This is a genomic window from Magnetospirillum fulvum (assembly GCF_900108475.1).
In the GTDB taxonomy this organism is placed as follows: Bacteria; Pseudomonadota; Alphaproteobacteria; order Rhodospirillales; family Magnetospirillaceae; genus Phaeospirillum; species Phaeospirillum fulvum_A.
In genome coordinates, this window is record NZ_FNWO01000010.1 from 54,757 (window position 1) to 111,018 (window position 56,262).

53 protein-coding genes (2 of these 53 cut by a window edge) are annotated in these 56,262 nt (G+C 65.9%); 27 read left to right on the plus strand and 26 right to left on the minus strand.

Annotation, left to right across the window (positions count from 1 at the left end; genetic code table 11):
- On the minus strand, positions 1-1,434 hold the 5' portion of the coding sequence (gene fliF, locus BLW40_RS12105; protein ID WP_074768917.1) for a flagellar basal-body MS-ring/collar protein FliF. It extends 231 nt beyond the left edge of the window; 1,434 of the gene's 1,665 nt are visible here — the first part of the coding sequence; the start codon lies at positions 1,432-1,434; its stop codon lies off the left edge, out of view.
- Between the two features lie 159 nt (positions 1,435-1,593).
- Here fliF and BLW40_RS12110 point away from each other — a divergent pair, with 159 nt between their 5' ends.
- On the plus strand, positions 1,594-3,093 hold the full coding sequence (locus BLW40_RS12110; RefSeq protein WP_074768919.1) for a DnaJ domain-containing protein: 1,500 nt from the start codon (positions 1,594-1,596) through the stop codon (positions 3,091-3,093).
- 190 nt (positions 3,094-3,283) lie between these two features.
- Here the strand turns inward: BLW40_RS12110 and BLW40_RS12115 are convergent, their stop codons facing one another.
- Positions 3,284-6,715, minus strand: coding sequence for an FAD-dependent oxidoreductase (locus BLW40_RS12115; RefSeq protein WP_074768921.1), 3,432 nt, complete (start codon positions 6,713-6,715; stop codon positions 3,284-3,286).
- A gap of 110 nt (positions 6,716-6,825) precedes the next feature.
- Here BLW40_RS12115 and BLW40_RS12120 point away from each other — a divergent pair, with 110 nt between their 5' ends.
- The 6 genes from BLW40_RS12120 to BLW40_RS12145 all read left to right on the plus strand — a co-directional run bounded on the left by BLW40_RS12120 (position 6,826) and on the right by BLW40_RS12145 (position 11,946).
- Positions 6,826-7,575 (plus strand): hypothetical protein, encoded by a 750-nt coding sequence (locus BLW40_RS12120; RefSeq protein ID WP_074768923.1) that lies wholly within the window; start codon positions 6,826-6,828, stop codon positions 7,573-7,575.
- Positions 7,576-7,578: 3 nt separating this feature from the next.
- Positions 7,579-8,397, plus strand: a complete 819-nt coding sequence (locus BLW40_RS12125; protein WP_074768925.1) for a M23 family metallopeptidase — start codon at positions 7,579-7,581, stop codon at positions 8,395-8,397.
- Between the two features lie 176 nt (positions 8,398-8,573).
- A complete protein-coding gene (gene sdhC, locus BLW40_RS12130; protein WP_074768927.1) occupies positions 8,574-8,951 on the plus strand; it encodes a succinate dehydrogenase, cytochrome b556 subunit in 378 nt (125 codons plus the stop codon).
- Between the two features lie 4 nt (positions 8,952-8,955).
- Positions 8,956-9,348: a succinate dehydrogenase, hydrophobic membrane anchor protein gene (gene sdhD / locus BLW40_RS12135; RefSeq protein WP_074768929.1), complete on the plus strand. Its 393-nt coding sequence runs from the start codon at positions 8,956-8,958 to the stop codon at positions 9,346-9,348.
- 5 nt (positions 9,349-9,353) lie between these two features.
- Positions 9,354-11,138 carry a succinate dehydrogenase flavoprotein subunit gene (gene sdhA, locus BLW40_RS12140; protein WP_074768931.1) on the plus strand — a complete coding sequence of 595 codons (1,785 nt, stop codon included), beginning with the start codon at positions 9,354-9,356 and terminating at the stop codon, positions 11,136-11,138.
- A gap of 25 nt (positions 11,139-11,163) precedes the next feature.
- On the plus strand, positions 11,164-11,946 hold the full coding sequence (locus BLW40_RS12145) for a succinate dehydrogenase iron-sulfur subunit (RefSeq protein ID WP_074768933.1): 783 nt from the start codon (positions 11,164-11,166) through the stop codon (positions 11,944-11,946).
- A gap of 83 nt (positions 11,947-12,029) precedes the next feature.
- Here BLW40_RS12145 and BLW40_RS12150 read toward each other — a convergent pair whose 3' ends face one another.
- Positions 12,030-12,470: a hypothetical protein gene (locus tag BLW40_RS12150; RefSeq protein WP_074768935.1), complete on the minus strand. Its 441-nt coding sequence runs from the start codon at positions 12,468-12,470 to the stop codon at positions 12,030-12,032.
- 161 nt (positions 12,471-12,631) lie between these two features.
- Between BLW40_RS12150 and BLW40_RS12155 the strand changes: the two genes are divergently transcribed.
- Entirely contained in the window at positions 12,632-13,564 is a 933-nt protein-coding gene (locus BLW40_RS12155) for a DHH family phosphoesterase (protein WP_074768937.1), read from the plus strand.
- 316 nt (positions 13,565-13,880) lie between these two features.
- Complete coding sequence (locus BLW40_RS12160) at positions 13,881-14,627, plus strand: PhoH family protein (RefSeq protein WP_074768939.1); 747 nt, start codon at positions 13,881-13,883, stop codon at positions 14,625-14,627.
- 152 nt (positions 14,628-14,779) lie between these two features.
- On the opposite strand, the gene BLW40_RS12165 is transcribed toward BLW40_RS12160, so the two are convergent.
- From BLW40_RS12165 to BLW40_RS12180, 4 genes are all read right to left on the minus strand, one after another.
- A complete protein-coding gene (locus tag BLW40_RS12165; RefSeq protein ID WP_074768941.1) occupies positions 14,780-15,133 on the minus strand; it encodes a hypothetical protein in 354 nt (117 codons plus the stop codon).
- Positions 15,134-15,242: 109 nt separating this feature from the next.
- Positions 15,243-15,911 carry an SDR family oxidoreductase gene (locus tag BLW40_RS12170; RefSeq protein ID WP_074768943.1) on the minus strand — a complete coding sequence of 223 codons (669 nt, stop codon included), beginning with the start codon at positions 15,909-15,911 and terminating at the stop codon, positions 15,243-15,245.
- Between the two features lie 40 nt (positions 15,912-15,951).
- The gene (locus tag BLW40_RS12175) at positions 15,952-16,326 is read right to left on the minus strand and encodes a RidA family protein (protein WP_074768945.1); all 375 of its coding nucleotides are present in this window, start codon (positions 16,324-16,326) and stop codon (positions 15,952-15,954) included.
- Positions 16,327-16,418: 92 nt separating this feature from the next.
- A complete protein-coding gene (locus BLW40_RS12180) occupies positions 16,419-16,799 on the minus strand; it encodes a DUF1491 family protein (RefSeq protein ID WP_425283718.1) in 381 nt (126 codons plus the stop codon).
- Between the two features lie 122 nt (positions 16,800-16,921).
- Between BLW40_RS12180 and BLW40_RS12185 the strand changes: the two genes are divergently transcribed.
- Positions 16,922-17,908, plus strand: a complete 987-nt coding sequence (locus BLW40_RS12185; RefSeq protein ID WP_074768949.1) for a 2-hydroxyacid dehydrogenase — start codon at positions 16,922-16,924, stop codon at positions 17,906-17,908.
- A 103-nt stretch (positions 17,909-18,011) separates the two neighbouring features.
- Here the strand turns inward: BLW40_RS12185 and BLW40_RS12190 are convergent, their stop codons facing one another.
- Positions 18,012-18,557, minus strand: a complete 546-nt coding sequence (locus BLW40_RS12190) for a Spy/CpxP family protein refolding chaperone (protein WP_074768951.1) — start codon at positions 18,555-18,557, stop codon at positions 18,012-18,014.
- Positions 18,558-18,732: 175 nt separating this feature from the next.
- Between BLW40_RS12190 and BLW40_RS12195 the strand changes: the two genes are divergently transcribed.
- Complete coding sequence (locus BLW40_RS12195) at positions 18,733-20,073, plus strand: tetratricopeptide repeat protein (protein WP_074768953.1); 1,341 nt, start codon at positions 18,733-18,735, stop codon at positions 20,071-20,073.
- Positions 20,074-20,126: 53 nt separating this feature from the next.
- Positions 20,127-21,122 carry a complex I NDUFA9 subunit family protein gene (locus BLW40_RS12200; protein WP_074768955.1) on the plus strand — a complete coding sequence of 332 codons (996 nt, stop codon included), beginning with the start codon at positions 20,127-20,129 and terminating at the stop codon, positions 21,120-21,122.
- A gap of 6 nt (positions 21,123-21,128) precedes the next feature.
- Here the strand turns inward: BLW40_RS12200 and BLW40_RS12205 are convergent, their stop codons facing one another.
- The 4 genes from BLW40_RS12205 to BLW40_RS12220 are packed head-to-tail and all read right to left on the minus strand — an operon-like array spanning position 21,129 to position 24,028.
- The gene (locus BLW40_RS12205) at positions 21,129-22,481 is read right to left on the minus strand and encodes a TldD/PmbA family protein (RefSeq protein ID WP_074768957.1); all 1,353 of its coding nucleotides are present in this window, start codon (positions 22,479-22,481) and stop codon (positions 21,129-21,131) included.
- A 25-nt stretch (positions 22,482-22,506) separates the two neighbouring features.
- Positions 22,507-23,397, minus strand: coding sequence for a bifunctional methylenetetrahydrofolate dehydrogenase/methenyltetrahydrofolate cyclohydrolase FolD (folD, locus tag BLW40_RS12210; protein WP_074768959.1), 891 nt, complete (start codon positions 23,395-23,397; stop codon positions 22,507-22,509).
- Complete coding sequence (locus BLW40_RS12215; RefSeq protein WP_074768961.1) at positions 23,394-23,723, minus strand: DUF167 domain-containing protein; 330 nt, start codon at positions 23,721-23,723, stop codon at positions 23,394-23,396. Before BLW40_RS12215 ends, folD begins: the two co-directional genes overlap by 4 nt.
- Positions 23,724-23,725: 2 nt before the next feature.
- Positions 23,726-24,028 carry a YggT family protein gene (locus BLW40_RS12220; protein WP_074769095.1) on the minus strand — a complete coding sequence of 101 codons (303 nt, stop codon included), beginning with the start codon at positions 24,026-24,028 and terminating at the stop codon, positions 23,726-23,728.
- A gap of 144 nt (positions 24,029-24,172) precedes the next feature.
- Here BLW40_RS12220 and BLW40_RS12225 point away from each other — a divergent pair, with 144 nt between their 5' ends.
- Both BLW40_RS12225 and BLW40_RS12230 read left to right on the plus strand, forming a co-directional pair.
- Positions 24,173-25,621: a TrkH family potassium uptake protein gene (locus BLW40_RS12225; protein WP_074769097.1), complete on the plus strand. Its 1,449-nt coding sequence runs from the start codon at positions 24,173-24,175 to the stop codon at positions 25,619-25,621.
- 13 nt (positions 25,622-25,634) lie between these two features.
- Positions 25,635-27,083, plus strand: coding sequence for a TrkH family potassium uptake protein (locus BLW40_RS12230; protein WP_074768963.1), 1,449 nt, complete (start codon positions 25,635-25,637; stop codon positions 27,081-27,083).
- 69 nt (positions 27,084-27,152) lie between these two features.
- On the opposite strand, the gene BLW40_RS12235 is transcribed toward BLW40_RS12230, so the two are convergent.
- From BLW40_RS12235 to BLW40_RS12270, 8 genes are all read right to left on the minus strand, one after another.
- Positions 27,153-27,959, minus strand: a complete 807-nt coding sequence (locus tag BLW40_RS12235) for an undecaprenyl-diphosphate phosphatase (protein ID WP_074768965.1) — start codon at positions 27,957-27,959, stop codon at positions 27,153-27,155.
- A 212-nt stretch (positions 27,960-28,171) separates the two neighbouring features.
- The gene (groL, locus tag BLW40_RS12240; RefSeq protein ID WP_074768967.1) at positions 28,172-29,812 is read right to left on the minus strand and encodes a chaperonin GroEL; all 1,641 of its coding nucleotides are present in this window, start codon (positions 29,810-29,812) and stop codon (positions 28,172-28,174) included.
- A 24-nt stretch (positions 29,813-29,836) separates the two neighbouring features.
- Positions 29,837-30,124: a co-chaperone GroES gene (gene groES / locus BLW40_RS12245; protein ID WP_002729422.1), complete on the minus strand. Its 288-nt coding sequence runs from the start codon at positions 30,122-30,124 to the stop codon at positions 29,837-29,839.
- A 179-nt stretch (positions 30,125-30,303) separates the two neighbouring features.
- Positions 30,304-31,575 carry a phosphoribosylamine--glycine ligase gene (gene purD, locus BLW40_RS12250; RefSeq protein ID WP_074768969.1) on the minus strand — a complete coding sequence of 424 codons (1,272 nt, stop codon included), beginning with the start codon at positions 31,573-31,575 and terminating at the stop codon, positions 30,304-30,306.
- A gap of 55 nt (positions 31,576-31,630) precedes the next feature.
- Entirely contained in the window at positions 31,631-32,800 is a 1,170-nt protein-coding gene (locus tag BLW40_RS12255; protein ID WP_074768971.1) for a glycosyltransferase family 9 protein, read from the minus strand.
- 4 nt (positions 32,801-32,804) lie between these two features.
- Positions 32,805-33,923, minus strand: coding sequence for a glycosyltransferase family 9 protein (locus tag BLW40_RS12260; RefSeq protein ID WP_074768973.1), 1,119 nt, complete (start codon positions 33,921-33,923; stop codon positions 32,805-32,807).
- Positions 33,920-35,053, minus strand: coding sequence for a glycosyltransferase family 9 protein (locus tag BLW40_RS12265; protein ID WP_074769100.1), 1,134 nt, complete (start codon positions 35,051-35,053; stop codon positions 33,920-33,922). The genes BLW40_RS12260 and BLW40_RS12265 overlap by 4 nt, the downstream gene beginning before the upstream one ends.
- An 81-nt stretch (positions 35,054-35,134) precedes the next feature.
- Positions 35,135-36,367, minus strand: coding sequence for an O-antigen ligase family protein (locus BLW40_RS12270; RefSeq protein ID WP_074768975.1), 1,233 nt, complete (start codon positions 36,365-36,367; stop codon positions 35,135-35,137).
- A gap of 231 nt (positions 36,368-36,598) precedes the next feature.
- On the opposite strand from BLW40_RS12270, the gene rimP reads away from it, so the two are divergent.
- From rimP to BLW40_RS17435, 9 genes are all read left to right on the plus strand, one after another.
- Positions 36,599-37,111, plus strand: coding sequence for a ribosome maturation factor RimP (gene rimP / locus BLW40_RS12275; RefSeq protein WP_074768977.1), 513 nt, complete (start codon positions 36,599-36,601; stop codon positions 37,109-37,111).
- A 1-nt stretch (position 37,112) separates the two neighbouring features.
- Positions 37,113-38,630: a transcription termination factor NusA gene (gene nusA / locus BLW40_RS12280; RefSeq protein WP_074768979.1), complete on the plus strand. Its 1,518-nt coding sequence runs from the start codon at positions 37,113-37,115 to the stop codon at positions 38,628-38,630.
- 17 nt (positions 38,631-38,647) lie between these two features.
- Complete coding sequence (locus tag BLW40_RS12285; RefSeq protein WP_244511174.1) at positions 38,648-39,286, plus strand: RNA-binding protein; 639 nt, start codon at positions 38,648-38,650, stop codon at positions 39,284-39,286.
- Between the two features lie 138 nt (positions 39,287-39,424).
- A complete protein-coding gene (infB, locus tag BLW40_RS12290; RefSeq protein ID WP_074768981.1) occupies positions 39,425-42,055 on the plus strand; it encodes a translation initiation factor IF-2 in 2,631 nt (876 codons plus the stop codon).
- A 44-nt stretch (positions 42,056-42,099) separates the two neighbouring features.
- Positions 42,100-42,495: a 30S ribosome-binding factor RbfA gene (gene rbfA / locus BLW40_RS12295; protein WP_074768983.1), complete on the plus strand. Its 396-nt coding sequence runs from the start codon at positions 42,100-42,102 to the stop codon at positions 42,493-42,495.
- Positions 42,496-42,643: 148 nt separating this feature from the next.
- Entirely contained in the window at positions 42,644-43,606 is a 963-nt protein-coding gene (gene truB / locus BLW40_RS12300) for a tRNA pseudouridine(55) synthase TruB (RefSeq protein WP_074768985.1), read from the plus strand.
- Entirely contained in the window at positions 43,590-43,859 is a 270-nt protein-coding gene (rpsO, locus tag BLW40_RS12305) for a 30S ribosomal protein S15 (protein WP_021130627.1), read from the plus strand. Before truB ends, rpsO begins: the two co-directional genes overlap by 17 nt.
- A gap of 144 nt (positions 43,860-44,003) precedes the next feature.
- Entirely contained in the window at positions 44,004-46,163 is a 2,160-nt protein-coding gene (pnp, locus tag BLW40_RS12310) for a polyribonucleotide nucleotidyltransferase (RefSeq protein WP_074768987.1), read from the plus strand.
- Positions 46,164-46,412: 249 nt separating this feature from the next.
- A complete protein-coding gene (locus BLW40_RS17435; RefSeq protein ID WP_139305583.1) occupies positions 46,413-47,426 on the plus strand; it encodes a hypothetical protein in 1,014 nt (337 codons plus the stop codon).
- Between the two features lie 234 nt (positions 47,427-47,660).
- Here the strand turns inward: BLW40_RS17435 and BLW40_RS12315 are convergent, their stop codons facing one another.
- On the minus strand, positions 47,661-48,878 hold the full coding sequence (locus BLW40_RS12315) for an NADP-dependent isocitrate dehydrogenase (protein ID WP_074768989.1): 1,218 nt from the start codon (positions 48,876-48,878) through the stop codon (positions 47,661-47,663).
- A 247-nt stretch (positions 48,879-49,125) separates the two neighbouring features.
- On the opposite strand from BLW40_RS12315, the gene BLW40_RS17665 reads away from it, so the two are divergent.
- From BLW40_RS17665 to BLW40_RS12335, 4 genes are read left to right on the plus strand one after another with little or no spacing between them, the layout of a single operon-like run.
- On the plus strand, positions 49,126-49,590 hold the full coding sequence (locus tag BLW40_RS17665) for a cytochrome c (RefSeq protein ID WP_074768991.1): 465 nt from the start codon (positions 49,126-49,128) through the stop codon (positions 49,588-49,590).
- A gap of 54 nt (positions 49,591-49,644) precedes the next feature.
- The gene (mutM, locus tag BLW40_RS12325; RefSeq protein ID WP_074768993.1) at positions 49,645-50,484 is read left to right on the plus strand and encodes a bifunctional DNA-formamidopyrimidine glycosylase/DNA-(apurinic or apyrimidinic site) lyase; all 840 of its coding nucleotides are present in this window, start codon (positions 49,645-49,647) and stop codon (positions 50,482-50,484) included.
- A gap of 10 nt (positions 50,485-50,494) precedes the next feature.
- Complete coding sequence (locus BLW40_RS12330) at positions 50,495-50,860, plus strand: hypothetical protein (RefSeq protein WP_244511175.1); 366 nt, start codon at positions 50,495-50,497, stop codon at positions 50,858-50,860.
- Between the two features lie 29 nt (positions 50,861-50,889).
- Positions 50,890-51,666: an enoyl-CoA hydratase gene (locus tag BLW40_RS12335; protein ID WP_074768995.1), complete on the plus strand. Its 777-nt coding sequence runs from the start codon at positions 50,890-50,892 to the stop codon at positions 51,664-51,666.
- Between the two features lie 18 nt (positions 51,667-51,684).
- Here the strand turns inward: BLW40_RS12335 and BLW40_RS12340 are convergent, their stop codons facing one another.
- From BLW40_RS12340 to BLW40_RS12360, 5 genes are all read right to left on the minus strand, one after another.
- Positions 51,685-52,731 (minus strand): glycosyltransferase, encoded by a 1,047-nt coding sequence (locus BLW40_RS12340; RefSeq protein WP_074768997.1) that lies wholly within the window; start codon positions 52,729-52,731, stop codon positions 51,685-51,687.
- Positions 52,732-52,734: 3 nt separating this feature from the next.
- A complete protein-coding gene (locus BLW40_RS12345) occupies positions 52,735-53,499 on the minus strand; it encodes a glycosyltransferase family 2 protein (protein ID WP_074768999.1) in 765 nt (254 codons plus the stop codon).
- Positions 53,496-54,638, minus strand: a complete 1,143-nt coding sequence (locus BLW40_RS12350) for a glycosyltransferase family 4 protein (RefSeq protein WP_074769001.1) — start codon at positions 54,636-54,638, stop codon at positions 53,496-53,498. Before BLW40_RS12350 ends, BLW40_RS12345 begins: the two co-directional genes overlap by 4 nt.
- A gap of 18 nt (positions 54,639-54,656) precedes the next feature.
- Positions 54,657-55,388, minus strand: coding sequence for a polysaccharide deacetylase family protein (locus BLW40_RS12355; protein ID WP_244511176.1), 732 nt, complete (start codon positions 55,386-55,388; stop codon positions 54,657-54,659).
- 81 nt (positions 55,389-55,469) lie between these two features.
- On the minus strand, positions 55,470-56,262 hold the 3' portion of the coding sequence (locus BLW40_RS12360) for a glutamate-5-semialdehyde dehydrogenase (protein ID WP_074769005.1). The gene runs 473 nt beyond the window's last position; the window shows 793 of its 1,266 coding nt (coding positions 474-1,266); the start codon falls outside the window, past its right edge — the gene reads right to left on this strand; its stop codon occupies positions 55,470-55,472.

A 56,262-nucleotide genomic window follows, 5' to 3' on the forward strand; every position in this document is an offset into this window, starting at 1 on the left:
CAGGCGGCGACCGTCGGGACCGACCTGACCCTGCATCGATTCGATGGCGCGGCTGATCAGCGGACGCAGCACCAGCAGCAGGAACAAGATGGCGACGATCGACAGACCGAGGTTCGAGGCGATCTTTTCGACGAAATCGCGGCGCATGCCAAAGATGAACTCGCCCGGATCCTCGATCTGGTCGAGTTCCTCGCCTTTGTAGAACGCCATCGACGCGACCTTGACCTGATCCTCGCGATCCTTCGAGAAACCGATCGCCGATTTGACCAGCGCCTCGATCTGGGCCATCTCTTCCGGGGTGCGGTCGCGATAGGTGGTCTGTTTGCCGTCGGCCGATTTCTCGCGGACACCATCGACCAGCACGGCGGCCGAGACCTTGCGGACCTCGCCGATCTCGCGGACGGTGTTCTTGGTCTTTTTCGAGATCTCGTAATTGACGGTTTCCTGGTTCTTGCTCGACTTGCTCGACGAGCGCAGGTTGCCGTTGGCGCTGGCGTTGGGATCGGGCAGGTTCTGCTGAACCGTGACCGGGGTCGGCTCGGTGTCCTGGCTCTGCTCGCCTTCGTTGATGGTGACCTGCGAGCGGACCACCTTGGTTTCGGGGTCGAACGATTCCTCGGTGGTGACGGCCCGGCTCATGTCCATCTCGACCGTGACCTCGGCGCGGACCCGGCCGGGGCCAAGCGAGCGTTCGAGCAGATCCTCGATGGTTTTGACCATCCGCGCCTCATAATTCAGCCGCATTTCCTCGGCAGTCTGGGCGAGATAGTCCTGATTGTTCTCGAACCCCTTGGCGAGCAGGGTGCCCTTGTCATCGACGATCGAGATTCGCGACGGTTTCATCTTGGGGACGGCGGCGGCGATCAGATGCTGGATCGCCAGAACCTGTCCCTTTTCCAGTCGCTGGTTGCCCTGCATCTTCAAGATGACCGAGGCCGACGGCTCCTGGGTGTCGCGGGAAAACGCCTCGCGCTTGGGCAGGACAAGGTGGACGCGGGCGGCCTTGACCTTGTCGATCGAGCGGATCGTCTTGGCCAGTTCGCCTTCCATCGCCCGAACCATCGTCATGTTCTGCTGGAAGCTGGTGGTGCCGAACGCGTCTTGCTTGTCGAACAGTTCGTATCCGGCCATCCGGCCGCCGCTGGGCAGCGCCTGTTCGGCCATCCGCACCCGCAGGTCGAGCTTGCGGTCTTTCGGCACCCAGACTTCGGTGCCGTCCTTCCGCAATTCATAGGGAACCTTCTCGGTGGTCAGCCGTTCGATGATCTGCTTCGAATCCGCCAGATCGAGATCGCCATAGAGCAATTCCATCTGCGGCGCGGCGACGCGGCTCATCAGATAGATGAAAAACCCCAGCACGCTGATGCCGACGCCAGCGATGGCGGCCAGACGCATCGGCCCCAGGCCGCGCAGCATTTGCAGAAATGCGTTCACATCGACTCCATCACACCAAGGAGACCCGCCTGGGGCAGGCTAGGCCCTGGCCGCTGAAAAGAAAGTTAACATCACCCGGCAAATCTTGCCCACTCCCCCCGTTTTTTTCCGGCACGCCCGTTGCTAGACATTTCAACCGGTTCCGGAGCAAAATCGACAATGACCACGATGGCACGCGATCCGAAAGGCTATTACGCGGTTCTGGGGCTCGACCCCGAGGCCGATGCGGAGGCGATTCGCGCCGCCTATCGGCAGCGGGTCAAGGTGGTTCACCCCGATCGCGACCCCTCGACCCGGGCGCGCGAGGAATTCCGCCGTCTGATGGAAGCCTATGCCGTGCTGAAGGACGTGATCCGCCGGGCCGAATATGATGGCGTCGCTCCCGCCGAGGCCGGGGGCGAGAGCGATTTCACTCCGATGCCGGTCGCCTGCGGGACCTGTGGCAGCCTGACCGCCCAACCCCGCTATGTCGTGTTCCGCACCGTCCGCTCCTATCTGATCTGGGCAAAACTGGGTCGTCTGGACGGAATTTTCTGCCGGGATTGTGCCGATCATGCCGCCGCCAGGGCCTCGATCGTGTCGTGGCTGTGGGGGTGGTGGTCGTTGCCCGGCCTGATTCTGACCCCGTTCGCCCTGCTGGCCAATCTGTTCGGCGGTTCGAAGCCCCGGCGCGAGAACACCCGCATCCTGCTGCGTCAGGCCCGCGCCTTCCTCGGGCGGGGCGACCTTGTCCTGGCCCGCTCGCTGGCCGAGCAGGCCGCGACCTTCGCCCGTGGCCCCGATGACCGCGCCCGTGTCGCCGCCCTGCTGCGGGCCACCGATGGCGCCGTCAGCGGCCATCACCGCCGCCTGAAAAGCCGCTGGCGGCCCGGCGGGCGGGTGTTTCTGGCCCAGGCTCTGCCGCTGCTGGCCCTGCCGGTGACGATTGCGATCTTCGTGCTGATCGCGATCCGGCCGTGGGATCAGCCGGTTTCGACCGTCGCGCCGATTGCGGTCCATCCGGCGACGGTGGGAGAAATCCGCCACGTCGCTGTCGATGGCTTAAAGCTGCGGATGGCACCGCTGCCGGGTGCGCCGGTGCTGACCCTGCTCGACCGCTTCACCACCGTCGAGGTCAACGCCGCCACCGCCAGTCCCGACTGGGTCGGCGTCCGCACTCCCGCCGGGATCGAGGGCTATGTCGAGACCCGCGCCCTCTATGCCGGGTCGGGATCGCGGTTCAAAACCGAATGGTGCTCGGACAATCGCGGCGCTCCGCCCACCGCCGGTGAAATTCTGTCGCGCCGGGTCAGCGGCGACCATCGCCTGCTGGTCCATAATGACGGCCGCCGCGACGGCGTGGTCAAGCTGAAGACCCTGGCGGGCAGCACCGTCTTGTCGGTCTATGTCCCCGCCACCTTCCATATCGGCGTCGGCGGCATTCCCGACGGCACCTATCGGATCGAATACGCCACCGGAACCCGCTATTCGCGCGGCTGCGCCCTGTTCATCGACGAGATGCAGGCCTCGGTGCTGCCGATGACCGTCACCTTCCATTACCAATCGCCGACGGCGACCCGCTCGTTGACCAACATCGCCGAGGTGTGGTTGTCGCCGCAATCCGGGACCGTTCCCCGGCCGCTGCCGTTGCCGCCCGACCGCTTCGCCGCCGACGATTAGATTGGGGGCGATATAGCTCCGCTTCGCGGCAGGGTGACCACCCTGACCCGTTCGGAGGCCAACGCCTCCAAACCTCCAATTTCTTTATTATTTTCAATTATTTAAAAATCAGGAGGGGTCGGGAGGCTGGCCTCCCGATTAGGGGATCGGGGGCGAAAGCCCCCGAAGCGAGACGGGCGGGAAGGGGGGGCTATCGCAACCCCGCTTGTTTCAAGCACAGATCGGTCCAGGCCCGGCCCAGCCGTTCTGACGCCGAATTCTGCGCCAGCCGGTCGTTGAGGCTTTCGAAATCGACCCGGTCGAGCGGCTGGTCCTGATCGGCGCAGGTGAAGACGAAGCGGACCTCGCCGGTGTCGGGATCGCTGTGGCGTTGCAGGCACTGGGCGCAGATTTCCTTCAGCATGCATTGCATCGGCGCGTTGATCGAGCCGATCCCGGTATGGCCGCGCTTCAGCCAGGGGGCCAGCCGGTCGTGGCGGGCCTGGGCCACTGCCGCCATCATCTTGTCCGATCCGATCACGATGACGCGATCGACCGAGGACAGGGCGATTGATGTTTCGCCCAGATCGCCCCGTCCATAGGCTTCGATTGCATCGACGATGGTGCCGACGAAACTTAAATCTTCCGCTCGTCCCACCGGCAAGGGATCGCCGGAATCGACGCACCACACCACTTTGTCGGCGGCGGCTTCGATCTCGGCCTGCTTGAAGCGGTCGGTGGCCTTTTTATATCCGGCGAAATACAGCACTTTCGATCCGGCGGCGCGGAAGGCGGTGCCGATCGAGAACAGCACGGCATTGCCGAGGCCGCCGCCCGCCAGCAGCACCGTTTCGGTGCCGCAGACATGGGTCGGCGCGCCGGTCGGCCCCATCAGCACCACCGGCTCGCCGGGGCGCAAGGAAGCGACCAGATCGGACGAGCCGCCCATCTCCAGCACCACCATGCCGACCAGTCCGGCCTTGGCATCGACCCAGGCTCCAGTCAGCGCCAGCCCTTCCATCGCCAGCCGACCGGCGACGGGATGGCCGTCGGGCCGTTCGTAATTTTGCAGGCGGAAGAACTGACCGGGGCGGAAGGCACGGGCGGCGGCGGGGGCGTGGACCACCAGTTCGACGATGGTGGGGGTCAGCCGGGTGACGGCATGGACGGTCGGACGCAGATCGGCATCGAGCCGGGCGAACAGATCGGCGGGGGTGACGCTGGGGGCGGGCAGGCGGCGCATCGCCTCGGTCACCAGCGGATAGCCCTGCTTGGCCGACGCCATCGCCGAGACGACGTTCCCGGCATAAGAGGGGTGGAGGTCGCCAAAGAAGCTGACCCGGCCCTCGCGGCCTTCGACCCGCATCAGCACCGCCGGAACCGCCGGTTTGGGGCTGTGATCGGGGGTAACGTCGTTGCCGTCGGGATCGATTGCCTGGAAATAACGGCCGTCGAGGGCAAAGCCATCGAATTCGCGGGCCAGGGCGGTGTTGGGGACGGTGCCCGCCGCCATCAGCACGGTGCGGGCGGGAACGAAGTGGCTGTTGCCCGCGCCGTCGCGGACGGAGAGCCCCCGTGCCGCGCCGGTCTCGTCGGTCTCGACCGCCAGCGGAGTCAGGTGTTCGGCAAAGCGGATGCCTTCGTCGAGGGCATGAACCACTTCGTCGCGATTGCGCCAAGCCGGGCTGTCGGCCAGTCCGCGCCGGTACAGCACCGTCGCGCCGCCCCAGCTTTGCAGCAACTCCAGCAGCCGGGGAGCGCGTCCTTCCGCCGCCGCCGCCGCCCGTTCGGCGCGGAGGGTGCGGGCGTGGGCGATGAATTCGTCGGCGATGGCGCGGTCCAGTCCGGGCCACGCGTCGAGGACCGAGTCTCCCGTGCCCGCCGCGTTCAGCGCTTCGACCCGGGTCAGGAACTTCTCGACCTGGACCGGGTAATAGGCCAACGCCTCGGTGGCGGAATCGATCGCGGTCAAGCCGCCGCCGATCACCGCGACCGGCAGGCGCACTTGCAGATTGGCCAGACTGGCGGCGCGGGCGGCCCCGGTCAGTTGCAGCGTCATCAGGAAGTCCGAGGCCAGCCGTACCCCGCGCGCCAGTCCGCCCGGCAGGTCGGGCAGGGTGGGGCGCCCCGCTCCCATCGCCAGGGCGACATGGTCGAAGCCCATCGCCAGGGCGCTGTCGAGGGTGATCGCGCCGCCAAAGCGGACCCCGCCATAAAGGGCGAAGCCGCTGCGCCGCTCCAGCAACAGCCGGATCAGATCGAGGAAATTCTTGTCCCAGCGGACGGTGATGCCGTATTCGGCGACGCCGCCGAACCCGCCCGGACTCCGCTCGCCCAGGCGGTGCCACAAGGCGCGGATGTCGTGGACCGGCTGGAACGGCACCCGGCGCCCGTCGGGGGCGATCCCGGACAAAGCGGGGTCGAGCGGCTCGATCTTCAGCCCGTCGATCGCGACGACGGTGTGACCGTCCTGGAGCAGGTGGTGGGCCAGGGTATAGCCCGCCGGACCCAGTCCGACCACCAGCACGGCCCGCCCGCTGGCCGGGCGGGGCAGCGACCGGGCCAGATTGAGCGGGTTCCACCGCGTCAGCAGCGCATAAATCTCGAAGCCCCACGGCAGGTCGAGCACGTCGCGCAGGGCTCGGGTCTCGGCCGCGGGGGTATCGACCGGGTCGCGACCCTGTTTGCCGTAGATGCAGGCCTCCATGCAGGCGTTGCAGATGCGATGTCCCGTCCCGGCCACCATCGGATTATCGACGACGATCACCGCCAGCGCCGCCAGCGCCAGACCGGCGCGCTTGACCTCGTGCAACTCCGAAATCTTCTGATCGAGCGGGCAGCCCGAGCGAGCGGTTCCGCCGATCTCGATCCCCGACCGGCAGGAATCCCGGCCCTGGTGATGGCAGCCGATGCAGTAATGGGTTTGGTCCAGCGCCTGGGCCAGGCTCGCGCCGGGATCGCTGAGGTCGAAGCCGTCGCGCTGGCGCCAGGATTGGGGGGGCGCTTCCCAGGTCGGGCAGCCGCTTTGGTCGATCAGACGCGCCGACGCCGGGGCCTTGGGGTCGCGCTTGCCGGGCAGGCGGAACAGAATGCTGTCGGAATGGGGCGTCCGGGCGGTTTCGGCCAGCTTCGCCGCCGCCAGCCGCACCGCCAAGGCCAGATCGTCGCCATGGGCGGCCTCGTCGTCCATCCAGGCCAGCACCGAGCGGGCAAAGCCAAGCTCGCTGAACGGTTCCCCGGCGCGGGACTCGTATTCTGCGGTCAGGGTGCCTAAATCCAGCGTAGCGGCCTCTTCGGCGGGGAGGGCGCGGGCGGCGCGGCGCTGGACGAACTGGCGCTTGGCCGTAAACAGCGGGGCCAGGGCATGGTGGGCTTCGGCGAGGCTTGTGGCTGCGGCGCGGATGCCAAACAGACCGGTCAGGAAATCGTCAAGATGGGGGGATAGCGCCAGGATCAGGGCGGATTCGGCGGCGCGGTCGGGCGGTGCGGCGCGGGCGGCGGTCAAACGGTCGGCCAGTCCGGGATCGGCCCGCGTCAGCAGGTCGAGAAAGGAGCGGTCGATCCGGTTCAGTCCGTCGGGGGTGGAGAGGTCGGCGAATGCGAGACCGCATCCCAACGGAGGCAACGATACGTCCGAAGTCATATTAACTCCTGCCAAGGCCGTTGGCCGGTTCAAAGTAACACCTCGTTAACCAACGACTGTCACTTTCGAGGGTGGGGAAGGGCTGTGACCGTCATAGATGGATACTCTCCGTGCCGATTCCAGCCTCGGCCGAGGAGCAGGAAGCCCTGCTCCAGGCGATTGTTAAGAAATTACCCTCGATTGAGGATCCCGACCGCCTGCGCGAAGCGACCGAAGCCGCGCTGTCTCTGCTGTTGCGTCGTCCCACCGATCGCGGTTTGCGGGCTCACCTGACCTTGCGCGTCGCGGCGATTGTCGATGGGATCGACCGGGCCAAGCCCGCCGAGCGCGAGGCGATGATGCGCGATGCCGCCCGCGACTGTTTGGGCGTCCTGCACTCCGCCCGCGACCGCCGAGTGTCCCGTCCGCCCGAACGGGAGAAATCTCCCGCGTCCTTGCGCTCTCCGGCGGCCCGGCGTGCCCGCCACCGCGCCCAGGCCGGCTATGCCGTCGCGATTGCCGGGGGGGTGACAGTGATGGTCGGGGGGCTGCTGTGGGTCATGGCGTTGCGTCCGTCTCCCCCTCCGGTGATGGCCGAACCCGCCCGTCTGGTTGAACAGATAACCGCTGTCGCTCAGGGCGAGGTGATGGCCACCCATGTCTTCGGCGGCGCGATCCGCCTGACGATGCGGGGCGATCTGCCGGTGGTGGTTGCCGAGGCGGTGCCGCCCCGCGCCTGCGCCGCCGCCGGGTGGGCGCTGGTCCGCAAGGGATTGCTGACGATCAACGGCATTACTCCCAGTCGCGCCTCGGCTGCCCGCATCACCGATTTGTGCAATCATGGCGAGGGCGATGCCACCATCCAATGGATGCCGAAATAAGTCATGATCCGTCTCGTTATCCTGATTGTTGTTCTGGCGCTCTCCGGTCCGGGTCCGGCCTGGGCCGGGGCGAGTCTTGAGGGCCGCGCCGAACAGGGCGGTCTGCTGCTGGGACGAACCGAACCGGGGGCAGAGGTCCGGCTCGATGGCAAGGCGGTGCCGGTCGATCCAACCGGCCGCTTTCTGATCGGTTTTGGCCGCGATCAAGGCCCCGAGGCGGTTCTGGAGAGTCGCTCTCCCGATGGCGCAACCGAAACCCGGACCCTGGCCGTCGCGCCCCGGGCCTGGATCGAACAGCGGATCGAGGGGCTGCCCCAGGCCAAGGCCAAGCCCGATCCGGTGGCTCAGGCCCGCATCCGCGCCGAGTCGGCGATGGTGGCCGCCCTGCGCGCACGGGTCAGCCTCGATGACGGCTTCGCGGCCGGTCTGCTCCGTCCCGCCGATGGTCCGGTCTCGGGCGTGTTCGGCAGTCGTCGAGTCTATAACGGAAATCCCGGCGCGCCCCATTCCGGCCTCGACATCGCCGCGCCGCTGGGGGCTCCGGTCCGCGCCGCCGCCGCCGGAACCGTCATCCTCGCCGCGCCCGATCTGTTCCTGACCGGGCGGACCGTGATGGTCGATCACGGGATTGGCCTGATCACCAGCTATGCACATTTGTCGCGGATCGACGTCGCCGAAGGGGAGCATGTTGCCGCCGGTCAATCGCTCGGCGCGATCGGCGCGTCGGGTCTCGCCACCGGTCCCCACCTCCATTTCGGGGTGTCGTGGCAGGACCGTCGCCTCGATCCGGAAACCGTGCTGGCGGTTCTGCCGGGGCGGTAGGGCAGCCAACCAACCTCTTCGGGTAGGTCACCCCTCCTCGCTGGGGTGGGAAGTCCTGCCGGAAAGTGTGGTTAGCGTCGTTGACTTGTCCGACGCAAGTGGATAAACAATTTCCCCATTGTCGCTCGGGGCCGGCTCCGGCTCCAGGGATTCTCCGCCATTCTGGGGCTCATGCCATGACGAAGCGCGATCGGCCGCTTTCCCCTCATCTTCAGATCTACAAGATGCCGTTCACCGCGGTCCTGTCGATCAGCCACCGCATCACCGGCGTGGTGATGGCGGTCGGTACGCTGGTACTGGCTTATTGGCTGATTTCGGCCGCTTATGGCCCCGACGCCTATGCCACCGCCCAGGCGGTGCTGGGGTCGGTTCCCGGACGGCTTTTGCTGTTCGGCTGGTCGGTGGCGCTGTTCTACCACCTCTGTAACGGCATCCGGCACATGTTCTGGGACGCCGGGATGGGGTTCGAGATCCGCGACGCCGTCAAGTCGGGTTACATCACTGTCGGTGCCGCCCTGGCCCTGACGATTCTGGCGTGGGCTATCGGAGTTTAAGAACATGGGATCGGACGTCAAACTCAGATCGGCCCTGGGCCGCGCCCGTGGCCTCGGCTCCGCCCGCGAAGGCGTCGGCCATTTCTATGCCCAGCGCGCCACCGCGATCGGGATGATCCCGCTGTCGCTGTGGTTCGTGATCTCGGTGATCGGGCTGACCCACGCCGATTACGCCACCCTGCTCGACTGGGTGGGCCAGCCGCTTAACGCCACCTTGTTGTCGCTGACCGTGCTGACGGCGATGTATCACGCCCAGCTTGGGGTCGAAGTGGTGATCGCCGACTATGTCCATGGCGAGACGCTGAAATTCACCTTGTTGACCGCCTCGACGATGGCCGCCTTCCTGCTGGGCGCCGCGATGGTGGTTTCGATCCTGAAAGTCGCTGTCGGAGTCTGAAGCCCATGCCCGCCTACAAAATCATCGACCATACCTACGACGTGGTGGTCGTCGGCGCCGGCGGTGCCGGTCTTCGCGCTACCATGGGAATGGGCCAGGCCGGCTTCCGCACCGCCTGTATCACCAAGGTGTTCCCCACCCGCTCGCACACTGTCGCGGCCCAGGGCGGCATCGGTGCCGCTCTCGGCAACATGGCCGACGACAATTGGAAGTGGCACATGTACGACACCGTCAAGGGGTCGGACTGGCTGGGCGACCAGGATGCCATCGAATATATGTGCCGCGAGGCGGTCCCCGCCGTGCACGAACTGGAACATTTCGGTGTTCCGTTCTCCCGCACTCCCGAGGGCAAGATCTATCAGCGCCCGTTCGGCGGCCACATGTCGAATTACGGCGAGAAGCCGGTGCAGCGTGCCTGCGCCGCCGCCGACCGTACCGGCCATGCCATTTTGCACACGCTGTATCAGCAGTGTCTGAAGCATTCCTGCCAGTTCTTTGTCGAATATTTCGCCCTTGATCTGATCATGGACGAAGACGGCTCCTGCCGCGGCGTGATGGCGTGGAATCTCGACGACGGCACCCTGCATCGCTTCCGCGCCCACAAGGTGGTGTTGGCGACCGGCGGCTATGGCCGCGCCTATTTCTCCTGCACCTCGGCCCACACCTGCACCGGCGACGGTCATGGTCTGGTTGCCCGTGCCGGTCTGCCGCTCCAGGACATGGAATTCGTTCAGTTCCACCCGACCGGCATCTATGGCTCGGGCTGCCTGATCACCGAGGGTGCCCGTGGCGAAGGCGGTTACCTGACCAACTCGGCCGGCGAGCGCTTCATGGAGCGCTATGCTCCCACCGCCAAGGATCTGGCGTCCCGCGACGTCGTCAGCCGGGCGATGACCGTCGAAATCCGCGAAGGTCGCGGCGTCGGCAAGGAAAACGACCACATCTTCCTGCATCTGGAACATCTGGGGGCCGAGACTCTCGACCTGCGTCTGCCCGGCATCTCCGAGACCGCGAAGATTTTCGCCGGTGTCGATGTCACCCGCGAGCCGATCCCGGTGCTGCCGACCGTCCATTACAACATGGGCGGCATTCCGACCAACATTCACGGCGAAGTGCTGCGTCCGACCGAGACCGATCCGGATGCGACCGTTCCCGGCCTAATGGCGATCGGTGAAGCGGCCTGCGTCTCGGTTCATGGCGCCAACCGTCTCGGCACCAACTCGCTGCTCGACATCGTCGTGTTCGGCCGCGCCGCCGCTGTCCACACCGCCGAGACCTTAAAGCCCTCCAGCGCCCACAAGTCGCTGCCGAAGGGCGCGGGCGATCAGGCGGTGGCCCGCTTCGACCGGCTGCGCAACGCCAACGGCTCGCTGACCACCTCGGAAATCCGGCTGGCGATGCAAAAGACGATGCAGAACGACGCCGCCGTCTTCCGCACCGCCAAGACCCTGGCCGAGGGCGTCGATAAGATGAACGAGGTTGCCGCCTCGTTGTCGCAGATCAAGACCCACGACCGCTCGACGGTGTGGAACTCCGATCTGGTCGAGGCGCTGGAGCTGGAAAATCTGATGGATTGCGCCCAGGCGACGATCGTGTCGGCCGAAGCCCGCCACGAAAGCCGCGGTGCCCACGCCCACGAGGATTATCCCGAGCGCGATGACACGACGTGGCTGAAGCACACCCTGGCCTGGGTCGAGAACGGCAAGGTGCAGCTGGATTACCGTCCGGTCCACACCTATACGCTGACCGACGAGGTCGAGTATATCAAGCCGCAGAAGCGCGTGTACTGACGGCACAGGGAAGGAGATACGGAACATGGTCGAAATCGCCCTGCCCGCCAATTCACGGGTTCAACCCGGCAAGACTGTCCCGGCTCCGGCCGGGGCCACCCGGGTCAAGCGCTTCAACATCTATCGCTACGATCCGGATTCGGGGGCCAATCCCCGGCTGGACACCTTCGAGATCGACCTCGACGCCTGTGGCCCGATGGTTCTCGACGCCCTGCTGAAGATCAAGAACGAGATCGACTCGACCTTGACCTTCCGCCGCTCCTGCCGCGAGGGGATCTGCGGTTCCTGCGCGATGAATATCGGCGGGGCCAATACCTTGGCTTGTCTGAAGCCGATCGCCGACATCGAAGGCGACGTCGCGATCTATCCGCTGCCGCACATGCCGGTGGTCAAGGATCTCGTCGCCGACCTGTCGGTGCCTTATGCCCAGCTCGCCTCGGTGCGGCCGTGGATGCAGACCCAGAGCCCGACCCCGCCCGACAGCGAACGTCTGCAAAGCCCGGAAGAGCGCGAATTGCTCGACGGTCTGTGGGAATGCATCCTGTGCTTCTGCTGCCAGACTTCGTGCCCGAGCTATTGGTGGAACGGCGACCGCTATCTGGGACCGGCGGTGCTGCTCCAGGCCGCGCGCTGGATCTTCGATTCCCGCGATGAAATGACCGGTGAACGCCTCGATACGCTGGAAGATCCCTTCAAGCTCTATCGCTGCCACACCATCATGAATTGCACCCAGACCTGCCCCAAGGGTCTTAACCCTGCCCGCGCCATCGGCGCGATCAAGGGCAAGCTGATCGAACGCCGGGCCTGATCCGACCGGTTTTCCCGATGCAAAGCCGCCCGCCTTCGGAATCGAAGGCGGGCGGTTTCGTTTGCGGGGACGGGGCGCGCGGTTCAGGGCTCGGGCGGGGGGACCGGAGCCGGAGCCGGAGCCGGAGCCGCAGTTGAGTGGGCCCGCTGCCACTGATCGACCTGGGCGGCGTTGAACGGGTTGATGTAATAGCCGTTCTCGTTGCGCATCGCCGGATCAATGCAGGAATAGATCGCCAGATGCGGCACGGTCAGCCGGCATTGCCAGAGACGACGGACGATGAGGCGGGCCGACAATCCCCATTCGGCGCAGGCTTCGGCCGCCAGGGCATCGCGGGTGGCGGGGGTGGTGTCGTCACCATAGCAAACATTGACCACGCCATCGTATCCGGCCAGCTTCGGCTTGCCCCAGCCGGGGTTGGTGATCTGAAAGGTCTTTTCGCGATCGACGAACGGATCGCCCAGGGAACAGGCGGTCAGGGCGGTCAGAGCGGCGACCAGGAAAAGCGGTCGGAACAGGCGCATCGGTGATTGGTTCCCGACAGGAGGCGGCTTCCCGTTCTACCCCATGACGGGGCGGTTGGGAACCGTTCCCGCCGGTCGGGCCAGCGCGGTTGTTTCGGCCACGCGGCAAAGCTATCCTTTTCCACCGATCATCCCGGCGACGGGCAACCAAGGGGGAACCGATGTCCGAAGGCAGTAAGCACCGTCTGGTGACGCGCAGCGATTTCGACGGTTTGGTTTGCGCCGTATTGCTGCGCCATCTCGACCTGATCGACGACATCAAATTCGTCCACCCCAAGGACATGCAGGACGGCGTGGTCGAGATCGGTCCCAACGATATCACGACCAATTTGCCCTATGTCGAGGGCGTTCACCTCGCTTTCGACCATCATCTGTCCGAGACGGTGCGGGTTGGTCATCACGACAACCACATCATCATCCCCGAGGCCCCCTCGGCGGCGCGGGTGGTGTTCGATTATTACGGCGGGACCGAGCGGTTTCCCCCCGCCTGGGCCGAAATGATGGCGGCGGTCGATCAGGCGGATTCGGCACGCTATAGCTTAAGCGACATCATCAATCCGGGCGGCTGGGCTTTGCTCAATTATGTGATGGATGCCCGGACCGGGTTGGGGCGGTTCCGCGATTTCCGCATCTCGAACTATCAGTTGATGATGAATTTGATCGAGTATTGCCGCAATCACACGATCGACGACATCCTGACCCTGCCCGACGTCAAGGAACGGACCGACATTTATTTCGGTCATCAGGAACATTTCAAGGACCAGATTCGCCGCTGCGCCCGGGTTTATCGTAATCTGGTCGTGCTCGACTTGCGCGGCGAGGAGGTCATCTATGCGGGCAACCGCTTCATGATCTATGCCCTCTACCCCGACACCAACATCTCGATTCATGTCCTGTGGGGCGTGAAAAAGCAGAACACGGTGTTTGCGATCGGCAAGTCGATCCTGAACCGGACCGCGCGGACCAATGTCGGCGAATTGTGCTTGCGCTATAACGGCGGCGGCCATGCCAACGCCGGAACCTGCCAGATCGAGACGCCGAGTGCGGAACGGGTGCTGGCCGAACTGATTGCCCGGATCAATGCCGACGGCTGAGGGGGGAGTCTGGCCCAGGGATAGCGGGGGAGTGCGGCTCGTCGTCGATATCTGGGTGTGACAGTGTCGTGACCCCTGCGGTTGGCTGTCGACAGGGGGCGGCTGGATTCGGTACAGTAATTTCGGGTTGCAGATCCTTTTTAGGAGGAGTTTGTCGGTGCCTTCCCGCCAAAAAGGGGAATCCATCCGCTCCACCGGCGTTCCGCCCCTCTCCGGCGAAGCGCTCTCTGACCGACCCGCCTCGAACAGGGGCCTCCCATCACCGGGAGGCCCCTTTTTCCTTGCCCGAATCCCGACAGCAGCGAAGGAGTCCCAGATGGCCAAACGCGCCACGCGGAGCGCCGCGAGCAAGATCGAGTCCGTCGTCCCCTTTCATCCCGGCGCGGTCCGGGACGAGACCGATTGGACCCCGCTGCCCGAGGAGGGTGACCGCGACCAAAGCTATCGCCGCACGGTGCGGCCGCGCAGTGACAATCAGCGCCGCCTGGTTCAGGCGATTGCCGGCAACAATCTGACCGTGGCGTTGGGCCCGGCCGGGACCGGCAAGACCTATCTGGCGATCTCGGCGGCGGTCGAGGCGTTCGAGGCCGATCAGGTGGCGCGGATCGTGCTGTCGCGTCCGGCGGTCGAGGCAGGCGAAACCCTGGGCTTCCTTCCCGGCGATCTTCAGGAAAAGATGGCGCCCTACCTGCGCCCGCTTTACGACGCTCTGTCCGACCGGCTGGGCGGCAAGCGGCTGCGCGCTCTTTTGGCCGACGGGTCGATCGAAATCGCCCCAATCGCCTATATGCGTGGCCGGACGCTGAACAACGTCTTCATCGTCATCGACGAGGCGCAGAACTGCACCTATGGGCAGATCAAGATGCTGCTGACCCGGCTCGGCTGGCATTCGACGATGGTGCTGACCGGCGATCCCGATCAAAGCGACCTGTTGCCCGGTCTGTCGGGGTTAACCGATATCGCCGCCCGTCTGCGCGGTCTGCCCGATGTCGCGGTGGTCGATCTCGACGAACGCGACATCGTTCGCCATCCGCTGGTCGCCAGCATGTTGACGGTGCTGTAAGTCTGCGCTGTGCCCGCGCGGAAAACAACAATCCGCGCGGGACATCGTCTCGCGCGGGGCGGTCGGTAGGGACGTCAGGGGACGTCGTCGGGGGGAAACCGGTGGCGTCCCTTGATCGGTTTTCGTCACGAAACCGCGGACGGGCGTATCGCTTAGGCGAGAACGTCGCCGCCAGACTTCTCTACATCGCCGATCGATTTCGCGTCGGGCGTGGTCGCAACGGCCTCGGCATATTGCAACGCGGTCCGCGACGGCAATTGGAACTGCAATTGACCGGAGGTTTGGTCGCGGAATTGCAGAATCGCGGTCCCGGTGCCGCTGTCGAAACCAACGACCGGGCTGGTGTAGGGAGGTCCGCCAGGAGGCGAGGTGGCATCCGACGAAGAGGATGTCGTCGACTGACCGGAGGTGGCATTGGCCGAGCCGGACTGAGCCGTCGCGGCGCGGGTGGAAGCCGTGTCTCGTGTGGCGGTCGACGTCGAGGGCGATACGGTTGAGACGTCCATTCTGGCACCTATCGACTAAGAGGTTCTTCGGAACCCATTGGAAGAGATAATGGCAGATCGGTCTGTCAACCTCAAGGCAATTTGACTTCCCCCCCGACTTCCGCTCTGGTCACCAGGGCAGCCGCGACCCGTCAACATGGATAAAACTGCCGGAATCCGCCGCTTTGACGCCACCCAGGGCGGCGCGCAGTCCGCTTACCGCCTCGGTCGGAGACAACGGCGCGGCGGGGCCGCCCATCTCGGTCCGCACCCAGCCGGGCGACAGCGCGACCGGAACGATGCCGCGTTCGGCCAGATCGAGCGAGAGGGTCTTGATCACCATGTTGAGCGCCGCCTTCGAGGCGCGGTAGGCATAAGACCCGCCCGAGGAATTGTCGGCGATCGACCCCATCATCGAGGACAGCACGGCGAACAGCTTCGGCCCGACGAGATGCCCGGCGAAGGCCTGGGCCACCAGCAGGGGGGCGACGGTGTTGACGCGATAGACCTCGATCAGGTCGGCGGGGTCGATCTCGCCAAAGGGCGGGTTGGCCCCGTAGATCCCGGCATTGTGCAGCAGCAGGTCGATCGGGGTGCCGTCGAGCGACGCCGCCAGCCGTTTGATCGAGGCGGGGTCGCCGATGTCGCAGACATAGATTTCGGCCCCGGCCTCGGAGGCGGCCCGACCGCTCAAGGGGTCGCGCACGGTGGCCAGCACCCGCCACCCGGCGGCGGCGTACTGACGGACGAATTCCAGGCCGAGACCACGGCTGGCGCCGATAATCAGAAGTGTGGCCATGCGTGCGCGCTCCTTGGCTGTCGGATATCCCGCTACGATATCAGGATTTGAGGGCGGTGACTTCGATCTCGACCTTCATCTTGGGATCGACCAGCCCGGTGACGACAGTGGTGTTGGCCGGGCGGACGCCGCGGAAGGCTTCGCCCAGCACCGGGGCGATCCGCTCGAAGAAGCTGGCTTCGGTGACGAAGGCGCGGACGCGGACGACATCCTTCAACGACGCGCCGCCCTGGGCCAGCGCCTGGGCGATGGTGTCGAGGGCCTGACGGGCCTGTTCGGCGACGTCGTCGGAAATCTCGCCGTTCTTGTAGCCCGAGGTGCCGGACACGAATACCCACGGATCCTGAGCGACGGCGCGGGAATAGCCGGCGATCTCTTCAAACGCGGAGCCGGAGGAAATCAACTGACGGGTCATGATCTGTCCTTCGAGAGGAGTGAATGAAAGCGAAAGCGCATCGGGCGCGCCCCAAAAGGCTTCATACCCGATTTGTCACGACGGGCAAACGGTCACCCCGCCAGAATGCGGTCGAGAAAGGGCACCCGGCCCTGGCGGTCCTCGACCTCGATCACCCACAGGTCGGAATCGACCTCGCGCTGGCGGGCGATATAGGCTTCGGCCGCCGCCTCGGTGACCGGAGCCGCCCCGGTGGCGCGCAGCCAGCCCGCCCGGCCCGATCCGTCGCGGACCTGGGTGAACACCTCGCAGCCATCGGCGCCCCGGTTCAGCTTGACCAGCACCGCCCCGGCATCGTCGTCGCCATGCCGGACCACCATCGCGACGATCCCCACCGCGCCGCATTGGCGGATCGCCGCCTGGACCCACAGCCGCGCTTTCAGCCTGGGTTCCGGCTCGGGCGCCGGGCTGTCATCCCGGCCGCGTCCCGCCATCCGCATCCTTTGTTCCTCCGCTTTGTTGCTCCGCCGATCCTAGGCTGTTCACGGGACGCTGGACAAGGGAACCCCGAGTTGTTAGGCGTGAAGATAAGTGGTGCCCCGTGAGGAGAGCCGACATGTCGAACAGGAAGCCCGTCGTCGTCGTCACCCGCAAGCTGCCCGATCCGATCGAGACCCGGATGATGGAGCTGTTCGACGCCCGCCTCAATCACGACGACCGGCCGATGAGCCGGGCCGCGCTGATCGAAGCGGTCCGCGACGCCGACGTTCTGGTGCCTACCGTCACCGACCGCATTGATGCCGGGGTGCTGTCCCAGGCGGGACCGTCGCTGCGGCTGATCGCCAATTTCGGCACCGGGGTCGATCATATCGACCTCGCCACCGCGCGGGCGCGGGCGATCACCGTGACCAACACGCCGGGCGTCCTGACCGAGGACACTGCCGACATGACGATGGCGCTGATCCTGGCGGTGCCGCGTCGGCTGGTCGAGGGCGAGCGGCTGGTCCGCTCGGGCAATTGGGGCGGCTGGAGCCCGACCCTGATGCTGGGCCATCGCATCTGGGGCAAGCGTCTCGGTATCGTCGGCATGGGCCGGATCGGTCAGGCGGTGGCCCGCCGCGCCAAGGCGTTCGGAATGGCGATCCATTACCATAACCGCAAGCGGGTTCATCCCGACATCGAAGCCGAGTTGGAGGCGACCTATTGGGAAAGCCTCGACCAGATGCTGGCGCGGATGGACGTCATCACGATCCATTGTCCCCACACCCCGGCGACGTTCCACCTTTTGTCGGCGCGCCGCCTCGAATTGCTGCCCAAGCACGCTTATCTGGTCAATTGCGCCCGCGGCGAGATCGTCGATGAAAACGCGTTGACCCGGATGCTGATCCGGGGCGATCTGGCCGGGGCCGGACTCGACGTGTTCGAACACGAACCGGCGGTCAATCCCAAGCTGCTGGCGCTCGACAATGTCGTGCTGCTGCCCCATCTCGGTTCGGCGACCGAGGAAGGCCGGATCGACATGGGCGAGACGGTGCTGATCAACATCAAGACCTTCAGCGACGGCCATCCGCCGCCCGACCGGGTGCTGGCCTCGATGTTCTAAAAAAGAACTCCCCCGGATCGGGCAAATCCGGGGGAGTCGATCGGCGTCCGCCGCCTTGGGCGGGAGGATATCAAAGAGACGGACGCCGCGGGGTTACCAGGCCCTAGCGCTCGTCGCCGGGCTGCTGCGGAGCGGCATCGCCGGGACGACCGGCATCGCCGGGACGGCCGGGGCCGCGATAATGGCCGGGGCCACCATGGCCGCCGGGGCCGCCATGGGCGGACAGAACCTGATCGGCGATGGTCTGCTGGGCCGGGGTCAGGATCTGGTAGAACTTGGTCAGGGCCGGGACCGTGCGCTTCAGCGTTTCGGTGTGGGCTTCGGCCAGCTTCAACTGCCGGTCCAGCCGCGCCGGGAGGGCGGTGGCGAGGTCGGGCTGATCGCTGCACAGCGCCCGCATCGGCTCCTGGGCCGCTTTCATCGTCTCGGACAGGCGGCGGAATTCATCCTTTTGGGGCGCGGTCAGGGTCAGCTTCGCTTCGGCAAAGGCCAAGTGGGCGGCCAACCTGGCGTCCTGATCGGCGCAGAAACGCTGCGCCGGATCGACGGGGGCGCGACGCGGGGCCGAATCGGCGTGGGCGGCGCCGATTGCGGCGGCCAGAGCGACAACCAAGATTGCGGCGGGGATCAGGTGGGGACGCGGTTTCATCGAATTCACTTTCGGTTGGGGGCGTCTGATGAAACGGTTTTAGGCCCGGGCGGTAACCCGACGATGTCGGCCTCGGCAACAAAGGGTAACCATCGGTAACGCCGACTTGCCGATCGGCGGCGGCTCGGTCAATATCCGCTGCAACCTTATCGGGAGAGAGCGAGCCGTGGGTGCGATGGGGACCAGCCCGGATGTCGGGGCGGACGAGCGCTATGGGGAGGCGATGGCGGCGCTGCGGAGCGGCGATTTCGCCCGCGCCGAAAGCGCGTTGGCCCACATCGTCCGGGCCGATCCCACCAATGCGGTCGCCCATGCCGATCTGGGGGTGCTGCTGCGGCGGCGCGGTCTGCCCGAGGCGGCGGTGGCCTGTTACCGCCGCGCGTTGGCGCTTTGCCCCGACCGCGCCGGAACCTTGTCCAATCTCGGCAACGCGCTGCGCGAATTGGGGCGACTGGCCGAGGCCGAAGCGGTGTTGGCGCGGGCGGTGGCGCTGGAGCCGGACGGGGTCGGCTTTCGCTACAATCTTGCTTTGTTGTTGCGCGACCGTCGCCGCACCGAAGAGGCGCTGGCGATGATGGAGGCGTTGCTGGAGCGCGAGCCCGACAATGCCGAGATCGCCTGGGACATCGCCCTGACCCGGCTTTATCTCGACGATTTCCGCCGGGGTTTCGCCGGATACGAAGCCCGCGAGCGTCTGCCCCGGATGCCGCGCCGCGACTTTCCCGGCGAGCGCTGGCGGGGGGACGCGGTGGCGGGGCGGACGGTGTTGCTGGTGTCGGAACAGGGCTTTGGCGACGCGCTGCAATTCGCCCGCTTCGTGCCGTTTCTGGCCCGGCGCGGGGCACGGGTGGTGCTGGAATGCCTGCCCGAGCTTGGCGCCCTGTTCGCCACTCTGCCCGGATTGGCCGCGATCGTCCCCAAGGGCGCGCCGCCGCCGCCTTACGATGTGTGGGCTCCGATGGCCAGCCTGCCGCACCTGCTGGGGATCGCATGGACCGACCTGCCCGGTCCCTGTCCCTATCTGAGCGCGCCGCCGGGGCCTCGGCTGCTGCCGCCTGCGCCGGGGACGCGCCTGACCGCCGGGCTGGTGTGGGCGGGCAAGACCATTCCGCGCGACCGCTCGTGGCCGCTGGAAACGCTGCTGCCGCTGCTGGCCGATCCCTCCATCGCCTGGGTCAGTCTCCAGCACGGCCCGCGCGGGAGCGATCTGGTCCGGCTGGGGGCCGACCGTCTGGTCGCCGACGCCGCCCCGGCGCTGGGGTCTTTCGCCGATACCGCCGCGTTGATGACGCAGCTTGACCTGATCGTCACCATCGACACCGCGACGGCTCATCTGGCCGGGGCGCTGGGGCGTCCCACCTACGTCTTGCTGCGCTATGTCTCGGACTGGCGCTGGGGCAATGAGCGCGACGACTCGCCGTGGTATCCGACGCTGCGGCTGTTCCGCCAATCCGATCCCGACGATTTCGCCGGGCCGGTGGCGCGGATCGCCCAAGCCCTGGCCGCCCCCGGTTGATTTCCGGGGGAATCGCCCCACCTGTCATAGGCCTGTTTCTGGAGGGAAAAACAATGACGCGTCGGTTGGTCACGATATTCGGAGGCTCGGGCTTTCTCGGCCGGGCGATCGTCAACCGACTGGCCGGAAACGGCTGGGCGGTGCGGGTTGCGGTGCGTCACCCCTCGACCGCCGAGTTCCTGTTGCCGATGGGCGAGGTCGGCCAGATTTCGCTGGTCCGCGCCGATATCGGCAATCCCGCCGCTGTCGCCGCTGCGGTGGCCGGAGCCGACGCGGTGGTCAATCTGGTCGGCATCCTGACCGAAAGCAGCCGCCGCACCTTCCAGGCGATTCATGCCGATGGAGCCGCGACGATCGCCGCCGCCGCCCGCGAGGCCGGGATCACCGCCTTTGTCCAGATGTCGGCGGTGGGGGCCAGCGCCCGGTCCGACGCCGCCTATGCCCGCAGCAAGGCGGCGGGTGAAGAGGCGGTGCGGGCCGAGATTCCCGGCGCGACGATCCTGCGCCCCTCGGTGGTGTTCGGCCCCGACGACGATTTCTTCAACCGCTTCGCCAAGATGGCGGTGCTGTCGCCGGTGCTGCCGGTGTTCACCGGGGACGGTTTTCACGTTGTGTGGAATGGAGCGCGGCCGTCGCTCGATCTGTTCGGCACCGGCGGACCGCGCTTCCAGCCGGTCTATGTCGGCGATGTCGCCGCCGCCGTCGCCGCCGTGCTCGACGATCCCACCCTGGCCGGGCGGACCTACGAACTGGGCGGTCCGACCGTCTATTCGATGAAGCAGATCATGGAGCTGGTGCTGTCGTACTCCGGTCTCCATCGCCGTCTGCTGCCGCTGCCGATGGGGCTGGCGATGGTCCAGGCGCGGGTGTTCGAATATCTGCCGACGCCGCCCTTGACCCGCGATCAGGTGCGGATGATGCGGGTCAACAATATCCTGACCGGGGCCGAGCCGGGTCTGGGGGACTTGGGCATCACGCCTACGCCGGCCGAGACGATCCTGCCCCATTACCTGCGCCGCTATGGCCCGCCCAACCGCGCCGAGCAGTAAGGGAGCTTACTTTCCGGCGATGGTCAGCCCGTCGATCCGGAGCGTCGGGCAATCAATGCCGTGGCGCAGTTCGAGATCGCTGGCCGGGGTCAACTCGCGGAACATGTCCTTCAGGTTTCCGGCGATGGTGACCTCGGCGACCGGGAAGGCCAGTTCGCCGCCCGAAATCCAGAATCCGGCGGCACCGCGCGAATAATCGCCGGTGACGCCGTTGACGCCCTGGCCGAACAATTCGGTGATGTAGAACCCGTCGGTGATGTCGCCGATCATCTCGGCGGGCGTGATCGCGCCCGCATCGAGATAGAAATTGCTGGCCGACGGCGATGGCGGCGAGCCGGTGGCCCGGCTGGCGTGACCGGTGGGGGCCAGGCCAAGCTGATGGGCCGAGCGCAGATCGAGCAGCCAGGTGGTCAGCACCCCGTCCTCGATCACGGCGCGGGTCTGGGTCGGCAAGCCTTCGCCGTCGCAGGGGCGCGAGCGCAGGCCACGGCGGCGATGGGGATCGTCGATCACCCGGATGCCGGGGGCGAACACCGGCTGGCCCAGCCGGTCCTTGAGGAAGCTGGTGCCACGCGCGACCGAGGCGCCGTTGATCGCCCCGGCCAGGGTGGCGAGCAGACCCCGGGCGACGCGGGGGTCAAAGATCACCGGCACCTGACGCGAACTGACCTTGCGGGCACCGAGACGGCGGACGGCGCGGCGCGCTGCTTCGGCCCCGACCTCTTCCGGGGCGCGCAGATCGCCGAGATAGACCGCGCCGGTATGGTCGTAATCGCGCTCCATCCCGCTGGCCCCGTCTCCGGCCAGCACCGCGACCGACAGCGAGGCGTGGCTGACCTGATATTCGAACGACAGCCCGTTCGAGGCGCACAAAGCCACCCGCGAGCGGCCCCAGCCGGAATCCGAGCCTTCGGAATTGGTGATGCCGGGGGTGGCGCGGGCGATGTCCTCGGCCCGGCGCGCCATGTCGATCAGCCCCTCGGCATCGGGCTCGGAGGGATCGAACATGTCGAGATCGGGCAGATCGCGGGCCAGTTGCTCGGGCGTCGCCAGCCCGCACCACGGGTCTTCGGGGACGATGCGGGCCATCGCGACGGCGCGTTCGACCAGTTCGGACAAAGCGGCGGGCGAGCGGTCCGACGACGAGACGAACGCCTGCTGCCGCCCGATCAGGACGCGCAGGCCGATATCGCCGCCCTCGGACCGTTCCAGCCGCTCCAGCGTTCCCAGCCGCAAGCCGACCGACAGCGAAACCGAATCGATCAGAACCGCATCGGCCTCGTCGGCACCGGCGCGGCGGGCGCAAGCGACCAGATCGCCGAGCAGATCGAGCGGGGCCGCACTCTGGGAACCGGACATGAGGAAACCTCCGCGATCAGAAGCGTTACAGCGACTCGTCGAGGGCGATGCGGTGCTGGCGGGCGCAGGCGACCAGGGTGTTGCGCAGCAGGCAGGCGATCGTCATCGGCCCGACCCCGCCGGGAACCGGGGTGATCGCGCCCGCGACCTTGACCGCCTCGTCAAAGGCGACGTCGCCGACCAACCGGCTGGTGCCGTCGGGATTGGCGATGCGGTTGATGCCGACGTCGATCACGGTGCAGCCGGGCTTCAGCCAGTCGCCCCGGACCATCCCCGGCTTGCCGACAGCGGCGACGACGATGTCGGCGCGGCGCACCACGTCGGGCAGATCGCGGGTGCGGGAATGGGCGACGGTAACGGTGCAGCTTTCGCGGATCAGCAATTGAGCCATCGGCTTGCCGACGATGTTCGAGCGCCCGACCACCACCGCGTCCAGGCCGGACAGATCGCCCAGTTGGTCCTTGAGCAGCAGCAGCGAGCCGAACGGGGTGCAGGGGACCAGCGCTTCACCGCCCGAGGCGAGACGGCCGACATTGACCGGGTGAAAGCCATCGACGTCCTTGGCCGGGTCGATCGCCTCGATCACCTTTTGGGTGTCGATGTGGCGGGGCAGGGGAAGCTGGACCAGGATGCCATGCACCGCCGGGTCGCTGTTGAGCCCGGCAATCAGGGTCAGCAATTCGTGTTCGGGGGTATCGACCGGCAGGGTATGGACGAAGGATTCCATCCCCACTTCGACGGTGCGCTTGTGCTTGGTGCGGACATAGACTTGGCTGGCCGGGTCTTCGCCCACCAGCACCACCGCCAGACCGGGGGTGAGGCGGCGGCTCTCGCGCAGGGCGTGGACCTCGGTGGTGATGCGCTCGCGCAGGCCGACGGAAAAGCGGTTGCCGTCGATGATCGTAGCTTCAGTCATGATTGTTCGGCCATCCATAGATCAAGGCGTTGCCGCAAATCCTCGGCATCGCCGGAAATCAGAACCACCTTGCGGCGGTCGGTCGCACCTTGGACGATGTCCAGCGCGGTGCGGGGGAGACGCCAGGTCTTGGCCAGCAGCTTGACCAGGGCAGCGTTGGCCTTGCCGTCCTCGGGCACTGCGGTGACCTGGACCTTCAGAACCGCCTGTCCATCGGATTCGGCGGCGACGCCCTGGACCTGATTGCGCGAGGCCTTGGGCGTCAGCCGGATCGAAACCCGGAGCCCGCCGGACGCGACGGCGAAAGGCGAGGCCCCGGAAGTCATCGTCAGAAAGCGACGGAAAAGCGCAGCTGTTCCAGCACCCGGATCAGGAAATACAGCACCAGCCACAGCACGATCGGCGACAGATCGACCGACCCCAGGTCGGGCAGAATGCGGCGCAACGGACGCAACACCGGCTCGGTCAGGCGCGACAGCACGGTCAGCAGCGTGCGGACGGTGGAATTGTAGGTGTTGACGATTCCAAACGCCACCAGCCAGCTTACCACCACCGCCGCCAGAACGACGTACCAGTACAGGTTCAAGGCCAGGATCACGACCTCGATCGCGGCGGCTAAAATCGCGTGCATTGCCAGCATCCCTTATGGCAGTTCTCGTCACGGCCAACCCTAGCTGTCGCCGCCCCGGCTGGCAAGCGCGCGCACGATTCTCTGGACAAGCGCCTGCATTCGGGGTCAAGAGTCCCTCAAATCGCGAGAGCAATGAGAGATGGTGTGATCGACCTTCGGCCGGTTCTGTTCGTCAACGGGTTTTTGCTGCTGGTTCTCGCGGTCGCCATGGTCTTTCCCGCCCTGGCCGACGCGGCGGCGGGCGATCCTGATTGGATGGTGTTCGTCCTCTCGGCCGCCGTCACCGCTTTTTTCGGGCTGGCGCTGGGGTTCGGCACCCGTCCCGCCGGGCGGATCACCCTGTCGGCGCGGCAATCCTTTCTGTTGACGGTGGTCGGCTGGGTCTCGAATGCGGGCTTTGCCGCGCTGCCCTTCGCCTTCTCCAACCTGGGGATGACCCCGACCGATGCCGTGTTCGAGGCGGTCAGCGGTCTGACCACCACCGGGGCGACGGTGATTCTCGGCCTCGATCACGCGCCGCGCGGCATCTTGCTGTGGCGGGCGCTGCTGAACTGGCTGGGCGGGGCCGGGATCATCGTGATGGCGGTGGCGATCCTGCCCGCGCTGCGGATTGGCGGCATGCAGGTGTTCCGGATGGAAACCTCGGACAAGACCGAGCGGGTCGGGCCGCGCATCGCCCAGGTTGCCGCCGGAATCGGGCTGGTCTATGCCGCCTTTACCGGTTTGACCGCGTTGGGGTTCTGGATCGCCGGGATGGGCCGCTTCGACGCGGTGTGCCACGCTCTGTCGGCGGTTTCAACCGGCGGCTTCTCGACCTCGGACCTGCGGCTGGCCCGATGGGGTGCCGACGTGCAATGGGTCGCGGTGGCGGCGATGCTGGTCGGCGGGTCCAGTCTGGTGCTGTGGACCGGGGCAGGGCGGGCGGCCCGGACCAGCCTGTTCAAGGACGCCCAGACCCGCTGGTATCTGATGTTCGTCGGCGGCTTTTCCGGTCTGCTGGCGCTGTGGCAATGGACGGTCAACGACATGCCCCCGGCGGCGGCGGTGCGTCATGCCGCTTTCTCGGTCACCTCGATCGTTTCGACCACCGGCTTTGCCTCGACCGATTGGAGCGCCTGGGGCGGTTTTGCCCATGTCGTCTTCTTCATCCTGCTGTTCATTGGCGGCTGCACCGGCTCGGCCGCGGGCGGGATCAAGATTTTGCGCTGGGATCTGTTGTTCGCGCTGGCCTCGGCCCATATCGGGCGGTTGCTGCATCCCCACGGCGTCTATGTGATCCGCTACAACAACGACAGGATCGCCCCGGCGATTCTCGATTCGGTGCTGGGCTTCGTCGTGCTGTACTTCGTCACCTTCGCCGTGTTCGCGCTGGCGTTGTCGGTGGTGGGGGTCGATTTCGTCACTGCTTTGTCCGGCTCGGCGGCGGCGCTGGCCAATGCCGGTCCCGGCATCGGCGACGTGATCGGGCCGATGGGCAGCTATCGCCCCTTGCCCGATGCCGCCAAATGGGTGCTGGGGCTCGAAATGATGATTGGACGGCTGGAATTGTTCATCGTCGCGGTTCTGTTCTCCCGCAGCTATTGGCGGGAATAGGGGAGAGAAGCCGATGATCGACGTCCGTCCCGTCCTGCGCCTGATCGGCCAGCTCTTGTGCACCCTGGCGGCGGCGATGCTGCTCCCCGCCGTGATGGACGGCCATGACGGCCAGACCGAGGCGCGGGTGTTCGTCGTTTCGTCCGGAGTGACCCTGTTTTTCGGTCTCGCCCTGGCGCTGGGGATGAACACCCCCGGACGCGGCTGGACCATCCGCCAGATTTATCTGGCCGTGGTGTTCGGCTGGCTGGTTCCGGTGCTGTTCGCGGCGCTGCCCTTTCTGTTCGGTCCGCTGGCGCTGTCGGTGCCCGACGCGCTGTTCGAGGCGGTCAGCGGCCTGACCGGCTCGGGGGCGACGGTGATCTCGGGGCTGGATCACGCTCCGCGCGGGCTGTTGCTGTGGCGGGCGCTGCTGAACTGGCTGGGCGGGCTGGGGGTGATCGCGATGGCGGTGGCGGTGTTGCCGCTGCTGGCGGTCGGCGGGATGCAGATGTTCCGTCTTGAAATGCCGGGGTCGGCCGAGCGGGCGATCGCGCGCGGGCGGCGAATCGCCACCCTGGTGTTCTTCACCTATGCCGGGCTGACCCTGGTGTTGGCGCTGTTGCTGTGGCGGGCCGGGCTGGGCGGGTTCGATGCCTTGGCCCACGCCTTATCGACCCTGTCCTCGGGCGGGTTCTCGACCTCGGACGCCTCGGTCGGCCATTTCCGCAATGCCGACGCCGAAATCGTCCTGATCCTCGGGATGGTGTTGAGCGGCCTGCCGTTCTTGCTGTTTTACCGGCTGGCGCGCGGCGAGGGCCGAGCCGCCTTGTCCGACAGCCAGATCGGTTGGTATCTCTCGCTGCTGGGGCTGGGGACGCTGGGGGTCAGCGCCTGGCTGTGGATCAGCCTTAACCTGTTGCCGTCCGACGCGGTGCGCCACGGCGCCTTCACCGTCGCCTCGGTGATGACCGGGACCGGCTTTTTTACCCTTCCCTATGGCGGGTGGGGGGGGATGCCCGCGATGATCCTGTTCTTCCTGGCCTTTGTCGGCGGCTGCGCCGGATCGACCTCGGGCGGGCTGAAGGTATTCCGGCTGCAATGCCTGTTCACCGACGCGGTGATGCAATTGCGCCGCCTGTTGCGCCCCAACGCGGTGCTGATCGCCACCTTCAACCGCCGCACCATTCCCGAGGACGTGCTGGAATCGGTGATGGGGTTCCTGTTCGTCTATGCCCTGGCCTTCGCCTTGCTGGCGATGGCGCTGGCCTTCCTCGGGCTGGATTTCGTCACGGCGGTCAGCGGCGCGGCCTCGGCGCTGGCCAATCTCGGCCCCGGCCTGGGCGGCACCATCGGTCCGGGGGCGACCTATGCCGCCCTGCCCGACGCCGCGAAGATGCTGCTGGCGGCGGGGATGCTGTTCGGGCGGCTGGAAATCTTCACCATCCTGGTGCTGTTCGTGCCGACCTTCTGGCGGCAGTAAGTCAAAGCTGCACGGATCGGCCCCGATCCGCGCGAGCCCCTCATTCGCCGGGCGCGGCCCATCCGGGCCTTAGATCAGCGACGACCACAGCAGCAGGCCGAGCGCGGCCAGACCCAACAGAATCCGGGCCAGCGCCAGCGGGGCGAAGGTGTGACGATCGACCCAGGCCATCATCGCCGCAATCGCGGCAAACGCGATCAGCCCGGCGGCGGCGGCGGCGATCTGAAGATCGGCCGACAAGATCGGTTGGGTGTGGCGGGTCAAGTGCCACAGGCTGAGAGCGGCATGGCCGAGAATCAGCGGGATCGCCAGCAGCAGCGAGAAGCGGGCCGCCTCGCGTCGCTCCCACCCCAGCAGGCGGGCGGCGGCAATGGTGATGCCGGTGCGCGATACGCCGGGAAACAGCGCCAGCGCCTGGACCAGCCCCAGCCCGGCGGCGACGGGAAGGGTCAGATGCTCGACCCGGCGCACCGTGACCCCCAGCCGGTCGCAGAGCAGCAGAACCACGCCGCCGGCCAGGATCAGGATTGCCGCCATCACCGGCCCGACCGCAGCGGCGGCGGGGAGGGCGAGAAAGCCGCCCAGAACCGCCGTCGGTACCGTTCCGGCGACGACATGGAGCATCAGCCACGACCCGGCATCGGGCTTGCCTTTGGCCAATCGCCACAGGCCGACGACCATCGCCAGCACATCGCGCCAGAAATACAGCAGCAGCGCCGCCAGGATTCCGCAATGGGTCGCGACCGCCAGGGCGGCGCGTCCATCGTCGCTGCCCGCGAGGCCGGGCAGGGCCGCCAACGGCCCCGACGCGCCGATGGGCAGAACCTCGCCAAGGCCCCGGATCAGGGCAACGGTTAAAACATCCAGCAAAGTCAAGGGGCTGTCTCCGTACCGGCCTTGGTCCGTTATAACACCGGGGCGAGGGGGCCGGAAGAGATACCGTACAGGGGCTTCAATCGCTTCGTGCGAGTGGGGATGGCTTATCCCATCCGACCGGGATTCTCTGGCCCGGAGCGGGCAACGAAAAGCCCCCCACCCGCGAGGGGAGGGGGGCTCAATCGATCGGGTCGATTGCAGGCGAGCGGGACTTAGAAGTCCATGCCGCCGAAATCGCCGCCGCCAGCGCCCGGCATCGCCGGAGCGTCCTTCTTGGCCTTCTCGACGATCAGCACCTCGGTGGTGACCAGCAGGCCAGCGACCGAAGCGGCGTCCTGGAGGGCGGTGCGAACCACCTTGGTCGGATCGATGATGCCGGCGGAGATCAGATCGACATATTCGCCGGTCTGAGCGTTGAAGCCGAAATTCACATCCGACTGCTCGAGCAGCTTGCCAGCGACCAGCACGCCATCGGCACCGGCATTGTCGGCGATCTGACGAACCGGAGCCTGGAGGGCGCGGCGAACGATTTCGATACCAACCTTCTGGTCGTCGTTACCGGCCTGGAGGTCCTTCAGAACCTTGATCGAGTGGAGCAGAGCGACGCCACCACCGGCGACAATGCCTTCCTCGACCGCGGCGCGGGTGGCGTGCAGGGCGTCATCGACGCGATCCTTGCGCTCCTTCACCTCGACTTCGGAGGCGCCGCCGACCTTGATCACCGCAACGCCACCGGCCAGCTTGGCCAGACGCTCTTGCAGCTTCTCGCGGTCGTAGTCGGACGAGGTCTCTTCGATCTGGGCGCGGATCTGCTTGATCCGGGCTTCGATTTCGGACTTCTGACCGGCACCATCGACGATGGTGGTGTCTTCCTTGGTGATGGTGATGCGCTTGGCGGTGCCGAGATCGGTGATCGCGACGTTCTCAAGCTTAATGCCGAGGTCTTCGCTGATGACCTGACCACCGGTGAGGATGGCGATGTCTTCCAGCATGGCCTTGCGGCGATCGCCGAAGCCCGGAGCCTTGACGGCAGCGACCTTCAGGCCGCCACGCAGCTTGTTGACGACCAGGGTGGCCAGAGCCTCGCCCTCGATGTCCTCGGCGATGATCAGCAGCGGACGGCCGGACTGGACGACCTGCTCGAGCACCGGCAGCAGCGGCTGGAGGCCCGACAGCTTCTTTTCGTGGAGGAGAACGAAGGGGTTCTCCAGCTCGACGGTCATCTTCTCGGCATTGGTGACGAAGTACGGGCTGGTGTAGCCACGGTCGAACTGCATGCCTTCGACGACTTCGAGCTCGGTGTCGAGGCCCTTGGCCTCTTCAACGGTGATGACGCCTTCGTTGCCGACCCGCTCCATCGCCTCGGCGATCTTCTTGCCGATGTCGGCTTCGCCGTTGGCGGAGATGGTGCCGACCTGGGCGATCTCGGCGTTGGTCGAAACCTTGCGCGACCGCGACTTCAGGTCGTTGATGACGGCGATGACGGCGAGGTCGATGCCGCGCTTCAGGTCCATCGGGTTGATGCCAGCGGCAACCGACTTGGCGCCTTCGCGGACGATCGCCTGGGCCAGAACGGTGGCGGTGGTGGTGCCGTCGCCGACCAGATCGGCGGTCTTCGAGGCAACTTCCTTGACCAGCTGCGCGCCGAGATTCTCGAACTTATCAGCCAGTTCGATTTCCTTGGCGACGGTCACGCCGTCCTTGGTGATGCGGGGAGCGCCGAACGACTTCTCGATCACGACGTTGCGGCCCTTGGGGCCGAGGGTCACCTTCACCGCGTCGGCGAGGATGTCGACGCCGCGCAGCAGACGGGTGCGGGCATCGGTAGAGAATTTGACTTCCTTGGCAGCCATTTTTCTTGAACCTTTATTTAGAAATTAGGCGAGAATGCCGAGAATGTCGGATTCTTTCATGATCAACAGGTCCTGCCCGTCGATCTTGACTTCGGTGCCCGACCACTTGCCGAACAGCACCTTGTCGCCAGCCTTGACGTCCAGGGCGGCAATCTTGCCGTCTTCGCCGCGAGCGCCGGGGCCGACGGAGACGACTTCACCCTGCTGGGGCTTTTCCTTGGCGGTGTCGGGGATGATGATGCCGCCAGCGGTCTTCTCTTCGGATTCGAGGCGCTTCACCACCACGCGATCGTGGAGCGGTCTGAAAGTCATGGGACTGAACCTCCGTTTGGTCTTCGCCACAAGGGCGACACAACAGTTTTGGCCGGTGAAGGGGCGCTGTTAGCACTCCTCACCAACGAGTGCTAACCATCTAAGGGCGTCCCCCCATCCTGTCAAGCGCGGCTGGGTTAAGAATCTGTCATGTCGGCCGAGGGGACAGACGAATCGCCTTAACGCGCCAGGGCGCGCCAGGCGATATCGCGGCGGCAGAACCCGCCCGGCCAGTCCAGCGCATCGACCGCCCGATAGGCCCGCTCGCGCGCTTCGGCGACATCGGCCCCGATCGCGGTGACGCCCAGCACCCGGCCGCCGGTGGCGATCACCTGCCCGTCTTTCAGCGCGGTTCCGGCATGGAGAACGGTGACGCCCTCAATCGCGCCCGCCGCCTTCAGCCCGCCGATCACGCTGCCCTTCTGGTAGGTGCCGGGATAGCCGTTGGCGGCCATCACCACCACCAGCGCCACCGCGTCGCGCCAGGACAGGCTGATCTGGTCCAGCCGTCCCTCGGCCCCGGCCAGCAGCACCGGCAGCAGATCGGACTCCAGCCGGGCCATCAGCACCTGACATTCCGGGTCGCCGAAGCGGACATTGTATTCAAGCAGCTTCGGCCCCGCCGCCGTGACCATGATTCCGGCGAACAGCACCCCGCTATAGGGGCGGCCCAGTTCGGCCATCGTCGCGATCAGCGGGCGGATGCAGGTGTCGATGATTGCCGCTTCGACCTTCGGGGTGACCACCGGAGTGGGCGAATAGGCTCCCATGCCGCCGGTATTGGGGCCGGTATCGCCGTCGCCGACCCGCTTGTGATCCTGGGCGGCGGCCAGCGGCAAAGCGGTGCGGCCGTCGCACAGGGCGAAGAAGCTGCATTCCTCGCCTTCCAGGAATTCTTCGATTACCAGTTCGTCGCCCGCCGCGCCGAACACCTTGTCGCCCATCATCGCATCGACGGCGTCGAGCGCCTCGGCCTGGGTCATCGCGACGACGACGCCCTTGCCCGCGGCCAGCCCGTCGGTCTTGACGACGATCGGGGCGCCCTTGGCGCGGATGAAGGCCTTGGCGGAGTCGCTGTCGCGGAAGCGGCCGTACCACGCGGTGGGAATCCCCGCCTTGGCGACGACATCCTTCATGAAGCCCTTCGAGCCTTCCAGCTCGGCGGCGGCGGCCGAGGGGCCGAACACCTTGATCCCGACCTCGCGGCAGCGATCGGCCAGCCCGGCGACCAGCGGCGCTTCGGGGCCGATCACCACCAGATCGACCGCGTTGGCGCGGGCAAAGGCGACCAGATCCTCGACCGCCTCGGCGGCGATGGCGACGCATTCGGCGCTGTCGGCGATCCCGGCATTGCCCGGGGCGCACCACAGCTTGGTCAAAAGCGGCGATTGCGCCAGCTTCCAGCACAAAGCGTGCTCGCGTCCGCCCGATCCGACCACCAATACCTTCATCCCAGCATCCTTTCCGTGACTTAAAGCTTCGTCGTGGGGGGCGGACCCCCGATCTCTAGGCGAGTTCCGTCCGCTCCCGCACCGCCTGCCACACCGCTTCGGGCGGGATGGCGGCGACGCAGGGGAACGCCTCGTCCGGCGTCGCCCGCTTGGGGCAGCGCCACAGGCAGTGATAACACTCCATCTCGACCGACAGAAATGTCGCGCCCTTGGGCCGCACCGCCTCGGGATAGGGGACGAAGCTGCCGAAATGGCCGCCGCCGACCAGCAGCACCGTCGGCGCGCCGACGCCCAGGGCCAGATGGCCGGGGCCGGTATCGTTGCTGACGACGCAGGCGGCGTGCTTCATCACGTCGATCAGGTCGGGCAGCGACAGGGTGCCGATGGTGTCGATCGCGCCGGGATGGGCCAGGGCGGCGATGGCGGGCTTGGCGAAGGCCTCCTGTCCCGCGCCGACGAAGACGACGCGCAGACCGGCATCGAGACAGCGGCGGGCGATGGCCAGAAACGCGTCGAACGGCCAGCGCCGTCCCGGCTCGTTCGAGCCGAAATTGAGCACGACATAGGGTGCGGCGGCGGTGTCGCTGGCCAGGGCGGGCACCCGTTCGCGCCAGGGAATCCGGATTGTCTCGGGCGGGTGAATGCGCCCGGTGATCGCGTCGAGAAAGGCGAAGTGGCGCAGCCCCTCGTGGGTCGGATAGGGGCCGGTGTCGATCACCCGGGTGGCGCGGGCGAGATACCAGCCATATTCGGCGCGGGTGCGGTCGGTGACGAAGGGCTGGGCAACGATCCGGCTGGGGGCGCGGCTGGCCCAGACCAGGGAATCGGCGGTCAGGGTCTTGCGCATATACATGTCGCAGATCGCGGCGGCGAAGCCCTGGCGGCGGACCCACAGCGCGATCTTCAGCCGGTACAGCCACTTCTTCTCGAAGGCGTGCTCGTCGATGGTGACGACGCGGATGCCGGGAAACACTTCGTCGGCCAGCCCGCGCCAGGAATGGCAGCCGAGCAGGGTGATCTCGGCCCGGTCCATTCCGAAGGCGGCGGGGTAATGCTCCAGCGCGGCCCGCGCCATCACCATGTCGCCGATCCCGTCCATCCGCACCACCAGCAGGCCGCGCCGGGGCGACCGGCTCGGCCACAGCGCCACCAGGGCATCAATCGGACGAAACAGCCACCAGCGGCGGCGCATCCCGCGCGGAAACACACTCGAAAACCAGCCCATGGGATCAGATCGCTCCGCGCGTCACGGTGTCGCCGATGGTGGCGATCACCGGCTCGAGATCGAGATCGGCGACACAGGGATACATGCCGTCGATCAGGGGGAATTTGCAGCGGCCCAGGCAGCCCTGGCAGGCCATCGGGACGTGGATGAAGCGGACATTGTCGGGGGCGACCCGCTCGTCATAAGGCACCCCGGCACCGACGAAGGCGGCGCTGGCCAGACACAAAGCGGGGGTGCCGAGCAGCACCGCCAGATGCAGCCCGGCGGTATCGACTCCGATCGCCAGTTGCGCCCCCATCAGCACCGAGGCCAGCCGGTCGAACCCGCCGGTCTCGATCGCGACGTTGGGGCGGGCGAGCAGGCCCATGATCGCCGGGTGGCGGTCGAAATCGCTGCGGTGACCGGCGACGACGATCCGCCAGTGGGACGGGACCGCCTCGGCCATCCGCCGCCAGCTTTCGGCCGTCAGCATCCGCTGCCGCACCCCGGAAAAGGGGAAGAAGACGATGGTGTCGGTCATCCGCTCCGGCGGCGGCAACTGCCCATCGGGCAGCAGGGCCAGTTCGGGCGGCTGGCGGTCGTCCAGAATCGCGTCGGCGAATTTCGACCAGCGGACGATCTTGTCTTGGCGCACCGGGCCGGATTCGAACAAGATGTCGAACACTTTTTCGCTGTCGTCGCGGCGCTGCTCGAAATTGCGCTTTAATTGCGGCGGCATCATCCCGGCGGTCTCGGCCGGGTCGGCGGCGACGATCAGCGCCTCGTCGCGGTCGTGAACCCGGATGTAATCGAGCGAGACGATCAGCCGGTAATGCTGGGCGTGGAGATCGGCGAAGGTCTTCCAGCGATACTCGATCTCGTCCAGCCGCTCGAACTCGATCCGGCGCAGCTTCAGCAGGCGGGGGAACAGAAAGGCCATCCCGGCGGCGTCGGGGCGGCAGAGCAGGGTAACGCTCTCCTCCAGCCGTCCCAGCCGCATGAAGCGGGCCAGCACCGCCGACAGGAACACCATCTCGGCTGGACCGCGCGAACTGACCAGCAACACGCCTTCGGCGCGGCGGCGGCGCGACCTGCGGCGCAGCAGGAACCCCAGCAGCGGGTCGAGCAGCGGCGCAAGCTTCATCGCGAGGTCTCCGTCATGTCGGCGACCGCCTCCAGCACGGATTCGGCGGAGAGGGCGGCGACACAAGGATACATTGAATCAATGGCGGGTCGGCGACAATCGCCGAGACAGCCCTGACAGGCCATCGGGGTCCAGACGAACCGGGCCGAGGTCGGCCCCAGCGCCTCGACATAGGGGATGTTGCCGCCGACATAGGCGGCGCTGGCCAGACACAGGGTTGGCACTCCCAATGCGGCGGCGAGATGCATGCAGCCGGTATCGACCGAGACCACCAGCCGCGCCGCCCGCAGCACCCCGACCAGTTGGGCGAACGAGATCGGCTCGAAGCTGACGCCGGGCAGGTCGAGCAGGGGGCGATATTCGGGGCAGCGCTCGAAATCCGAGGGATGGCCCGAGATCCGCACCCGCCAGCCGGGGGGCAGACTTTCAATGATGCGGCGGAACAGATCGGGCGGGCTCTGCTTGCCGCGCACCGCCGAGAAGGGCTGGATCACCAGAGTCGGAGTCTGGGCGGTGGCCGGGTCGGGCGGGGCCAGCCCGGCCAGACGCTCGGGCGGCAGGGCGACGCGGGGTGGGGGCAGGGTCCGCCCGGTCAGGGCGTCGGCGAACAGAGCCCAGCGCAGCAGCTTGTTGTCGAGCTTTTCCGGCCCGGTCTCGATCAGGCGACCCCAGCGTTTGCCATTGGCGTTGAGGCGAGCCTGATACTTGACCCAGGGGCGGGGAACCATCGCGGCGCGCTCGGGGGCGGCGCAGGCGAAGGCCAGCGCCTCGTCGAGGTCGGGGTGGCGCTGGAAATCGGTCGAGACCACCAGCCGGAAATGACGGCGATAGAGGTCGGCCAGGATCGCCCGACGCCGGGCCGGGGAACGCAAGGCGGCGAAATCGACCGTCATCACCTCAAGCGAGGGCGGCAGCAGGAACGCCATCTCGGCGGCATTGGCGCGGAGCAGCACGGTGACCGTCTCGCCCGGCTGGGCCAGGGCGGCAAAGCGCTCGGCTACCAGCGCGAACAGCACGGTGTCGCCCAGCCCTCCGGCCGAGATCAACAGCACGCCCGACGCCGGGGGGGCGCGGCGGGTCAACCGCCGTTCCAGGCCGGTCAACGGATCGGTCAGGCGGTGCAGCTTCATCGCCCGCTCTCCTTCGACCACGCGCGGTTGGGGAGGGCGCGGCGGATATTTCCTCGACCGGACATGGGGAACCTGCGGCGGCTATAACGCCTGCTTCTTAACAGAAGTCGCGGACGGACCCAAGCCTTGGGGCTGCTCCCGCCGGGCCAGGGTGGCTTGGCCCAAAGTGGCGAGGATCAGCATCAGACACAGCCACCAGCTTTGCCACGCGCCGAAACTGACGTTTTGCACCGCGAACACGGCGGCAAAGGCGGCCAGCGCCAGCACCCGACCGCTACCCTCGGTGGAGGCGACGATCGCGCGCAGGACGACGACGATCAGGGCACAGGTCAGCAGGGCACCGACCAGCCCCAGTTCGAGCCAGACCTGAAGCACCGCGTTATGGGGGTGCAGCGGGATCAACTCGGTATGGGCGGCATAGATCTTCTCGCCGACGGTGAAATCGTAATCAATCCGGTTCTGCCCCTCGGGGATGCCGCGGGCGGAATTGGCACCGTGGCCCAGAATCGGCGCCTGGACGATCAGATCGCCGACTCCGCGATAAATCGCCAGACGGTGCAGCGTCGAATTGGCGATCATCGGAACCCGGTTGGCGGCGGTTTCGGGATCGGGCAGATGGGTGGCGGCAAACGGGGCGATCAGGGTCCAGGCGACGAACGCCGCGCCCAAGGCGGCCGGGGTCAGGCGGGGGGCGAGAACGGCCAGTCCCGCGACCGCGCCGCCGAACAGCACTGCGACGACCGCAGCCAGACTGCCGAACTTCACCGAGGTTACCAGCACCGCGGCGATCAGGCCGAGCCCGATCAGGCGGGGGCGGGGCAGGGCGGGCAACACCGCCAGACCCGGCCACAGCACCAGGGCGGCGGCGACCAGACCGGGCTGGATCTGGCGGTCGAGCAGCTTGCGCTCAAGGATATAGAGGGCCAGGGCAAGCAGGCATCCGGCCAGCAGGGCGAGCCCGATCCGGCGGCGGCCGGTCGCATCAATCCGTCGGGCGGTGGGGACGAGCAGCACGCCCAGGCCGAACACCGGAGCGGTCTGGACAATCCAGGTGACGGCATCGGCGGGAAGCCCGGCGGTCCAGCCCAGGCTTGCCGCACCGAACAGGGCGATCGCGGCCAAGATCGCGGCAACGGCGCGGTCGGGCCGGGGCCAGCCTCCGGTGGCGCGGCGGAACAGGCCGATCGCCGCCAGGGCGAACAGGACGAACAGCGGGGCCACGCCCTTGGGTGCGGTCGCCGCGACCACGGGGGCGAGGAAAGCGGTGGCGACAAAGGCGGTTGTCAGACCCGAATGGCTTTGCGTCTCAGACATCGTCCGCTCCGTCGCGTGATTGCGGCGCCGTTATAGCGTGGCAATCCCGAGCGAAGGTAGGGGGAATCTGGGGCGGATCGCGGCGGGGGATAACGGACTTGCCTCCGACGCGGAAATGATTATAGTACGGCACAGACACAGTCTTACATGCCTGGTGACAGGATGGTGAGAGTGGGCCGGCGGCCCACTTTTTTGTTTTTTAGGTCGTTGGTCGCAAGGCATCGGGTCATCATGGATCTTCAAAGCCGTTTAGAGGCCCTGATCGGTCCGTCCCTGGATGCCATGGGTTACGATCTGGTTCGGGTCCAGTTGCAGGGCAATCAGCGCCTGACTCTCCAGATCATGGCCGACCGCAAGGATGGCGCGGCGATGGGGGTCGAGGATTGCGTCGGCATTAGCCGGTCGCTCTCGGCACTTCTCGATGTCGAGGACCCGATTTCGGCGCCCTACACCCTTGAGGTCAGCTCCCCCGGCGTCGATCGGCCGCTGACCAGAGCCAAGGATTTCGTGCAGTGGTCCGGCTTCGAAGCGAAGCTGGAATCGGCACAGCCGATCGAGGGCCGCAAGCGGTTCCGGGGACGGCTGGTCGGTCTTGACGAGACGGGCAACCATGTCCGTCTGGTGGTCGAGACCGGCGAGGTTGCCATTCCGCTTGCCGATGTCCGGGGTGCCAAGCTGGTGCTGACCGACGAGCTGATCCGAGCGACCATCAAGGACCAGGAAGGTTTGAGGACAGACGATTAAGATGGAACGAATCGCCGCACTCCCCCGCCCCGAATTGCTTCAGGTCGCCGACGCCGTCGCTCGCGACAAGGGCATCGACCGTGACGAGGTCCTTGAGGCCATGGAGCAGGCCATTCAAAAGGCCGGTCGCTCGAAATACGGCCACGAGCACGACATCCGTGCCCACATCGACCGCAAGACCGGCGAAATCCAGCTTGCCCGCTATATCGAGGTGGTCGAGACCATCGAGAACGAAGCGACCCAGTTCACCCTGACCCAGGCGCTGCGCAAGAAGCCGGGTGCGGTGGTTGGCGACTTCCTGATCGACCCGCTGCCGCCGATTGATTTCGGCCGCATCGCCGCGCAGACCGCCAAGCAGGTGATCGTCCAGAAGGTGCGCGATGCCGAGCGTCAGCGCCAGTTCAACGAATACAAGGACCGCGTCGGCGAGATCTCGAACGGTCTGGTCAAGCGGGTCGAGTTCGGCAATGTCATCGTCGATCTGGGCCGCGCCGAAGGGCTGCTGCGCCGCGACGAACTGATCCCGCGCGAGACCTTCCGCACCGGCGACCGCGTCCGCGCCTACATTTTCGACGTCCGTCAGGAGCCTCGGGGTCCGCAGATTTTCCTGTCGCGCACCCATCCGATGTTCATGGCGAAGCTGTTCGCCCAGGAAGTGCCGGAAATCTACGACGGCATCATCGAGATCAAGGCGGTGGCCCGCGATCCCGGCTCGCGTGCCAAGATCGCCGTGCTCAGCCATGATTCCTCGATCGACCCGGTCGGGGCCTGCGTCGGTATGCGCGGTTCGCGCGTCCAGGCGGTGGTCGCCGAGCTTCAGGGCGAAAAGATCGACATCATTCAGTGGTCGCCCGACGTCGCCACCTTCGTGGTCAATGCCCTGGCTCCGGCCGAGGTGACCAAGGTGGTTCTCGACGAAGAGGCGGGCCGCATCGAAGTCGTCGTTCCCGACGATCAATTGTCGCTGGCGATCGGCCGGCGTGGTCAGAACGTCCGTCTGGCCAGCCAGTTGACCCAGTGGAACATCGACATCATGACCGAGGCCGAGGAGTCCGAGCGGCGCACCGAGGAGTTCCGCTCGCGCTCCAACATGTTCATCCAGGCGCTCGACGTCGATGACGTCATCGCTCACCTGCTCGTCACCGAAGGGTTCTCCTCGGTCGAGGAAGTGGCGTATGTGCCGCTGGAGGATCTGGCCAGCATTGAAGGCTTTGACGAAGGTGTCGCCGAAGAGCTTCAGAATCGTGGCCGCGTGTTCTTGTCCGAACAGGACGAGCGCTATACGCAGATGCGCCGGGACATCGGTGTCGCCGACGACGTCGCCGCGATCGAGGGGCTGACCCCGGCGCTGCTGGTCAAGCTCGGCAATCGCGGGGTGAAGACCCTCGACGATCTGGGCGATCTGGCCAGCGACGAGTTGATCGACATCGTCGGCAAGGACGCGATGAACGAAGATCAAGCCAACGCCGTCATCATGGCCGCCCGTGCCCATTGGTTCGAGGACGGGGCCGCGGGCTGACGGCCCGGAAAGGATGGATGATGCCGGACCCCGAGGCGGAGTTTGACCCGCCGGGCGACGAGGACGAGGAGACCGGACCGAACCGCCGTTGCATCGTCACCGGTACGGTCCGGCCCAAGGCCGAACTGCTGCGGTTTGTCATCGCGCCCGACGAATCGGTAGTTCCCGACCCTAACCATCGTCTACCTGGACGGGGAATCTGGTTGAGCGCAGGCCGGGATGTGGTAAATACGGCCGTGGCCAAGCGCTTCTTCTCCCGCGCCGCCCGCCGCCCGGTCACCGTGCCGGACGATCTGGCGGGTCGGATCGAGGCTTTGCTGGTGCGCCGCTGCCTCGATGGTCTGGGATTGGCCCGCCGCGCCGGGCGCGCGGTTTGTGGTTTCGAAAAAGTGTGCGCCGAGGTTCGCGCCGGGCGCGCCGCTCTTATTCTCGCCGCCCGTGACGCCTCACGCGATGGACGCGAAAAAGTCCGGGCGTTGGCGGCGGGACACGGTGGAGCCGGGACTATTCCGGTGATCGAACTGTTCGACGGGGCCGAGATGGGGTCCGTTTTTGGCCGCGATACGGCCGTGCATGTGTGTGTGTCGCCAGGAAAACTGGCTAGCCGTCTTGTTGGGGAGGCGGCGCTGCTGGCGGGGTTTCGCCAGGGCGACTAAGGGGGGAGGGACCGACGGGCCGCAAGGCCCGGCGGGACGTAAGGGGGAGAAACCGGCTCGTCCGGTGAGGTTGACCGAAATCGGATTACCGGTGGCAATCCGGCCGCCATTCAGGCCGCGAGAGAGACGAAGTCATACATGAGCGATTCCAAGGATCAAGACCGTAAAGCCCCGCTGAAGCTGCCCCAGCCGGGCAAGCTGGAGCTCAAGAAGACCGTCGAGACCGGTCAGGTCCGGCAGAGCTTCTCGCATGGCCGGTCCAAGACCGTGACCGTCGAAGTTCGCAAGAAGCGGACCTTCAGCAGCGTCGGCGGTGCCATGCACGAGGTCAAGGACGGGGTTCACTCCGCCGCCGAGGCCGATCTCGCCGCTGCGGTGGCCAAGGTCGAGGCCGCGGCCCGTGCCGTCAATGCCCATGATCTCACCAATCATGAGAAGCATGCCCGCGCCAAGGCGTTGCAGGAGGCCCAGCGCGCCGCCGAGGACGCCCGCCGCCGTGCCGAGGAGGAGGAAGTCCTCCGTCTCGCCGAGGAAGAGGCCGCCCGCCGCCGCGCCGAAGAGGAAGAGGCCGCGCGCCGTATCGCCGAGGCCGAGGCGCTGGCCGCCCAGCCCGAACCGGTGGCAGCCGCTCCCGAACCTGTCGCTCCGGTCGCTGCCGCCGCCGCCGCTCCGGCTGTTGCCGCTCCCGCTGCTCCGACCGCTGCCGCTCCGGCCGCCGCCGGTGCTCCCGTCGCCGCCGCTCCGGCTGGTGCCGCCGCTCCCGCTGCGGATGCCGCCGCCCGTCCGCGCACCGAGGAAGAGGAAGAGGAAGAGGCCCGCGCCAAGAAGCGCGCCGCCGCTCACAAGCCCGCTCCGGTCAAGCGCAACGAACCGCGCCGCCGCACCGGCAAGCTCACCATCACCGACGCGCTGACCGACGATGACCGCTCCGAGCGCGGCCGTTCGCTCGCCGCCGTCAAGCGGGCCCGCGAGCGCGAGCGCCTCAAGCACCAGCAGACCGGTGCCGAGAAGGTGATCCGCGACGTTATCATTCCCGAATCGATCACGGTTCAGGAACTGGCCAACCGTATGGCCGCCCGTGGCTCCGACGTCATCAAGGCGTTGATGCGGATGGGCGTGATGGCCAGCATCAATCAGGCGATCGACGCCGACACCGCCGAACTGGTGGTGACCGAGTTCGGTCATAATTCCCGCCGCGTCTCCGAAGCCGACGTTCTGCTCGGTCTGGGCGGCGACGCCGACGAAGAGGAAGTGCTGGAATCCCGCGCTCCCGTCGTCACCATCATGGGCCACGTCGATCACGGCAAGACCTCGCTGCTCGACGCCCTGCGCGAAACCGATGTGGTCTCGGGCGAAGCCGGTGGCATCACCCAGCATATCGGCGCCTATCAGGTGGCGATGAGCGGCGGTGGCCGGATCACCTTCATCGACACCCCCGGCCACGAAGCGTTCACCGCGATGCGTGCCCGTGGTGCCAAGGTCACCGATATCGTGGTCCTGGTGGTCGCCGCCGACGACGGCATCATGCCGCAGACGGTCGAAGCGATCCGCCATGCCAAGGCTGCCGGTGTGCCGATCATCGTCGCGATCAACAAGATCGACAAGCCCGACGCCAACCCCGAGCGGGTCCGTCAGGAATTGTTGCAGCACGAACTGGTGACCGAAGATCTGGGCGGCGACGTGCTCGCCATCGAGGTCTCGGCCAAGAAGCGGATGAATCTCGACAAGCTGGAAGAGGCGATCCTCCTCCAGGCCGAAATCCTCGACCTCAGGGCCAATCCCGACCGCACCGCCCAGGGCGTGGTGATCGAGGCCAAGATGGAAAAGGGCCGTGGTTCGGTCGCGACCGTCCTGGTTCAGAAGGGCACCCTGCGGGTCGGCGAAGTGTTCGTCGCCGGGTCGGAATGGGGCCGCGTCCGCGCCCTCGTCGATGATCGCGGCAATTCGATCACCGAAGCCGGTCCGTCCAGCCCGGTCGAAGTGCTCGGTCTTCAGGGCACCCCGGCCGCCGGTGACGATTTCGTCATCGTCGATGACGAGGCCCGCGCCCGTGAAGTCGCCAATTACCGCCAGCGCGTCGAGCGCGAGGCCCGGGCTCGTCTGGCCCAGCGTGGGACGCTGGAACAGATGTTCTCGGCGATCAAGGCGGGCGACGCCAAGGAACTGCCGATCGTCATCAAAGGCGACGTGCAGGGCTCGGTCGAAGCGATCGCCTCCACCGTCGAGAAGATCGGCAACGATTCGGTCAAGGTGCGCGTCCTGCACTCGGCCGTCGGCGGCATCAACGAATCCGACGTCACCCTGGCGAAGGCTTCGGGCGGTCTGATCATCGGCTTTAATGTCCGTGCCAATCCGCAGGCCCGCGACATGGCCCGCCGCGACGGCGTCGATATCCGCTATTACTCGATCATCTACGACGTCACCGACGATCTGAAGAAGATGCTGTCGGGGATGCTGGCACCGACGTTGCGCGAACGCTTCCTCGGCTATGCGTCGATCCGCGAAGTGTTCTCGATCACCAAGGTCGGCAAGGTTGCGGGCTGCATGATCACCGAAGGTATCGTCAAGCGTGGCAGCAAGGTCCGTCTGCTCCGCGACGATGTGGTGATCCACACCGGCGATCTCGCCCAGTTGAAGCGCTTCAAGGAAGACGTGAAGGAAGTCCGCGACGGCTACGAATGCGGCATGTCCTTCACCAATTACGAAGACATCCGTGCCGGCGACGTCATCGAATGCTTCGAGATCGAGGAGGTTGCGGCGACCCTGTAGGGGGCGTCGCGACCGCTTTCGATCCAGCCGGAAGGAGCGCGTCCATGCCGAGGGGAAACAAACCGCCGTCGCAGCGTCAGCTGCGCGTCGGTGAGGAACTTCGCCACATCATCGCCGCTGTGATCGAGCGCGGCGAGTTCCGCGACCCCGATCTGGTCGGGCGCGGCATCACCGTTACCGAGGTCCGGGTCAGCCCCGATCTGCGCAACGCCACCGTCTTCGTGGTGCCGTTGGGCGGGGGCGAGACCGCCCCGATTCTGTCGGGGCTGAAGCGGGCCAAGGCGTTTCTGCGCCACGAAATCGGCAAGTCCGCTTTGTTGCGGACCGTGCCCGATTTGTGGTTCCAGCCCGACACCACCTTCGACGAAGCCTCGCGCATCGACGATATCCTCCGCAGCCCCGAAGTCCTGCGTGACCTCGAAGGCGGCGAGGGGGCCTAAGTCAGGCTGTGGGCTCCGCCCACACCCGCCAGGGGCGAAAGCCCCTGGACCCCGGTTCTGACGATGGGGATCAAAGGGGCTTTGGCTCTTTGCGGGGAGAGCGGGGCCGTGCGCGCGCCCTGCATTCTTTCATCCGAAAGCGACATCAATGGCACGCAAGCGCAAGGGCCGTCCGATTGACGGCTGGCTGTCGATCGACAAACCGCTCGGTCTGTCCTCGGCCCAGGTGGTGGGCAAGGTCCGCCGTCTTCTCGACGCGGACAAGGTCGGCCATGGTGGCACGCTCGACCCGCTGGCGTCGGGGGTGTTGCCGATCGCGCTGGGCGAAGCGACCAAGACGGTTCAGTACGTGATGGACGGGGCGAAGACCTATCGCTGCACGGTGCGCTGGGGCGAGGCGACCTCGACCGAGGACCGCGAGGGCGAGGTGATCGCGACCTCGGACGTTCGCCCCGACGAAGCGGCGATTCTGGCGGTGCTGCCGCGCTTCACCGGCGAGATTGAGCAGGTTCCGCCCGCGTTCTCGGCGATCAAGGTCAATGGCGAGCGCGCCTACGATCTGGCCCGCGCCGGAGAAACCGTCGAACTGAAATCGCGCCTGGTGCGGATCGACCGGCTGAGTTATCTCGGCTCAAGCGATCCCGACCACGCCGAATTCGAGGTGCATTGCGGCAAGGGCACCTATATCCGCTCGCTGGCCCGCGATATCGCGCTGGCGCTCGGCACCGTCGGCCATATCGCCGCGCTTCGCCGCACCGCCTGCGGCCCGTTTACCGAGGCCCAGTCGATTTCCCTTGAAAGTCTGGAGGTCGTCGGGCAAGGTCCGTCCCTTCGGAGTTGTCTGCTCCCGATCGCGACCGCGCTGGACGACATCCCGGCCCTGGCCTTGAACGAAGCAGACGCCCGCCGCCTCCAGAGTGGCGGCCCCGTGCCTCTGGCACGCGCGGCTTCCTCGCATCCGCAGGCCGAAATCGCGTCAGGCATTCCGTGCCGGGCGATGGTCGGCGAATTGCTGGTGGCACTGGTACGCATCGAGAGCGGGATGATCCGCCCGGTGCGCGTAATGACTTTAGATCGAAGCGAAGGAGCTGACGATGTCGATCACCCCTGAACGCACCCAAGAGCTGGTGAAGGAATTTGCGACCACCGAAGGCGACACCGGGTCGGCCGACGTGCAGGTCGCGATTCTCTCCGAGAGAATCCGGAACCTCACCGAGCATCTGAAGGAGCACAAGAAGGATTTCCATTCGCGTCGCGGCCTGCTGATCATGGTCGGCCAGCGTCGTCGGATGCTCGATTACTTGAAGAAAAAAGACCAGAAGCGGTACGAGGGGCTTATTGCTCGCCTTGGCCTCCGCAAGTAAGCGGGCTTCTCGGAAAGACGGCCGGACGTCGGCCAAGACGGTACCCGCGTGGGGATGGCTTCACGCGGGTTGCCGTGTTTTTATTTCACGACGTCGGGGTTGCCGCAATCCGGCGGCAATTCTAGGGATAAGGAACTGACGAGAATGTCGCTGTTCAACGTACACCGCAAGGAGCTCATCTGGGGCGGGCGCAAGCTGACCCTCGAGACGGGCAAGGTTGCTCGCCAGGCCGATGGCGCCGTGCTGGCCACGTATGGCGAAACCACCGTGCTCTGCACCGTGGTCGGGGTCAAGACCCAGAAGCCGGGAATCGATTTCTTCCCGCTCACCGTGAATTACCAGGAAAAGGCGTTCGCCGCCGGCAAGATCCCGGGTGGCTTCTTCAAGCGCGAAGGCCGCCCCAGCGAGAAAGAGACCCTGGTCTCCCGCCTGATCGACCGTCCGATCCGCCCCCTGTTCGTCGATGGCTTCCGCAATGAAGTCCAGGTCGTCTGCACCGTGCTGTCGCACGACCTCGAAAACGATCCCGACATCGTGTCGCTGGTCGGTACCTCGGCCGCGCTGACCCTGTCGGGCCTGCCCTTCATGGGTCCGGTCGGCGCCGCCCGCGTCGGCTACGTCGATGGTCAGTACATCCTGAACCCGAAGGCCGAAGAGCTGTCCAAGAGCGCGCTTGATCTGGTCGTCGCCGGGACCTCCGAAGGCGTGCTGATGGTCGAGTCCGAAGCGCAGCAGCTCTCCGAAGAGATCATGCTGGGCGCGGTCACCTTCGGCCACACCGAATTCCAGCCGGTGATCAAGGCGATCATCGAACTGGCCGAACTCGCCGCCAAGGAGCCGTGGGAACTCGCTGCCCCGCCCGCCGAGATCGCGATCGTCCGCTCGAAGTTCGAAGCCGCCGGTATCCCCGCCGCGCTGGCCGAGGCTTACAAGATCGTCAAGAAGCAGGACCGCTACGCCGCCGTCGGCGCCGTCAAGAAGTCCGCTCTCGAAGCGCTGACCGAAGCGGCCGAACTGGCCGTCGCCCCCGGCATCCTGAAGGACCTCGAGTCCGAAGTCGTCCGTGGCAACATCCTCAACACCGGCATCCGGATCGACGGCCGCGACACCAAGACCGTCCGTCCGATCGAAGTCGAAGTCGGCGTGCTGCCCCGCGCTCACGGGTCCGCTCTGTTCACCCGTGGCGAGACCCAGGCCCTGGTGGTCGCCACCCTTGGCACCGGCCAGGACGAGCAGATCATCGACGCGCTGGCGGGCGAGTACCGCGAGCACTTCATGCTCCACTACAACTTCCCTCCCTACTCGGTCGGCGAAGCCGGTCGGATGGGCTCGCCCGGCCGCCGCGAAATCGGCCATGGCAAGTTGGCGTGGCGCGCGGTTCGTCCGACCCTGCCGGCCAAGGACGCCTTCCCCTACACCATCCGCGTCGTCTCCGAGATCACCGAGTCGAACGGCTCGTCCTCGATGGCCACCGTCTGCGGCTCCTCGCTGGCCCTGATGGATTCCGGCGTGCCGTTGCCCCGTCCGGTCGCCGGTATCGCGATGGGTCTGATCAAGGAAGGCGACAAGTTCGCCGTTCTGTCCGACATCCTGGGTGATGAAGATCACCTCGGCGACATGGACTTCAAGGTGGCCGGGACCGCCGATGGCGTCACCGCCCTCCAGATGGACATCAAGATCACCTCGATCACCCGCGAGATCATGAAGATCGCCCTGGATCAGGCCAAGGACGGCCGTATCCACATCCTGGGCGAGATGAACAAGGGCCTCGATTCGGCCCGCGATTCGGTCTCCGGCAACGCGCCCCGTATCACCACGATCTCGATCCCCAAGGAAAAGATCCGTGAAGTGATCGGCACCGGCGGTAAGGTCATTCGCGAAATCTGCGAACAGACCGGCGCCAAGATCGATATCGACGACGACGGCACCATCAAGGTCGCCTCGGTCGATTCCGATGCCGCCCAGCGCGCGATTGATTGGATCCGTGGCATCGTCGCCGAACCCGAGCTCGGCGTGATCTATACCGGCAAGGTCGTGAAGGTCGTCGATTTCGGCGCGTTCGTGAACTTCCTCGGCTCCCGCGACGGTCTCGTCCACATCTCGGAACTGTCGCGCGAGCGCGTTGCCAAGGTCGCCGACGTGATCAAGCAGGGCGATTCCGTCAAGGTCAAGGTGCTGGGCTTCGACGATCGCGGCAAGGTCAAGCTGTCGATGAAGCAGGTCGATCAGGCCACCGGAGAAGACATCTCCGCCCAGATCGAGGCCGAAAAGGCCGAGCGCCGCAAGGACCGCCCCGAGGCGTAAGCCTTAGGCACAGTCCGACGTGACGAAGGCGCGGTCCCGGTAACGGGCCGCGCCTTTTTCGTTGGGAATGGCTCAAGTCTTCGGGGCGCTGCCCCAAACCCCGCCAGGAGGCAGGGGCCTCCTGGACCTCGGGGGATAGAATTGCTAGCCTATGAATGTTAACTCAACTAAAGATTTAGTGTTATTATGTGCGATGCATCGAAAGACGGGCTCTGAGCGTTTCTGTGGATGTAATTTGAGGATAAAATGATGGATGATTTTGCCTCTCCCGCAGCAAAGAAATTGATCGAAATAGTGGTGGCGTCCGCGGCTAAGTCAATAATGGGAATTGCAGAATTGGCAATAGATCGTATATCTGGGCGCTTTATTCCAGTAAAGCCATCACATATGATGGAGATGATGAATAAAATTAAGGATGATGTTAATAAAATATTTATCGGGCATTCTTCGATTGAGATTATACTAAGAAAGTATCCAATATTAGAGAATGAGGGGGATTTAACACTCAGTGATAAAGAGTTAGAAAAAAGAATAATATTTAAAAATTTGATAGACATAGAAAAGAGGCCAAATGAAACTCATGCAATAGTTAGTGACGATTCTTTTTTCTACGGAGATTCTCCTATTATTAAATATAGGACAGTCGATTACGCTGGAATTCGTGCAATTAGAAGTCTGGGTGGAAAGCCAAAAATATTGAGTGCAGGTGGTTTCTTTGTCTGTCTTGATCAGAAAAAAATAGCATTTCACCAAAGAAGTAAATTTGTTGATACATATAAGGATTGCTTGCATATATTTGGTGGGAATTTTATGAAGATGGGGCATGTCGCCGATTCTTCAATATTGCATACTCTATTAAGAGAATTTGAGGAGGAGGCGCGTGTTTCTCTTCGTGTTTCTCGGGGTGGAGATAATCCTATTCCATTCCTGTTCGCAAACGAAGTGACTGGATTTGTACAGTTCGTCGCTCCTCCATTCAATATTGATGCTGCCGATTTTGATGCAATGAGTGGAGATGGAGGAGATGGAGGTATAACTGAAGGTGGTGTGCGGAAAATTAATTTCTCAGAGCTATCTGCAATTTTACAAGATGTTAATAAATGGGTTCCAAGTGGTTTGATGCATGTGATCGTCTGGTTGGCTATTGGAACGCCTGTTATACATAAACATAGAATATATAGAGCAATTCCTGAGGATCAATCGATCGAAATATTTAAGCAAGTTGTTGTTTCTGCGGAGAGGGGTAACTTCGCTAATTATTAATTTTTTACTGTGAGTCATACATTTACGTGAAATGTACCTCTTGGGGTCCGGGGCTATGCCCCGGGCGGGTACGGGCGGCAGCCCGCCAAGACCGTAAGGTCCGCACTCTCGGGGACGGCAGCATGGGTCGCCGGGTCAAGCCCGGCGACGACGAACGGGGCTGGACATGAAAACGGCGCGATCTCCTGGGGAAACCGCGCCGTCGTCATCGTCTGAGACCGAAACCCGCAGGCTTTAGGCGGCTTCCATCTTGGCGCGCAGACCCTCGTCGAGCTTGTCGAGGAACTGGGTGGTGGTGAGCCAGGGCTGATCGGGACCGATCAGGATGGCGAGATCCTTGGTCATGAATCCGGCTTCGACGGTATCGATGCAGACCCGTTCGAGGGTCTCGGCGAAGCGGGCGACCTCGGGGGTATTGTCGAACTTGGCGCGGTAGCTAAGGCCGCGGGTCCAGGCGAAGATCGAGGCGATCGGGTTGGTCGATGTCGCCTTGCCCTTCTGGTGTTCGCGGTAATGGCGGGTGACGGTGCCGTGGGCGGCTTCGGCCTCGACGGTCTTGCCGTCGGGCGACAGCAGCACCGAAGTCATCAGGCCGAGCGAACCGAAGCCCTGGGCGACGGTGTCGGACTGGACGTCGCCGTCATAGTTCTTGCAGGCCCAGACGAATTCGCCGGACCATTTGAGGGCGCAGGCGACCATGTCGTCGATCAGGCGGTGTTCATAGGTGATGCCGAGCTTGTCGAAATCGGCCTTGAACTCGGTCTCGTAGACGTCCTGGAACAGATCCTTGAAGCGGCCGTCATAGGCCTTGAGGATCGTGTTCTTGGTCGAGAGATAGACCGGCCACTTCTTGTCCTTGCCGTAATTGAGGCAGGCGCGCGCAAAGCCACGGATCGATTCGTCGAGGTTGTACATTCCCATCGCGATACCGGCGCTGGGGAAGGTGAACACTTCGTGCTCGATCACCTGACCGTCAGTGCCTTCGAACGTCATCGTCAGCTTGCCGGGGCCGGGCACCTTGAAATCGGTGGCGCGGTATTGGTCGCCATAGGCGTGACGGCCGATCACGATCGGCTTGGTCCAGCCGGGGACGAGGCGCGGCACGTTCTTGCAGATGATCGGTTCGCGGAACACGGTGCCGTCGAGGATATTGCGGATGGTGCCGTTGGGCGACTTCCACATCTTCTTCAGATTGAATTCGGTGACGCGGGCTTCGTCGGGGGTGATCGTCGCGCATTTGACGCCGACGCCATACTGCTTGATCGCCTGGGCGGCTTCGACCGTGACCTTGTCGTCGGTGGCATCGCGGTTTTCGACGCCGAGATCGTAATATTTCAGGTCGATATCGAGATAGGGCAGGATCAGCTTGTCCTTGATGAACTGCCAGATGATCCGCGTCATCTCGTCGCCGTCGAGCTCGACGATTGGATTGGCGACATTGATTTTTTTCATCGACGTCCTCCCGGTTATTGGGCAATTCTGGGATGTGTCGGGACGCGCGTTGTCCCGCGCGCGGTGCCGCCCCGATCGGCGGCGACGATACCATCCGTATCAGCCAACGCAAACCGTATTCCTACTCGTTGGGAGGGGGATCGGGCGGGGTGATCGGTGCCGGAAACACTTTGTTACTGGGCAAGATGGGGGTGATCCCCATAGTGTCGCTGCGCAAGACCCCATCTATCACGGGAGAATCATCATCATGCGTTTCATCCTGAAATACGCGGCGGTTGCCGCCATCGCCGGTGTCGCTGTGGCGGCTTCTCTTCCCGCCGTGGCGCAGCAATCGAAGCCCGAAGAGCTGTTGAAGCTGCGTCAGGGTCTGATGCAGACGTTGAAGTCGCAGTGGGCTCCGATTGCGGGCTTTGCCGCGGGCAAGGCCGATCTGCCCGCCGATGCGGCTCAGCGCGCCGAGAACATGGTGCTGGTGGCCAAGCTGGCTCCGATCGGCTGGGCCAAGGGCACGGAGGCCCTGCCCAATTCCGAGACCAAGCCCGAGGCGTTCGGGGCGAAGTCGGCCCAGTTCATGGAGGGCTGGAAAGCCCTGGCCGCCGAATCGACCAAGCTTGCCGCCGCCGCCAAGGCCGGTCCCGATGCTCTGAAGGCGCAGGCCGCCGCCACCGGCAAGGTGTGCAAGGCCTGTCACGAAGACTTCAAGCAGGATTAAACTTCGGGACGGCGGCGGGAACGGTCTCGCCGCCGGTTCTGGAGACGGTTTTCAATGCCGGAATTACCCGAGGTCGAAACGGTTGCCCGTGGTCTGGAACGGGTCTGGCTCGACCGCACCCTGACCGCCGTCACAGTCCGTCGCGCCGGGCTGCGCCGTCCTTTCCCCACGGATTTCGCCGAACGCCTGACCGGCCGCCGCTTCGTTTCGGTGGGGCGGCGGGCGAAATACCTGCTGGCCCGGTTCGATGACGGACTGGTCCTGCTCGGCCATCTCGGCATGTCGGGGCGGATGGTGATTTCGGGCCTCAGCAACACGCCCCCCGGCCCGCATGACCATGTTGCCTTCGTCACCGACGATGCGACGCTGGTGACGATGACCGATCCACGCCGGTTCGGGCTGCTCGATCTGACCACCGAGGCCGAAGTGGCGACCCATCCCCTGCTGGTCGGGTTGGGGCCGGAGCCGCTGGAAGACAGCTTTACCGCCGACATCCTGGGCGCGGCCCTGGCGGGCAAGATGACTGCGATCAAGCTGGCGCTGCTCGATCAGACCTTGGTGGCCGGGCTGGGCAACATCTATGTCTGCGAAAGCCTGTTCCGCGCCCAGATTTCGCCCTTGCGACCGGCGGGCGCGGTGAGCGGGCCTGAGTTGGTCGCCCTGGTCGCGGCGATCAAGGCGGTGCTGCGCGAGGCGATTGCCGCCGGGGGCTCGTCGCTGCGCGATCATGTCCGCCCGGACGGGGAACTGGGCTACTTCCAACATGGCTTCAAGGTCTATGGCCGCGCCGGTCAGCCCTGTCCCGACTGCGCCGGTCCGCCCGCCTGTCCGGGCATTGAACGGATTGTCCAGGGGGGACGGTCCACTTTCCATTGTGCACGGCGGCAAAGGTAATGGTATAGCCATGTCTATGGCACCCATCCGGTTCCTTGCGCTTGTTCTTGCCGTCTGCGTCGCCGCCGCTTCCGGCCCGGCCCGCGCCGGAGGATTCCTCGGCACCTACGAGGATCTTCCGCTCGCACCCGGATTGACCGAAATCGCCGGTGCGGGGATGTCGTTCGACTCCCCCAACGGCCGCATCGTCGAAGCCTATGCCCGGGGAACGGCCTCCATCGCCGAGATTCTCCGCTTTTACGCCGCCACGTTGCCTCAGTTGGGCTGGACCCGCGAGAGCGACACGGTCTACCGCCGTGAGTCCGAAGTGTTGCGTCTGGGGCCTGCCACCGATCGCGGCGGCGTCACCATTCACTTCGCCGTAGCGCCGGAATGACCCCAACCGCAGGGGAGGATTCTTCATCCATGGCTTACGAGAACATCACCGTCGAAACCCACCGCCATGTCGGCCTGATCACCCTGAACCGGCCCAAGGCGCTGAACGCGCTGTGTTCCGCCCTGATCCGCGAATTGGGTCAGGCGCTTGACGCCTTCGAGGCTGACGACGAGATCGGGGCGATCGTCCTCACCGGCTCGGAAAAGGCGTTCGCCGCCGGGGCCGACATCAAGGAAATGGCGTCGAAGAGCTTCATCGACGCCTATCTCGCCGATTTCATCACCAATGGCTGGGAACGGATCACCACCTGCCGCAAGCCGGTGGTGGCGGCGGTGGCCGGGTTCGCCCTGGGCGGCGGTTGCGAAGTGGCGATGATGTGCGATTTCATCCTGGCCGCCGACAATGCCAAGTTCGGCCAGCCCGAGATCACCATCGGCACCATTCCCGGCGCGGGCGGAACCCAGCGTCTGGTCCGTGCCGTCGGCAAGGCCAAGGCGATGGAAATGGTCCTGACCGGGCGGATGATCGACGCGGTCGAGGCCGAGCGGGCTGGTCTGGTCAGCCGGGTTGTCCCCCTGGCCGAACTGATCGACGAGGCGGTGAAGGTCGCCGACAAGATCGCGTCCCTGAGCCGTCCGGTGGTGCTGCTGGCCAAGGAAGCGGTCAACGCCGCCTTCGAGACGCCTTTGGCCCAGGGCATCCGCTTCGAACGTCGGCTGTTCCACGCCACCTTTGCCACCGAGGACCAGAAGGAAGGGATGGCCGCCTTCATCGAGAAGCGCAGCCCCGCCTTCCGCAACCGGTAGTTTTTGGTACCCCGGCGGTCAGGCTCCGGCCAGACCGCCGATCCGCTCGAACGCCGCCGCCGCATCGTCCCAGCCCCAGCCGCGTTGCTGGGCCAGGGCGCTGCGGTGCTGCCGCCACCACAGATCGTCGTCGGCCAGGACCTGGATTGCCGCGCTGGCGAAGGCGGCTTCTCCCTTGACGCAAAAGCCGGTTTCGTCGGCGATCACCCGCTCGGACATGCAGGCGATGTCTTCGAGCACCACCGGCAGGCCCATCGCCTGGGCCTCGGCCACCGCCGAACAGAACGTCTCGCCGATATCGCCGCGATAGAGCAGGGCGCGGGCGGCGCCGAGTTCTGCGACCAATTGGGTCTTCGGCACCGGGCCGCGCAGCACGACACCACGATCGGCCAGGGCGGCGGCGCGCTCGAGCACCAATCCCATCCGGTCGGCCTTGGCCGCGCCCGCCGCGCCATAGGTGGCGGCACCGGCAAAGATATGCAGTTCCGCACCCGGTACCGCCGGGCGGATGCGGGCGGCCCACAATTCCAGCAGCCAATCGAGCGAACGCAGCGGGTTCGAGGTAAAGATCGCCCGGGGCGGCGGCACCTGCTCGCGCGGGGTGGCGTGGCGGAACAGATCGGTGACGCCATAGGGGACGATCTCGCGTCCACCGGCAAAGGCCCAGCCGGGATAGGTTCCGGCATGGCTGGCCCCGGAAAACACGATTACCGGACGGCGCAGCGCCAGCTTCCACTGATAGCGCGCCTTCAGCAGATATCCGGCCGGATTGTGAATCCAGAAGATCGAACGCTTTGCCTGGGGGCACAGCCGGATCAGCCGGTCGCCGCGATTGGCGATATAAAGATCGGCGGAGTCGGGCACGCCCTGGGCCAGCGGCCGCCAGTGCACGCCGCGATGGGTGCGCTCGGCCGGGCATTTGTTGCAGACGATCACCTCGTGACCGCGTGCGGCGAGCGCGTTGGCCATTTCGATGAACGAGGTCTCGGCCCCGCCCAGCGGCTTTTCCTCCAGGCTGGCACCGTCGAAAACGATGCCGTCATCGGTCATGACGATGCGGGCCATGGGTCAGTCCTTTTCGAGCTTGGCCTTGAGATGCGACAGCATCGGATAGAGCGCGGCGCAGGTGGCGATGATGAAGCCGTGACCGCCTTCGCGCCAACCGCCGCGCCGCACATAGCATTTGAAGAAGCGGCTGACCATCCGGCGCAGATTGCTGGCGGTCGAGCCCCAGGTCTCGCCCCGCTCGCGCAGGTCGCGGGCGCGTGCGGTGGAATAGGCGTCGAGCCGCCGGATCATGTCCGAGATGTTGCGGTCGACGTAATGGAGCAGCCGGTGCTTCAGCATCGGCCCTTTGGTTCCCCGCCAGGTCAGCGAGGGGTGGACCCGGTCGTCGCCCCAGGTCTTCGCGCTCTGGCGGAACAGGCCGGGATAGGCGGCCTTGCCGTAACTGGCGCCCCAGCCCCGGCGCACCAGCCGCTCGCCGATGAAATTATCGACCAGAATTTCGTGCCAGTCGAAGCGCGAGGTGGCGATCACTTCGCGAATTTCGGCGGCCAGCTCGGGGGGAACATGCTCGTCGGCATCGACTTCCAGCACCCACTCCCCGGTGCAGGCGGCGATCCCGGCATTGCGTCGGCCGCCTTCGCGCTCCCAGCCGCCTGAGACCAGTGTCGCGCCAAAGCCCCGCGCAATCTCGCCCGAGCGGTCGGTGCAGCGGTCGAGCACCACCACCAGCTCATCGACGAAGCCTAGCTTGTCGAGGCAGGCGGGCAGCCGCTCTTCCTCGTTATGGATCACTACCAGGGCCGACAGGCGGGGAGGCGCGCTCATCGTCCGTTGCCCCGCCAGCGTGGGAACGGCCGCTGGTGGGCGTGGTCCAACGCGGCGCGATAGGTCGCCAGCGTCTGCTCCATCCGGTGGTCGAACCGCATCGTCGTCTCGGCCAGACAGCGCGCCCGCGAGGCGATGGCTGCGGCGCGGGGGCGGTCGTCCATCACCGCCGCCATCGCCTGGGCCAGCGCCGTCGGATCGGCCGGGGAAACCAGCCAGCCGGTTTCGTCCGCCGTCACGATTTCGGGGACACCGCCGACCGCGCTGGCCACCACCGGGCGGCCGACGGCAAAGGCCTGGACCGCGACGCGGGGCTGCGCCTCGGTCAGCGAGGGGATCACCACCGCGTCGGCGGTCCGCATCAGCACGGCGACATCGTCGCGATAGCCGGTGAACACCACCCGGTTGCCGAAAGCGGCGGCGCGGCTCCGCAGCGCCTGATCGTATTCGGCGCATTCGGCGGTGGCCGATCCGACGATCACCAGCGTCGGATGGAGTCCCTGCGCGTCGAGCCGGGCCAGGGCGTCGAGCAGATGATCCTGGCCCTTGTCGGGGCGGATCATGCCGACGCACAGCCAGAGGAAGGACTCGGTGGGCACCCCCAGGCTGGCCCGCATTGTTGCCCGTTCCAGCGGGGGGGCGGCGGCAAAGAACGAATCGTCGGCCCAGCCGCCGATTGCGGTGGCGCGGCGGGGATCGGCCAGCCCGTCGGCGACCAAAGCGGCGCGGGTGCAATCGGCGACGGTGATGATGTGGTCGGCCCCCAGCCGCCATTGCATCCGCCGGATCGGAGTCGATTTCAGCGGCTGGTTGACATGGCGCGAGCGCACCACGGCACAGAGGTCGAGGCAGGTGGCGGCGACCTTGGCGTCGCGGGTGACGTGGGTGTCGATCAACTCGATCCCGCGCCCGATCACCAGCCGACGAAATTCCCGCACCGAGGACGGCCGCCACGGACGGTCGAAATCGAAATCAATCAGCGGCAGAGCCTCGGCCTCGGCCCGGGCCCAGGTCTGGCCGTCGGCGGGGGTGGCCAGCCACACCGAATGGCCGTGGGACTTCAGCCAGCGCACCTGCTCGACGGTGCGATGCTCCATGCCGCCCCAATTGCGCCCGGGAATGGTATGCAGGATGTGCAAGGACAGGAACTCCGGTGGTCAGGACAGGATGAAGCGATGCCAGGCGGCTTGCGGCGGCGGCGGCGACAGGGTCACCGTCTTCAACCCTCGCTCGGTGACGCCTTCCAGCAGCATCCGCATCAGGGTGACGGTGACTTGCGGCTTGAACCCTGCTCCGGGGCGGTCGTTGATCGGCTGGTCGTGCATCAGCAGGATGCCGCCGGGCAGGCGGGGATCGGCCAGCATCCGATCGACCTCGCGGCGGCATTCGGTCTCGACATCGGCAGGGGTGGAACAGCGGGTCGGGATCATGTGATCCTCGGTCGATGGCCCCCAATGCACCACGACGCAGCCGGGCCGCCAGCGGGCCAGGGTGCGGTGAACCCGCGGATTGCGCCAGCCGCCGTTATAGGGCAGTCGCACCAGATAGGGATCGGGGGTGGGGCGATAGCGGGCCAGCAGCGCCTCGCACCTTTCCATGTCGTCGATCAGCCGTTCGGGGCTTTCGCGGTCGAGGCGGACATGATCCCAGCCATGGGCATAGATCGCGTGACCGCGCGCCGCTGTCTCGGCCACCAGCTCGGGTGCCAGCACGGCGCGGCAGCCGCTCATGAAAAAGGTCGCCCGGGCCTGGAAGCGGTCGAGCAGATCGAGCATCGCGGGCATCGTGTCGGGCATCGGGGAATCATCGACGGTAATCGCGACCGTCGCGGGATCGGACAATTGGCGCAGAACCGGTCGCCATTGTCCCAAGGACCAGGAAATCCGCACGTTTTCCCCCACGAGAACCACAGGCGGCGGCATCCTGCCATGCCCGGCGGGGCGCGGCAACCGACGATCAAGCGTGTGGGATCAGCCCGGACGGGTCTGACCCTCGCCGCGCACGACATATTTGAAGGTGCACAATTGCTCGACTCCGACCGGGCCGCGCGCATGCATCTTGCCGGTCGAGATGCCGATCTCGGCCCCCATCCCGAACTCGCCGCCATCGGCGAACTGGGTCGAGGCGTTCCACAGCACGATCGCCGAATCGCAGCCATTGAGGAACGCCTCGGCAGCCTCGGGAGTCTCGGTGATGATCGCCTCGGTATGGTGCGAGCCATGGGTGTTGATGTGCTCGATTGCCGCCGCGACTCCATCGACCAGCTTCACCGAAATGATCGCGTCGAGATATTCGGTGCGCCAATCCTCCTCGTCCGCCGGGGCGACGCGGGGATCGACCGCCTGGGCGGCTGCGTCGCCGCGCACCTCGCAACCCGCCGCCAGCAGATCCTGCACCAGCGGGGCCAGATGGGTGCTGGCGACGGCGCGGTCGATCAGCAGCGTCTCGGTCGCGCCGCAGATGCCGGTGCGGCGCATCTTGGCATTCAGCACCACCTTGCGCGCCATCGCCAGATCGGCGCTGGCATCGACATAGGTGTGGCACAGCCCTTCGAGGTGGTGGAACAGCGGAATCCGGCTTTCCTCGATGACGCGGGCGACCAGCGACTTGCCGCCGCGCGGCACGATCACGTCGATATAATCGGACAGGCGCAGCATCGCCCCGACCGCGGCGCGGTCGGTGGTCGGCACCATCTGCACCGCGTCGGCGGGCAGACCGGCGCTGGCAAAGCCCTTGGACAGCGCCGCCATGATGGCGCGGGCC

What these genes read in the sequence shown, in the direction of transcription:
- BLW40_RS12110 (WP_074768919.1), top strand. Translation starts at nt 1,594, where the DNA reads ATGACCACGATGGCACGCGATCCGAAAGGCTATTACGCGGTTCTGGGG.
- BLW40_RS12115 (WP_074768921.1), bottom strand. Translation starts at nt 6,715, where the DNA reads ATGACTTCGGACGTATCGTTGCCTCCGTTGGGATGCGGTCTCGCATTC.
- BLW40_RS12125 (WP_074768925.1), top strand. Translation starts at nt 7,579, where the DNA reads ATGATCCGTCTCGTTATCCTGATTGTTGTTCTGGCGCTCTCCGGTCCG.
- sdhC (WP_074768927.1), top strand. Translation starts at nt 8,574, where the DNA reads ATGACGAAGCGCGATCGGCCGCTTTCCCCTCATCTTCAGATCTACAAG.
- sdhD (WP_074768929.1), top strand. Translation starts at nt 8,956, where the DNA reads ATGGGATCGGACGTCAAACTCAGATCGGCCCTGGGCCGCGCCCGTGGC.
- sdhA (WP_074768931.1), top strand. Translation starts at nt 9,354, where the DNA reads ATGCCCGCCTACAAAATCATCGACCATACCTACGACGTGGTGGTCGTC.
- BLW40_RS12145 (WP_074768933.1), top strand. Translation starts at nt 11,164, where the DNA reads ATGGTCGAAATCGCCCTGCCCGCCAATTCACGGGTTCAACCCGGCAAG.
- BLW40_RS12150 (WP_074768935.1), bottom strand. Translation starts at nt 12,470, where the DNA reads ATGCGCCTGTTCCGACCGCTTTTCCTGGTCGCCGCTCTGACCGCCCTG.
- BLW40_RS12155 (WP_074768937.1), top strand. Translation starts at nt 12,632, where the DNA reads ATGTCCGAAGGCAGTAAGCACCGTCTGGTGACGCGCAGCGATTTCGAC.
- BLW40_RS12160 (WP_074768939.1), top strand. Translation starts at nt 13,881, where the DNA reads ATGGCCAAACGCGCCACGCGGAGCGCCGCGAGCAAGATCGAGTCCGTC.
- BLW40_RS12165 (WP_074768941.1), bottom strand. Translation starts at nt 15,133, where the DNA reads ATGGACGTCTCAACCGTATCGCCCTCGACGTCGACCGCCACACGAGAC.
- BLW40_RS12170 (WP_074768943.1), bottom strand. Translation starts at nt 15,911, where the DNA reads ATGGCCACACTTCTGATTATCGGCGCCAGCCGTGGTCTCGGCCTGGAA.
- BLW40_RS12175 (WP_074768945.1), bottom strand. Translation starts at nt 16,326, where the DNA reads ATGACCCGTCAGTTGATTTCCTCCGGCTCCGCGTTTGAAGAGATCGCC.
- BLW40_RS12180 (WP_425283718.1), bottom strand. Translation starts at nt 16,799, where the DNA reads ATGGCGGGACGCGGCCGGGATGACAGCCCGGCGCCCGAGCCGGAACCC.
- BLW40_RS12185 (WP_074768949.1), top strand. Translation starts at nt 16,922, where the DNA reads ATGTCGAACAGGAAGCCCGTCGTCGTCGTCACCCGCAAGCTGCCCGAT.
- BLW40_RS12190 (WP_074768951.1), bottom strand. Translation starts at nt 18,557, where the DNA reads ATGAAACCGCGTCCCCACCTGATCCCCGCCGCAATCTTGGTTGTCGCT.
- BLW40_RS12195 (WP_074768953.1), top strand. Translation starts at nt 18,733, where the DNA reads ATGGGGACCAGCCCGGATGTCGGGGCGGACGAGCGCTATGGGGAGGCG.
- BLW40_RS12200 (WP_074768955.1), top strand. Translation starts at nt 20,127, where the DNA reads ATGACGCGTCGGTTGGTCACGATATTCGGAGGCTCGGGCTTTCTCGGC.
- BLW40_RS12205 (WP_074768957.1), bottom strand. Translation starts at nt 22,481, where the DNA reads ATGTCCGGTTCCCAGAGTGCGGCCCCGCTCGATCTGCTCGGCGATCTG.
- folD (WP_074768959.1), bottom strand. Translation starts at nt 23,397, where the DNA reads ATGACTGAAGCTACGATCATCGACGGCAACCGCTTTTCCGTCGGCCTG.
- BLW40_RS12215 (WP_074768961.1), bottom strand. Translation starts at nt 23,723, where the DNA reads ATGACTTCCGGGGCCTCGCCTTTCGCCGTCGCGTCCGGCGGGCTCCGG.
- BLW40_RS12220 (WP_074769095.1), bottom strand. Translation starts at nt 24,028, where the DNA reads ATGCACGCGATTTTAGCCGCCGCGATCGAGGTCGTGATCCTGGCCTTG.
- BLW40_RS12230 (WP_074768963.1), top strand. Translation starts at nt 25,635, where the DNA reads ATGATCGACGTCCGTCCCGTCCTGCGCCTGATCGGCCAGCTCTTGTGC.
- groL (WP_074768967.1), bottom strand. Translation starts at nt 29,812, where the DNA reads ATGGCTGCCAAGGAAGTCAAATTCTCTACCGATGCCCGCACCCGTCTG.
- groES (WP_002729422.1), bottom strand. Translation starts at nt 30,124, where the DNA reads ATGACTTTCAGACCGCTCCACGATCGCGTGGTGGTGAAGCGCCTCGAA.
- purD (WP_074768969.1), bottom strand. Translation starts at nt 31,575, where the DNA reads ATGAAGGTATTGGTGGTCGGATCGGGCGGACGCGAGCACGCTTTGTGC.
- BLW40_RS12255 (WP_074768971.1), bottom strand. Translation starts at nt 32,800, where the DNA reads ATGGGCTGGTTTTCGAGTGTGTTTCCGCGCGGGATGCGCCGCCGCTGG.
- BLW40_RS12260 (WP_074768973.1), bottom strand. Translation starts at nt 33,923, where the DNA reads ATGAAGCTTGCGCCGCTGCTCGACCCGCTGCTGGGGTTCCTGCTGCGC.
- BLW40_RS12265 (WP_074769100.1), bottom strand. Translation starts at nt 35,053, where the DNA reads ATGAAGCTGCACCGCCTGACCGATCCGTTGACCGGCCTGGAACGGCGG.
- BLW40_RS12270 (WP_074768975.1), bottom strand. Translation starts at nt 36,367, where the DNA reads ATGTCTGAGACGCAAAGCCATTCGGGTCTGACAACCGCCTTTGTCGCC.
- rimP (WP_074768977.1), top strand. Translation starts at nt 36,599, where the DNA reads ATGGATCTTCAAAGCCGTTTAGAGGCCCTGATCGGTCCGTCCCTGGAT.
- nusA (WP_074768979.1), top strand. Translation starts at nt 37,113, where the DNA reads ATGGAACGAATCGCCGCACTCCCCCGCCCCGAATTGCTTCAGGTCGCC.
- BLW40_RS12285 (WP_244511174.1), top strand. Translation starts at nt 38,648, where the DNA reads ATGATGCCGGACCCCGAGGCGGAGTTTGACCCGCCGGGCGACGAGGAC.
- infB (WP_074768981.1), top strand. Translation starts at nt 39,425, where the DNA reads ATGAGCGATTCCAAGGATCAAGACCGTAAAGCCCCGCTGAAGCTGCCC.
- rbfA (WP_074768983.1), top strand. Translation starts at nt 42,100, where the DNA reads ATGCCGAGGGGAAACAAACCGCCGTCGCAGCGTCAGCTGCGCGTCGGT.
- truB (WP_074768985.1), top strand. Translation starts at nt 42,644, where the DNA reads ATGGCACGCAAGCGCAAGGGCCGTCCGATTGACGGCTGGCTGTCGATC.
- rpsO (WP_021130627.1), top strand. Translation starts at nt 43,590, where the DNA reads ATGTCGATCACCCCTGAACGCACCCAAGAGCTGGTGAAGGAATTTGCG.
- pnp (WP_074768987.1), top strand. Translation starts at nt 44,004, where the DNA reads ATGTCGCTGTTCAACGTACACCGCAAGGAGCTCATCTGGGGCGGGCGC.
- BLW40_RS17435 (WP_139305583.1), top strand. Translation starts at nt 46,413, where the DNA reads ATGGATGATTTTGCCTCTCCCGCAGCAAAGAAATTGATCGAAATAGTG.
- BLW40_RS12315 (WP_074768989.1), bottom strand. Translation starts at nt 48,878, where the DNA reads ATGAAAAAAATCAATGTCGCCAATCCAATCGTCGAGCTCGACGGCGAC.
- BLW40_RS17665 (WP_074768991.1), top strand. Translation starts at nt 49,126, where the DNA reads ATGCGTTTCATCCTGAAATACGCGGCGGTTGCCGCCATCGCCGGTGTC.
- mutM (WP_074768993.1), top strand. Translation starts at nt 49,645, where the DNA reads ATGCCGGAATTACCCGAGGTCGAAACGGTTGCCCGTGGTCTGGAACGG.
- BLW40_RS12330 (WP_244511175.1), top strand. Translation starts at nt 50,495, where the DNA reads ATGTCTATGGCACCCATCCGGTTCCTTGCGCTTGTTCTTGCCGTCTGC.
- BLW40_RS12335 (WP_074768995.1), top strand. Translation starts at nt 50,890, where the DNA reads ATGGCTTACGAGAACATCACCGTCGAAACCCACCGCCATGTCGGCCTG.
- BLW40_RS12340 (WP_074768997.1), bottom strand. Translation starts at nt 52,731, where the DNA reads ATGGCCCGCATCGTCATGACCGATGACGGCATCGTTTTCGACGGTGCC.
- BLW40_RS12345 (WP_074768999.1), bottom strand. Translation starts at nt 53,499, where the DNA reads ATGAGCGCGCCTCCCCGCCTGTCGGCCCTGGTAGTGATCCATAACGAG.